The sequence below is a fragment of the Pseudonocardia adelaidensis genome (genome assembly GCF_039543345.1).
GTDB classification, from domain to species: Bacteria; Actinomycetota; Actinomycetes; order Mycobacteriales; family Pseudonocardiaceae; genus Pseudonocardia; species Pseudonocardia adelaidensis.
In genome coordinates, this window is the sequence record NZ_BAABJO010000027.1 from 1 (window position 1) to 54,158 (window position 54,158).

The window sequence follows — 54,158 nt, forward strand, 5'->3', positions numbered from 1 at the left end:
ATCCAGGTTCTCGCTGAGTGCGCCGGCGAGCCGGCCTCGTACCGGGCGTACTCGGCCGGTTCGCCGGTGCGCTCAGCGTGGAGCTGGGCCGTCGAGATACGTGGTGGACTTTCGACTCGGGACACTAGGCCGGGGCGGGCCCGGTCGACTCCCGCACCACCAGCCTCGGGTCCGGCAGCGGGCCGTGCGGCGCGGTGGTCACGCCGAGCAGCTCCAGCAGCCGCAGCGCGCACCGCTCGCCGAGCCCCTGCACGTCCTGCTGGATCGTCGTCAGCGCGGGCGTGGTCCAGCGGCTGAGGTGGATGTCGTCGTGCCCGATGATCGACACGTCCTCGGGGACGCGCAGGCCCCTCGCCCGCGCCGCCCGGAAGCCCGCGATGGCCATCGGATCGCTGTCGTAGAGGATCGCTGTGGGCCGCTCGCGCTGCCCGAGCAGCTCGTCGGTGGCCCGGTACCCCGACTCGGCGGAGAAGTCGGTGCGCGCGATCCCGAGCACGGACTGGCCGTTGGCCGCCACCGCGGCCAAGAACGCGGCCGTGCGGTACTGGACGTGGGAGCGGTCCGGCGGGCCCGCGACGTAGGCCAGCCGGCGGTGCCCGAGCGCCGCCAGGTGCGCCACCGCGCCGGCCACACCCCCGCCCGGGTCGGCGGCGCCCTCCCACGGGATCCCGGTGCGCCCCCACGGCCGCGACACGATCACGGCCGGCAGCCCCAGCTCGGTGACGATGTCGAACCGCTGGTCGATGATCCGGGACTCGGCGAGGAACACCCCGTCCACGCGCTGCGTCTGCGCGAGGTCGGCGTAGGCGGTGCGCTCCTCGACGGCGTCGGCGTGCTCGGCGATCTGCAGCAACAGCCAGAACCCGTGCTCGGCGAGGGTGCGCTCGATGCCGGAGATCAGCTCCCCGAAGTACGGATCGGACGAGAGCAGGTCCGGTGGGCGGTTGAGCACGAACCCGACCGCACCCGCTCCCCCGCTCGTCAGCGCCACCGCGCGGGCCGACGGCCGCCAGCCCAGGCTCTCCGCGACCCGCAGCACGCGGACCCGGGTCTCGTCGGACACCCCACCGCGGTTGTTGAACGCCTTGGAGACGGTGGCCTTCGAGACCCCGGCGAGCTCGGCGACCTGGGAGATGGTCGCGCGGCGGCGCGCCGAGGCGGGTGGACCGGCCATGCTCGTCGCCCCCAGCTGTCGCTCACCGATCGGACGACAAGCGTAGGACCTGCTCTCCCCGGACGGTGTTCCGCTACGTGGTACCACGCGGGTCGTCGGGCGTGCGGTCCGCGGGACCGGCGGTCTACGGTGCCATCCGGACCAGTCGCCGAGATCGAAGGAGCCACCCGCCGATGCCCCACGACCCGTACGCCGAGCTGCCCCCGGTCCCCTCCTTCACCGTCCGCAGCACGGACATCGCCGACGGCGAGACGCTTGCCGTCCCCCACCGGTCCGGGATCTTCGGCGCGGGCGGCGAGGACGTGTCCCCGCAGCTGTCCTGGAGCGGGTTCCCGGAGGAGACCCGGTCGTTCGTCGTGACCTGCTACGACCCGGACGCCCCCACCGCCTCCGGCTTCTGGCACTGGGCGGTCGTCGACATCCCGGCGTCGGTCACCGAGCTGCCCACCGGCGCAGGCGACGAGACCGGCTCCGGCCTGCCCGCCGGCGCCTTCCAGCTGCCGAACGACGGCGGGCTCGCCCGCTACCTCGGGTCGGCACCGCCCCCCGGGCACGGGCCGCACCGCTACTTCTTCGTCGTGCACGCGGTCGACGTCGAGAGCCTCGGGATCCCCACCGGTGCCACGCCCGCGTTCCTCGGCTTCAACCTGTTCGGCCACACCCTCGCCCGCGGCACGATCGTGCCGGTCTACGAGAACAAGGGCTGAGGGCCACCCGCGACCGATGCCCGATCCCGAGGACCGCCGCCCCGTCCTGCTCGGCGCCGCCCGCACCCCGGTCGGCCGGTTCGCCGGCGCCCTGCGCGGCGTCGACGCCGTCGACCTGGGCGCACACGCGATCCGCGCCGCACTCGAACGGGCCGGGAACCCGGTGCCCGACCAGGTCCTGCTCGGCAACGTCGTGCAGGCCGGCAACGGGCAGAACCCGGCCCGGGTCGCCGCCACCCGCGCCGGCGTGCCCACGACCGTGCCCGGGATGACCCTGAACAACGTGTGCCTCGCCGGCCTGAGCGCGGCGGGGCTGGCCGCCGCGCTCGTCCGGGCGGGCGAGCTCGACGTCGGCCTCGTCGGCGGCTTCGAGTCGATGAGCCGCGCCCTGCACGGCGTCCAGGTGCGGACCGCGGCCCGGGTGGGCGACGGCGCCATGGTCGACCTCCTCGTCCGGGACGGGCTGTGGTGCGCGCTCAGCGAGCAGGGCATGGGCGAGATGTCCGATGCCGCCTCCGCCGAGCTCGGCATCGGCCGTGCCGACCAGGACGCGTTCGCACTGGAGAGCCACCGGCGCGCCGCCGCGGCGGCCGACCGGCTCGCCGAGGAGATCGCCCCCCTGCCCGAGCTGGACCGCGACGAGGGCGTGCGCCCGGACACGACGCTCGAGCGGCTCGCGGCCCTGCGCCCCGCGTTCACCGCCGACGGGACGCTCACCGCGGGCAACTCGTCGCAGATGTCCGACGCCGGGTCGGCGGGTGTCGTCACCACCGCGGCCCGGGCCGCCGCGCTCGGGATCGAGCCGCTCGCGGAGATCGCCGGCCACGCCACGGTGGCCGGGCCGGACCCCACCCTGCACCTCAAGCCCGCCGCGGCCGCCCGCGTGCTGCTGAAGCGGCACGGGCTCACCCCGCGCGACGTCGACCTGTGGGAGATCAACGAGGCGTTCGGCGCGGTCGTGCTGGCCAGCATGCGCGACCTGGAGATCGACCACGAGCGCGTCAACGTCAACGGGGGCGCGATCGCGGTCGGGCACCCGCTCGGCGGCTCCGGCTTCCGCCTCGTGCTGACGCTCGCCCACGAGATGCGCAGGCGCGGCGCGGCGCTCGGCGTCGCCGCGATCTGCGGCGGGGGCGGCCAGGGCGGGGCACTGCTGCTGCGCCGACCGTGAGCCCGCAGCACCACGGTGCGGCCGACGGTCAGGCCGACCAGGAACCGGTGAGCACCGTCCGCTCCACGGCGCGCGGCTCCAGCACCGTGTCGATCACCGAGAGGGCGGCGCCACGCACGCCGGCCAGCTGCCCCAAGGCCGTGGTGGTGAGCCGCAGGTGCTCGCTCGAACCGGGCAGTGCCGTCTGGTAGAGCGACTCGCGGATCCCGGCGAGCAGGGACTCGGCCTCGGTCAGGTAGCCCCACATCGAGATCCCCGCCGGGTTGAGCAGGTTCACCACGGACGACAGCACCTCCCCGATGCGCCGGCCGGCCCGGCGGATCAGGTGCACGGCGTCCTGGTCGCCGTCATTGGCCAGCCGGATGATCTGGGAGACGTGGTCGACGGGGTGTCCCGCCGCGACCATCTGGCGCACCAGCGCGCTGCCGCTCGCGACGGCGTCGAGGCACCCGACGCTCCCGCAGGCGCACGGGTCGTCGGCGTCCACCACCTTGATGTGCCCGAGCTCCCCCGCGAGGCGGTCGGCCCCGCGCACCGGCACGCCCCGGACCACCACCGACGCGTCGATCAGGGTGCCGAGCTTGACGCACACCAGCACCTCGGCGTCCGGCCACGACGCGCGGTGCTCGGCCAGCGCCAGCATGGCGACGTCGAGGTCGAGCAGCACCGGCACCTGGTAGCGCCGCGCGAGCGCGTCCCGGAAGTCGTCGCGGTCCCAGCCCACGGCCGAGAGCCCGTGCCCGCGGGCGTAGGCCTTCAGCTCGAACGTGCTGGGGGTGCCGACGCCGACCCCGACGACGGGACCGGCCGCGGCCTCGCCGGTCAGCTCCTCGAACGTGCGGTGCAGCAGGTCGAGCATGGCGTCCGGGCCCCGGGCGACGTCGACGGTGACGAACCGGTCGGTGAGCACCTCGCCGTCCAGGTCGGTGACGGCGGCCCGGGCCCCGGTGAGCCCCAGGTGGGCGGCCAGCACCGCGCCGGCCCGCGGGTCGAACCCGAAGACGGCGGCGGGGCGGCCGCGCGCGCCCTCGGTGCGCATCTCGCTGTGCACGAGGCCGACCCGCTGCAGGTGGTCCAGCCGCTGCAGGATCGTCGAGCGCGCCACGCCCATGGCGTCGGCGAGCTGCGTGACGGTGCGCGCCCGCCCGCTGCGGATCATCCCGAGCAGCACGCCCGCGCCCTCCACCGACGCCGGGGTCGGCGGGTGGCTGCGCTCGGAGACCGCCATGGAGGCCAACATAACGTCCGGACAATTACGTCGGCAATCGCCATAATTATCTTGTGCGTCGCCATAACGCCGCATAGGCTCACCGCGATGCCCACGCCGCCGTGGAGGACCGCCGATGAGATCGCGACTGCCGGCACTCGTACTCGCCCTGCTGCTGGCGACGTCGGGCTCTGCGATCTCGGGCTGTGCGATCTCGAGCGTGGCCGCGAGCACCCCGGGCACCACGGTGCTGACGTTCTGGCAGTACTACGACGGCACCCAGAAGGAGTGGCTGGAGGCCGAGGCACGGCGGTTCGAGCGGGACAACCCGGGCGTGCAGATCGAGCTGGTGCAGGTGGTCGGCAGCCAGCAGGACCAGAAGCTGCTCGCGTCGGTGGCCACCGGCAGCACGCCCGACCTCTTCATCAACAACATCGTGGTGGACTTCCCGACGCTCGTCGCGGGCGGCGTGATGCTCGACCTCACGCCCTACTGGGAGTCCTTCCCCGACGCCGCCCGCTTCCCCGACACCGCGACCTGGAGGGACGGGGGCCGCATCTACAACCTGATGTCGTACACGAACCTCGTCGGCCTCTACTACAACCAGGACATCCTCGACGAGTACGGCCTCGCTCCCCCCACCACGCTCGACGAGCTGCAGGCCGCGATGGAGACGGTGCAGAGGGGTGGGAAGTACCAGGGCATCGCCCTGTCCGGCGCCGCGTCCGTCGAGGGGGCGTGGCTGTTCGCCCCGCAGTTGCTGGGGCTCGGCGTCGGCTACTGCAACCTCGCGGAATCGGCGCAGCAGGTCACCGACGCCTTCCGGCGCATCGCCGCGTGGCGTGCGACGGACGCGCTGCCCCGGGCCGCCGCCACCTGGAACCAGAACGCGTCATGGCAGCAGTTCATGACCGGCCGGTACGCGTTCGCCCTCAACGGCAACTGGCAGCTGGGCAACGTGGAGGAGGCCGGGTTCCGGTACGGCACCGCGCAGTTCCCGGCACCCGCCGGGGGGCAGAGCCAGGTCTTCCCCGGCGGCGAGGGCTTCGCGATCGGGTCGAAGTCGCAGCACCCCGACCTCGCGTGGAGGTTCCTGGAGCAGCTGATGTCCCCGGAGAGCGGCCTCGCCGTCTACGAGGCCGCGGGCTCCATCCCGCTGCACGAGAAGGCCGCCGCGGCGCCCGAGATACAGGACGACCCCATGGTCGCCCCGTTCGTCGCCGCCACCCGCGACGCGGCCCCATGGCCGAACAACCCGAACACCGCGGCCATGCAGAAGGCGCTCGGGGTCGCGGTCAGCTCCGTGATCTCCGGGGAGCAGCCGCCGGAGGCCGGGGCGCGGGACGCGATCGAGAGCATCGGCGAGGCACGCGAGCAGGGCGGCGGTGGGTGCGCATGAGTCAGCTGGCGACGAGGGCTCCAGAGAGCACCCCGACCCCGCGACCCGCACCCGGTGGGCGCCGCACCGCGATCGCCCCGCTCGGCTTCGGAGTACCCGCCGCGTTCGTGCTGGTCGCGATGGCGGTCTACCCGCTCGTCGTGCTGTTCCAGATGTCGGTGAGCGACGTCGGGCCGAGCAACATCGTCGGCGGGTGGTCCGTCGTCGGTGCGGACAACTTCACCGATGCGCTGGGGAACCCCGAGACCTGGTACGCGCTGTGGCGCACCGTCGGGCTCTGCGCCGTGCTGCTCGTCTCCAACCTGGTGCTCGGCTTCGTCTGCGGCTCGGTGCTGGCCGAACCGGGCCGGGGCAGCAACGTCGTGCTCGGGCTGATGGTGTTCATCTGGGCGCTGCCGCCGCTGGTCAGCGGCAGCGTCTGGAAGTTCCTGCTCGACGACTCCGGGGTGCTCAACGAGGTGCTCGGTGTGGCCGGCATCGGCCCGGTGCCCTGGCTCAGCTCGCCCGACGCCGCGCTGTGGACGGTCTCGGGCGTGGTCGCCTGGTCGGCGCTGCCGTTCTCGACGCTGATCCTGCGCGGCGCGATGCTGGGCGTGCCGAAGGAGGTGCTCGAGGCCGCGGCCATCGACGGGGCGGGCTACTGGACCACGCGGGTCCGCATCGTGCTCCCGCTCCTGCGGCCCACCATGTGGATCCTCGCGATCCTCACGGTGATCTACGCGTTCAAGAGCTTCGACTTCGTCTACGTCCTCACCGAGGGCGGCCCGGGCACGTCGACCAACACCCTGCCGGTGCTCTCGTACTACACCGCCTTCACCCAGTTCGACATGAGCGCGGGCGCCACCGTCGCAGTGCTGTCGATGATCGTGGTCGCCGCATGCGCCGTGCCCTACGTGCGCCGGATCAACGCGGAGGTCCCGGAATGATCGCCGCTCCCACCCGGGCCCTGTTCGCCGTCGTCAAGGTCCTGCTGGCCCTGGCGTACGTGGTGCCGCTCGCCTGGATCCTGGTCACCTCGTTCAAGAGCACCACCCAGGTGCTGCAGGACCCGAACGGGATCGTGTTCGCCCCCACCCTCGACACGTACCGCGAGGTGATCGGGGAGGGCGCGGCGGCGATCGTCACCTCGCTGCAGATCGGCGTCGTCGTCACGGTCGTCGTCGTGGCGCTGGCGGTGCCCGCGGCGTTCGCCGCGGCGGCGAGGTTGGGCGCCGGGGCGGCGCGCGTCATCGCGGTGGCGCTCGCCGGGCTGCTCGTGCTGCAGATGATCCCGCAGCCGATGACGGTGATCCCGCTGTTCAGCGTGCTGGCGCAGTGGGGGATCCTCAACACCCTCCCCGGCCTGATCCTCGCCGACGTCGCGGTGATGCTGCCGTTCGCGATCATGCTGCTGCGGCCGTACGCGCAGGACGTCCCGCGCGCGCTCTACGAGGCCGCGGTGATCGACGGGGCCGGGCCGTGGCGGTCGTTCCGCTCGATCACGGTGCCGATGATGCGCAACGGCGTGTTCACCGTCGCCAGCGTCGTCTTCATCAACGCGTGGGGCGAGTTCGTCTACGCGATCAACCTGCTGCCGCCCGGCGTGGTGCTGCCGGTCAGCGGGCTGCTGGCGGCGCAGAACACCACCTACGCCGCCAACTGGAACGGCCTGATGGCGCTCGCGGTGCTCACCTCGCTCCCGCTGGTGGTGGTGTTCGCGATCTCGCAGAAGCGGCTGATCGGCGGGCTGTCGCTGGGAGCGGTCAAGTGAACGGTGCCGTCCCCGCCGCGGTGCTCGTGGGCGCGCTCGACACGAAGCACGCCGAGTACGGCTTCGTCCGCGACCGGATCGCGGCCGCGGGCGTGCCCTGCCTGCTGGTCGACACGTCCGTCCTGGGCGCGCCCGGGCTCGCCGCCGACGTCGACCGCCGGGCCGTGGCGGACGCGGCGGGCGCCGACCACGACGCGCTGGTCGCCGCGGGCGACCGGAACGCCGCCGTCTCGGCGATGGCCCGCGGCGCCGCCGCCGTGGTGCGCGAGCTCCACCGGGGCGGCCGGGTGGCCGCGGTCGTCGTGCTCGGCGGGTCGAACGCGGGCTTCGTGATGAGCGAGATCGCCCCGGTGCTGCCGCTCGGCGTGCCGAAGGTGCTCGTGTCGACGGTGGTGGCCGGCGACACCCGCCCGTACGTCGGCACCAGCGACCTCACGATGGTGTACCCGGTCGTCGACATCGCCGGGCTGAACTCGGTCAGCACCCCGGTGCTGGCCCGGGCGGCCGACGCGGTCGTCGGGATGGTCACCGGGCCCCCGGTCCCGGCGCCGTCCGGTCGCCCCGCGGTGGGCGCCACGATGTTCGGCGTCACCACCGCGTGCGTGCAGGCGCTCGGGACGCACCTGGCGGCGAACGGCGCCGAGGTGCAGGTCTTCCACTGCACCGGCACCGGCGGGCGCACCCTCGAGGCGCTGATCGGGTCCGGCGTGTTCGCCGCCGTCGCCGACGTCACCACCACCGAGCTGGCCGACGAGCTCGTCGGCGGCGTCTGCACGGCGGGGCCGCACCGGCTGGAGGCTGCTGCGGCGCACGGCGTGCCGCAGGTGGTGAGCGTCGGTGCCCTCGACATGGTCAACTTCGGCCCGCGCGACACCGTGCCCGCCGAACACGGCGGGCGGCGCCTGCTCGCCCACAACCCCTCGGTCACGCTCATGCGGACCTCCCCCGCCGAGAACGCGGAGCTGGGCCGGGTCATCGCGCGGAAGCTCGCGGGGGCGAGCGCGTTCGTCGAGGTCCACGTGCCGCGGCGGGGCTTCTCGCAGATCTCCGCCCCGGGCGGGCCGTTCCACGACCCCGACGCCGACGCGGCGCTGATCGACGCGCTGCACGCGGCGCTCGACCCGCGCATCCCGCTGCACGTCCACGACCTCGCCGTGAACGACCCGGCGTTCGCCCACCACCTCGGCGCGGCGATGGACCGCGCCCTCTCCGGTACGACGAAAGGCACGTGATCTTCGATGTCCACCCGATCCGAGCTCGTCGCCCGCCTGCGCGCGAAGGTGGCGCAGGGGCGGCCGATCATCGGCGGCGGCGCCGGCACCGGCCTGTCGGCGAAGTGCGCGGAGGCGGCAGGCCTCGACTTCGTCGTCATCTACAACTCCGGCCGCTTCCGGATGGCGGGCCGCAGCTCGATGGCGGGCCTCATGCCCTACGGCGACGCGAACGCGATCGTGATGGAGATGGGCGCCGAGGTGCTGCCGGTGGTGCGCGAGCTGCCGGTGCTCGCCGGTGTGTGCGGCACCGACCCGTTCCGGCTGATGCCGCAGTTCCTGCGCACGGTGGCGGAGGCCGGATTCTCCGGCGTGCAGAACTACCCGACCGTCTGCCTGTTCGACGGGATCATCCGCGCCAACCTCGAGGAGACCGGTCTCGGCTTCGACAAGGAGGTGGACATGATCGCCGCCGCGCACGCGCTGGACCTGTTCACCTGCACCTACGTGGCCAACCCGGACGAAGCTGCCGCCATGGCCGAGGCCGGTGCGGACGTCGTCGTGCCCCACATGGGGCTCACCACCTCCGGGATGATCGGGGCGCAGACCGCCCTCTCGCTCGCCGAGTCGAAGGAGAAGGTCGCCGAGCTGGCCGCCGCGGCGCGCGCGAAGAACCCCGAGGTGCTCGTCGTCTGCCACGGCGGGCCGATCCACTCGCCCGCCGAGGCGGCCGAGGTGATCCGGGACGTGCCGGGCGTCCAGGGCTTCCTCGGCGCCTCCAGCATGGAGCGGCTGCCCACCGAGGTCGCGATGGTCGACCACATGCGTTCCTACCTGCAGATCGAGTTGCCCACCACAGCCACGAACACGACGGAGGCGAGCTGACGTGTACCGCATGACGATCCTCTACGGCACGCCCACCGACCCGGAGGCGTTCCGCAGGTACTACACGGAGACGCACGTCCCGCTGGCCCGGAAGATGCAGGGGCTCACGGGCTGGAACCTGCAGTGGACCGACGGGAACCCCGACTGGATCCTCGTCGCCGAGCTGTACGCCGAGGACAAGTCGGCCATGGACGCCGTGCTCGCCTCGCCGGAGGGCGTCGCCGCGAGCAAGGACCTGGACAACTTCGTCACCGGCGGCGTGGTGTTCCTGACCGGCGAGGAGGAGCAGGTGGCCTTCTCGTGAGCGGCGGCGCCGGCCTCGTCGTCGCCGTCGCCGGGCTGGGCTTCGGCGCCGAGTTCGTGCCGATCTACCTCAGCCACCCCGACGTGGCGAGGGTCGTGCTCGTCGAGCCCGACCGCGAGCGGCGCGGCGCGGTGGCCGAGCGGTACCGGCTGTCCGCCGGGTACAGCGACATCGCCGACGCGCTCGCCGATCCGGGCATCGACGCGGTGCACGTCTTCGCGCCGGTGCACACGCACGCCGACCTCTCGGTCGCGGCACTGGAGGCGGGCAAGCACGTGGCCTGCGCCGTGCCGATGGCCACCGCGCTGGAGGACCTCGACCGCATCATCGCGGCGCAGGAGTCGTCCGGCCGGAACTACATGATGATGGAGACCACGGTCTTCGCCCGGGAGTACTTCGCCGTCGCGCAGATGCACCGGGCGGGCGAGCTGGGCGAGCTCACCCTCTACCGCGGCTACCACATCCAGAACCTCGACGGCTTCCCCACGTACTGGCAGGGCTTCCCGCCGATGCACTACGTGACCCACGCGCTGTCGCCGATCCTGCACCTGCTCGGCACCACCGTCGCGAGCGTCCAGTGCCAGGGCGCAGGACGGCTCGCCGAATCCCGCCGCACCGGCAGCTTCGACAACCCGTTCCCCACGGAGATCGGTCTGTTCCGGCTGCGCGACAGCGACGTGCTCGCCGACATCCAGATGTCGTTCTCCCAGACCGCCCGCAGCTACATCGAGGGGTTCTCGATCTACGGCGACCGCCGCGGCATCGAGTGGCCGATCGACAACGAGGGTGAGCTCACCGTGTTCGACATGGCCGGGCCCGCGCCCGGGCGGCGCGGCAACCGGGTCGCGACGAGCTCGCTCGCCCCGCCCGACCGCCCCGAGCGACTGCCGGAACCGCTGCGGCGCTTCGTCCGGCCCGCCACCGTGCGGCTGCCCGGCATGCCGGCCGAGGTCCGGGTGGGCGCGGACCACGGCGGGTCGCACCCGTTCCTGGTGGACGAGTTCGTGCGCAGCGTCGTGGACGGGCGCCCGCCGCTCATCGACGCCCGGCGCGCGGCGGAGTGGACCGCACCCGGGATCTGCGCGCACGCCTCCGCGCTCGCCGAGGACGCCACGGTGCGCGTCCCCGACTACCCGCGCACCTGAGGCTCGGCTACTCCGAAGGCGGCATTCCGGCGAGCCGAGTTTCCGCGTGGCCGCCGGGGGGACCCACCGGGCTCCGGCACGCACCGCTGCCGGAGATGACCGGACCCAGGAGAATGATGTTCTTCCACCGCCAGGAACTCCAGTTCACCTCCACCCCCGACAAGCCCGACGCGGTCTACGCGCGCAAGCTGCAAGAGGTTCTCGGTGGCCAGTACGGCGAGATCACCGTAGCGATGCAGTACATGTTCCAGGGCTGGAACGCCCACCTCCCCGGCAAGTACCGCGACCTCGTCTTCGGCATCGGCGCCGAGGAGTTCGGCCACGTCGAGATGCTCGCCACCATGATCGCCCAGCTCCTCGAGAAGGCACCGCTGGGCATCACCGAGGACGCCGTGCAGGACGACCCGACGGTGGCCGCGATCGTCGGCGGGACGGACGTGCAGCACGCCATCGTGGCCGGGGCCGGGGCCCGCCCGGTGGACAGCAACGGCAACCCGTGGCAGGGCAGCTACATCACCGGCAGCGGCAACCTCCTCGCCGACTTCACCGCCAACGCCAACGCGGAGATGCAGGGCCGGACGCAGGTCGCGCGGCTCTACCACATGACCGGCGACCACGGCGTCCGCGAGCTGCTGTCCTTCCTGCTCGCCCGCGACACCATGCACCAGAACCAGTGGATCGCGGCGGCGAACGAGCTGAAGGAAGAGGGCTACGAGGGGATGCCCGTACCCAGCAACTTCCCGCAGAGCAAGGAGTACGGCGAGGTCTCCTACCAGTACCTCAACTTCAGCGACGGCAAGGAGGCGGCCGGCGGGCGCTGGGCGGGCGGGCCCACCCCCGACGGGCACGAGTTCAGCTACCACGACGGGCCCACCACGCGCGCGCCCATGCCGCCGCCCACCCGGCCCGACGCACGCATGTACGGCACCACGGACATGCCCAACCCCGTGGAGAAGGCGGCCGGCGCGGCCCAGGACGCGCTCGAGCGCGAGTGAGACGCTTCACCGTCGCCGGGCCGGTGCTCGAGTCCCCTCGGGCGCCTGCCCGGCGACCACCTGGTCGATGCCGACGCAGACCTCGAAGAGCTCGGCGAGCCCGTTGACCTCCAGCGTCGCGCCGACAGCTGTCGAGGCCCCGGTGACCAGGCTCAGCCTGATGGCGGCCTCGGCCGCCAGGTGGGCCACGTGCACCAGCGCCCGCACGCCCGCGGTGTCCACGGCGGTGACGCGCGTCATGTCGAGGCCGAGCAGCCGTGGGCACAGCGCCAACTGCTCCCTGACGGCACCGCACAGGCGATCGGCACGGTCTCCCGTGAGCGCGCCGCTCACCGTCAGCACCCGCACGTGCGGGCCGTACCGGTCGACCCGCAGTTCCAGGCCGTTCCGAGACGCACTGCCGGCCCGTTCGCCGCAGTTCCGGCGACTCTTCCCACGTCGTCGAGGCATGAGTCGGCATCCCATTCGTCCGGTGTGGGGCGGGACTACCCGGCCCGCGAGGCTCTACGCCGCTTCGCGCACCTGCGACCGGTCGCGGAGCAGCCGGCGGAGCACGACCGCCAGCACCGCGCCGTAGACGACGTGGCCGCCGACCAGCGCCAGCTGGCGGCCCGCGTCGTCGCGCCCGGGTGGCGCCAGGATGCCCGCCGCCGGCACCCAGCCGGCATAGCTGATCAACCACAGCAGAAGGGCGTACCCGACGCCCAGCTGCGTACCCGCTCTGCCGCTGCGGTGGGTGAGCAGGCCGAACAGCCCGCCGAACGAGGTGCCGTAGCCGAAGTGGGCGAGCAGGGCGAGCGCGTCCTCGCCGCCGACCGGCCGTTGCGGGTCCCCGGTCAGCAGGGTGCGCACGATCAGCTCGGGAGGCTGTCGCCGGAACGCCGTGACGCGCCGCCCCGCCTCCATCACCACGCTCATCGCACCGGTCGCGATCGCGCCGGCGACGGCACCCCGGGCGCCCGCCGCCGTCCTGCCCGTCCTGTGGCCCACGCGGCCGGGGTAGCCGCAACCACCTCGTTTACTCGCACCCCTCCGCTCACAGCCGGACCGGGCCGAGGTCCCGGGCGAGCGCGACGAAGCGCTCCGCCACGGGCGACGGCGGCCGGTCCGGCACCGCCATGGCCAGCTCGATCGGTGGGCCGGCGGGGACCAGCCGCGCGAACGTCACGTCGTGCGGCCCGCGCCCGCCGACCGATGCCGGTACGACGGCGACGCCGTACCCGGCCGCGACCAGGCCGACCACGGTGTCCATGTCGACGGCCTCCTGCGCGACCCGCGGCTCGAAGCCTGCTGCCCGGCAGCGCGCCGTGACCGCCTCGTGCAGCCCTGCCCCGAGACGGCGCGGGTTGCGGACGAACGGGTCGTCGCGCAACGCCGAGAGCCGGACCGCCGACCGCCCGGCGAGCCGGTGGCCCGGCGGCAGCACCGCCACCAGCTCCTCCACGGCGACCGTGATCAGCTCGAGCTCCCGGGCCCCCGGATCGGGCAGCGGCGGCCGCAGGAACCCGACGTCGAGGGTGCCTGCACGCAGCCGATCCACCTGCTGGGCCGTGGTGAGCTCGGCGAAGTTCACGGTGACCGCGGGGAACCGCTCCCGGAACGTCCGCAACAGGCGCGGCAGCGGCGCGCTCAGCGCCGACCCGACCGTGCCGACGGCGAGCGTCCCGTGTTCCCCGCGCCCCGCCGCGCGGGCCCGCTCCGCCGCCGCGTCGAGCCGCTCCAGCGCCGCGCGCGCGTCCGCGACGAACGCGGCACCGGCCGAGGTCGGCGCGACGTTGCGGCTGTCCCGGTCGAACAGCCGCACCCCGAGATCGCGTTCCAGTGCCGCCACCTGCTGGCTGATCTGCGACTGCGCGATCCCCAGCGAGGCGGCGGCGCGGCCGAAGTGCAGGTGTTCCGCCACCGCCGCCGCGGCCCGCAACCACCGGATCTCCATCATCAGAGTTTACTAATCGATCGGTCGGGATTCATCATCCGAGAGGCATCGGTCCGCACGGCGCGACACGGTGGGTGGGTACGTGTCCCCCGACATCGAGGAGTTCCATGCGCACCGCCGTCGTCACCGGAGCAGGTACCGGGATCGGCCGCGCCGTCGCCGTCGCGCTGCACGCGCACGGCCACCACGTCGTCGTCACCGGGCGGCGCCCGGAGCCGTTGGAGAAGCTCGTCGCGGAGCTGGGCGGCCGCGCCGTCGCCGTCCCGTTCGACGCGTCCGACCCCGCCGCCGTCGACGCCGCGCGCGACCGGCTGCCCGACCACGTCGACGTCCTGGTGAACAACGCGGGCGGAAACACCGACTTCGACCGCGATGCCCCCGCCGGCCTCGCCGCGGTCGCCGCGGCGTGGCGGGCGAACCTGGACGCGAACCTGCTGTCCGCGGTGCTCGTCACCACCGCGCTGCGGGACCGGCTGCGGCCCGGCGGCGCGGTCGTGCACATCGGATCGATCGCCGCGGACAAGGGCGCGGGGGCCTACGGCGCCGCGAAGGCGGGCCTCGCGTCCTGGACGGTCGACCTGGCGCACCAGCTCGGGCCGGACGGCGTGACCGTCAACACCGTGGCGCCGGGGTACGTCGCGGACACGGAGTTCTTCCGGGACCGCCTCACGGACGAGCGCCGCTCGGCCCTGATCCGGGCCGCCGCCACCCGGCGTCCCAGCACCCCGGAGGACATCGCCGCGACGGTCACGTTCCTCGCGTCGCCCGGTGCCCGGCAGATCACCGGCCAGTGCGTCGCCGTCAACGGCGGCGAGCGCACCACCCGCTGACCTGGTCCGTGGCGCGGAGACCCGAGTCAGGCGCCGGCCTCCAGGCCGAGCAGGGTGCGCTTGGCCTCCGGCCCACCCGAGTAGCCGCCCATGCGCCCGTCGGAGCGCACCACCCGATGGCACGGGACGACGATGGGGATGGGGTTGGTCGCGCATGCGCTGCCGACCGCGCGCACCGCCCTCGGGTTGCCGGCCAGCGCCGCGACGGCGGAGTAGGTGACGGTCTGGCCGTAGCCGATGTCCGGGAGCCGATGCAGCACGACGGCGCGGAACCCCGCCGACAGGCGCCAGTCCAGCGCCACGTCGAACCGGCGGCGGGCGCCGGTGAAGTACTCGTCCAGCTCCCGGGCCGTCTCGTCGAGCCGGTCCGGGGCGTGCAGGACGCGGGGGCTGATCCGGTCCGCCAGGTTCTGCAGGACCACGTCGTGGCCCTCGCTGGCGTAGGCGAGCCGGACGAGCCCGCGCGCGGTCGCGGCGAGCAGGAGCGCGCCGACCGGGCTGTCCACGGTGCGGTAGGCGACATCGAGGGTCCCGGCGGCCTCCGCGGCGGCGGCGAGGCGAGCGTGCAGCCGGGACAGGTCGTCGGGGTCGACGGAGTAGGCGCGAGCCAGGCGGTCGGGCGCATCATCGTCCGTTCGCATCGGCAGTCCCCTTTCCGGCGGTCGGACGCGGGTAGGTGCGGCGGAGGGCGGCGATGCCGTCGGCGGCGGCCCGCCGGGCCGCATCGGTGCGGCCGCTCGAGATCGCCGCGACGTCGGCATGCGGCAGGCCCGCCAGGTGGTGGTAGGCGACGGCGAGCCGCTGCTTGTCCGGCAGCCGTGCCACCGCCGCGACGAGGTCCGGGTCGGGCCCGTCCGGCCGTGGTGGAGCCGGCGCGTCGGGAACCCGCGCGGTCGGCACCGCCCGGCGGGCCGCGGCCCGGCCCACGTCGATCGCCTTCCGGTGGGCGATCGTGACCAGCCACGCCTCGACGTTCGCGTCATCGGCGAGGTCCGGGTAGGCCCTCATCGCCGACAGGAACGTCTCGGACCAGGCGTCGTCGGCGTCCACCGGGCCGAGGACGGCCCGGCAGACGCGCAGCACGGTCGCCCCGTGGGTCGCGACCACGGTCTCGAACGGCTGCTTGTTCGTCACGTACGTAGACGCTCCGCCCGGTCGGTTCGTGAGGTCGCACCGGGGCGGTTCACCAGCCGAGGTCCTGGATCGGGATCAGGGCAGGCTGCGCGGCGTGTTCGAGCTCCAGCAGGTGCCGCTTGCGCGCGACGCCGCCGGCGTACCCGGTCAGCTTCCCGTCCCGGCCCACGACCCGGTGGCACGGGACGAGGACGCACAGCGGGTTCCGGCCCACCGCGGCGCCGACGTCCTGTGCGCTCGCCTCGCCACCGAGTCGGGCGGCCAGGCCTCCGTACGTCACGGTGCGCCCGTACGGCACCTGCCTGACGAGATCCCACACCCGGTGCTGGAACTCGGTGCCGACCGGCGCCAACGGCAGCTCGAACTCGCGACGCTCCCCGGCGAGGTACTCGCCGAGCTGGCCGACGGCCTCGTCGAACCCCTCGCTGCGGCGGGGGCCGAACGCCTCCGGGTCCGGCGCGTACCAGTGGTGCGGGAAGTACAGCCCACACAGCCCGTCCGCGTTCCGGACGAGGGTCAGCTGCCCGAGAGCCGTCGGCACGACCGTGTGCCAGTGCACCGAGGCGTTGGTGTCGGTCCGCATGTGCGCTCCTCCTCCGTGGTGGTCCCGTACCGAAGACGCGCCACGGACCAAGAACGTGAGCAGGAGCCCGACCGATCACGGGCGCGGGCCGACCACGGCGTCGTGCTCCTCGTGCGCCCGCCGCAGGAGCGCCATCAGCTGCTCCTCCGCGCGGATCCGCGCCCGGTACTTCTCCGGGAGCCTGCGCAGCTGGGCCTCCTCGGCGAGCAGCCTGCGGAAGACGTCCGCGCGCACCGCGGGATCGATCTCGCACGTCAGGTACTCGGTGGCGTGCCGCCTCGCCGCCGATACCAGGTTGACGGCCCGGCCCTTCGGGCTGACCAGCGAGCCGATCACGGTGACGACCAGGACACCGATGATGACGACGAGCGAGACGCCGGTGCTGATCTCGATGACGGCCACCCGCTGCCCGTTGTTGACGAACGGGACGTTGTTCTCGTGCAGCGCGTGCAGGATCAGCTTCACGCCGATGAAGGCCAGGATGGCGGCCAGGCCGTAGGAGAGGTAGACGAGCCGGTCGAGCAGCCCGTCGAGGAGGAAGTAGAGCTGGCGCAGCCCGAGCAGGGAGAACGCCGTGGCCGTGAACACCACGTACACGTTCTGCGTCAAGCCGAAGATCGCGGGGATGGAGTCGAGCGCGAACATGATGTCGGTGCCACCGATGGCCACCATGACCAGCAGCATAGGGGTCATGACGCGCTTGCCGTCCCGGATCGTGAACAGCTTGTCGCCGTCGTAGAACGAGGACGTCCGGAAGAGCGCACGGGCGAACCGGACCATGACGTTGTCCGGTGACCGGTTCTCCGAGTCCCTCGGCCGGAGGATGTTGCCCGCCGTGATCAGCAGCGCCAGCCCGAACAGGTAGAACACCCAGGCGAACGTGTTGATCAGCGCGGCGCCCACGAGGATGAAGCCGGTGCGGGCGATGAGCGAGAACACGATGCCGAACAGCAGCACCTTCTGCTGGTCGGCGCGGGGCACCCGGAAGCTCGTCATGATCACGAGGAAGACGAACAGGTTGTCGACCGAGAGCGCCTTCTCCGTCAGGTAGCCCGCGAAGTACTCCGTTCCCATCGCGGGGCCGCCGAGGACCAGCACGCCGACGCCGAAGAGCACCGCGATCCCGACGTAGACCGCCGACCACACCGCGGCTTCCGAGATCGTCGGGACGTGCGCCTTCCGCACGTGGAAGACGTAGTCGAAGGCGAGCAGGCCCACGATCCCGGCGATCGTGGCCCACCAGATCAGGGCCGATGTGTCCATCCAGGCTCCCGGTTCGGGCCGACCAGGGGCCCCACCCTACGGGGGACGACGCTCCCGCCCCGCCCGTAGATCGCGGTTCGTCACCCGGTCCGGGAACACGCGGCGCGGCTTGACAATCCTGTCATGACAGGATGAACTCTCGCGGTGCCCACTGTGACGCGCACGACAGTCCGGAGTGTCTCGCTCGGCGTCCTCGCCGTCGCTGCCGTCGTCGCCCTCGGGGCAGGGCTGCTGGTCGGGCGGGCCGCGGCCGGCGGGCCGTCCGATCCCGCGGCGGCGGCCGGGCAGGCGCCCGTCGCGGGCAGCCGGATCGACGTGATCGTCAAGGCCACCGACTCGGAGTTCTGGCAGTCGATGATGGCCGGCTCCGAGAAGGCGGGCGCCGACCTCGGCGTGCAGCTGGGGCTGTTCGGCCCGACCTCGGAGACGGACATCGCCCAGCAGGTCAGCCTCGTGGAGAACTCCATCTCCCGCGGTGCGGAGGCGATCGTGCTCGCGTCCAACTCCTCGACGGCGCTGGACGACGTGGTCAACCGGGCCCGCGCCGCGGGAATCAGGGTGATCACGGTCGACAACGCGATCGGCGCACAGTCCGAGGGCTTCATCGGCACCGACAACGTCAAGGCCGGTCAGCAGGCGGGCCAGCGGATGTGCGACCTGCTCACGCGGCAGGGCAACCCGGCGGGCAAGGTGCTGCACGAGTCGGCGGTGTCGGGTGTGCAGGTGCTGATCGACCGGTTCGAGGGTTTCCGCTCCGGCCTCGCGGCCGGGTGCCCGGACGCGCAGATCATCCAGACGCTCGTGAACGGCAACGACCTCAACACCGCGGTCGGGCAGGTCAACGATGCGCTGACCCGCACCCCGGACCTCGCCGGGATCTTCGCCGACAACAACACCTCCGGCACCGGCACGGCCCGCGCGGTCGGGGGCTCCGGACGGGCGGACGCTCTCGCGGTGGTGGCGTTCGACTCCGACCCCGCCGAGGTCGAGGCCGTGCGCAGCGGGGCGATCGACGCGATCCTCGTGCAGAACCCGTTCTTCTTCGGCTACCAGGGCGTGGTCGAGGCCGCGATGGCGCTGCAGGGCTCCACTCCCCCGGTGAACCTCGACCCGGGGGCGGTGCTGGTCGACGCGTCGAACGTGGGCGATCCGGCGCTCGCCGCCCTCCTCGACCCGCCGACGACCACGGGCTGACCGGTGTCCCCCGTCGTCTCCCTCACGAGCGTCCGCAAGACCTACGGCCCCGTCGTCGCGCTCGACGGCGTCGACCTGGAGGTGCTGCCCGGCGAGGTGCACTGCCTGGCGGGCGAGAACGGCGCCGGCAAATCCACGCTGATCAAGGTGCTCACCGGGGCCGTCGCCCGCGACGGCGGTGGCTACGCGGTGCACGGCCGGGACATGGGCCCGCGCCCGACCCCCGCCCAGGTGCGGGGGGCCGGCGTGGGCGTCGTGTACCAGGAGCTGTCGCTGCTGCCCGAGCTCAGCGTCATGGACAACCTGTTGATGGGCCGGCTGCCGCACCGGTTCGGAGTGGTGTCCCTGGGCCGCCAGCGCGCCGCGGCCCGGGAGCTGCTCGACCGCGTCGGGCTCCGGGCCGTGCCGCTCGACGCCGCGGTCGGCGGCCTCGGCACGGCCACGCGACAGCTCGTGGAGATCGCCCGCGTCGTCGGGTCCGGCACCGACCTCGTGGTCCTCGACGAGCCGACCACCGCGCTGTCCGAGCGGGAGGCGGCGGCGCTCACCGACCTCGTCCGCGGCCTGCGTGACGCGGGCACCGCCGTGCTCTACGTGACCCACCGGCTCGAGGAGATGTTCGCGATCGGCGACCGGGTCACGGTGCTGCGCGACGGCCGGCACGTCACCACCCGACCGCTCGAGGGTCTCGACGAGCCCGGCCTGATCGCCGCGATGGTGGGCCGCGAGATCACCCAGCTCTACCCCGGCACCCGCCGCGAACCCGGCCCGGTCCGGCTCGAGGTGCGCGGCCTGCACCCGGTCGGCTTCCCGGCGCCCGTCGACCTCGCCGTGCGGCAGCGCGAGATCGTCGGGCTCGCCGGCCTGCTCGGCGCGGGACGCTCCGAGCTCCTGCACGCCCTGTTCGGCGCAGCCCCGGTGCAGGCGGGCTCCGTCCTCGTCGACGGCGCCGCGGTGCCGCTGCGCTCGCCGCGCACGTCGATGCGGCACGGGATCGGGCTGCTCACCGAGGACCGCACGGAGTCCGGGCTGCTGCCGGAGCTGTCGATCCGCGAGAACGTCACCCTCCCGACGCTCCCCCGCGCCGCCCGCGCCGGCGTGATCAGCTCCCGGGCGCAGCAGTCGCGGGCCGAGACCGCGGTGGCCGGCCTGCGCCTGCGACACGGCGGCTGGGACGACCCGATCACGTCGCTGTCGGGCGGCAACCAGCAGAAGGCGCTGCTCGGCCGGTGGCTCGGCACCGGGGCGAAGGTGCTCCTGCTCGACGAGCCGACCAAGGGCGTCGACGTCGGCGCCAAGTCCGATCTCTACCGGATCATCGCCGACTTCGCCGAGCAGGGCCTCGCGGTCGTGGTCGTGTCGTCCTACCTCCCCGAGCTGATCGGCCTCTGCGACCGGATCGTGGTGCTCCGCGAGCGGACCGTCGCCGGGGAGCTCGCCGCGGCCGACGCCACCGAACACCGGATCCTCGAGCTCGCCAGCCCCCGCCGTGAGGAGACCCCTCAGTGACCCAGCCGCGCACGCTCACCCTCGCCGGACCGAAGCCTGCGCCGCCGCACGTCCTCACCCTCGGCGACCTGCTCGGCCGCGGCGTCAGCGGCCTCCCCGTCCTGGTGCTGCTCGCGCTCGCGCTCGCGCTGGCCACGGACACGTTCCTGACGGGAACCAACCTGGACAACCTCGGCCGGCAGGTGTCGATCTTCGCGATCATCGCGATCGGCCAGCTGCTGGTGATCCTCACCGCCGGGATCGACCTGTCCGTCGGCTCCGTGGTCGGCCTGTCCGGGGTGATCGCGGCCACCGTCGTGTTCGAGGCGACGGCGGGCGGCCAGGTCGTGCTCGCGGTGCTGCTCGCGCTGCTGGCGGGGGCGGTGGTCGGCGCCGTCAACGGCCTGCTCGTGGCGGTGCTGAAGATGCCGGCGTTCATCGTGACGCTCGCCGGCCTCGGGATCGCCCGCGGCGCGACGCTGCTCATCACCGGCGGGCGTACCGTCCAGCCGCTCCCGCCTGCGTTCCAGGCCATCGCGGGCGGCACCACGCTGGGGATCGCCAACCTGATCTGGATCATGCTGATCGTGGCGGCCGCCGTCGCGTTCGCCCTGCGCCGCACGGTCTGGGGCCGCTACGTCTACGCCGTCGGCTCGAACGCGGAGTCGGCGCGGCTGTCCGGGGTGCCGGTGCGGCCGGTGCTCGTCAGCGTCTACGCGATCTCCGGGCTGCTCGCCGGGCTCGGCGGCGTCCTGCTCGCGTCCCGCCTCGGCAACGGGGTCCCGACCTCGGGCACCGGCTACGAGCTGCAGGCCATCGCCGCGTGCGTGATCGGTGGGGCCAGCCTGTTCGGCGCCCGGGGCACGGCGATCGGCGCGCTGCTGGGGGCCGTCATCGTCGGGTTGCTCAACAACGGCGGCACGCTGCTCGGCATCGACCCGTTCTGGCTGCAGATCGCCATCGGCGTGCTCATCCTCGTCGCCGTGGGGCTGGACCAGCTGAACGCCCGCCGCGCAGCTGAGGCCTGACCGAGACGAGCACCTTGACCTGCCGGGGATCGGCCGACGCGGCGAACGCCTCGGCGGCCCGCTCGAGCGGGAAGACGGCCGTGACGAGGTCGTCGGCCGCCACGACTCCCGTGGAGAGCAGCGCGATCGCACGCTCGACGTCCTCGCGCACGTACATGAGGCTGCCGACCACGGTGATCTCGCGGTCCTGCACGAGGTGCAGCGGGATCGACGTCGGGCCGGCGGCGATCCCGACGACCACCACGGTGCCACCCTTGTCGACCAGCTCGACCGCCTGCGCCATCGAGCTCGCGGAGGACACGCAGTCGAACACGACGTCGGCACCCCGCAGCACCGCGGCCGCCCGCTCCACCAGGTCCGGGGCGTCGGCGCGCAGCGCCTCGTCGGCGCCGAGCCGCCGGGCCCGCTCCAGCTTCTCCCCCAGCACGTCCGTGACGACCACGACCTCCGCGCCCGCGGCGCGGGCGGCCACCAGCACGAGCAGCCCGATGGGGCCGGCGCCCAGCACGGCCACCCGGCTGCCCGCGCGGACGCCCGCCGTGCGCACGGCGTGCACGGGCGTGGCGAGCGGCTCCACGAGGGCGGCGAGCTCGTCGGACATGCCCGCGGGCACGGCGTGCAGCCGGTCGCGGTCCACCACGAACGCGTCGGCCATCCCGCCCGGGGTCTGGCAGCCGAAGACGGCCAGCTCGCGGCAGATGTTGTAGCGGCCGGCGCGGCACTGGCGGCACGTGCCGCAGGCGAGGTTGGGCTCGAGCACGACGCGGTCGCCCGGGGCGAGATCGGACACGCCCTCCCCCACCCGCTCGACGACCCCGACCACCTCGTGGCCGGGCCGGTAGGGCCGGTCGATGAACGGGTGGTGACCGGCGGCGGCGTGGACGTCCGTCCCGCAGATCCCGACCAGCCGGCTCGCCACCAGCACCTGCCCGGGCCCGGGTGGCCCGGGCCGGGGCACCTCGTCGACCCGGATGTCCTCGGCCGAGCCGACGACGACCTGCCGCATCAGAAGACGCTCGTCGGGTCGTAGTACTCCGAGACGTTCTCGCAGCCGATGCCCGCGGCCTTGGTCAGCGAGGTCTTCTGGACCGAGGCCGGGTCGGTCTGGCCGGTGGCGACGCCCACGGCGATGTCGAACACCTGCTCGGCCGCGAGGCTCGGGGAGTTCAGGCCGGTCGAGACGTACTGCCCGGTGCAGCCGCCGTTCGCGATCTCGGCGAGCGCCTCCTTCTGCCCGTCGGCCGCGGCGGCGACGAGGACGGTGCCGTTGCCCTGGTTCCGCAGGACGCTGAGCGCGCCGAGCGCCATCGAGTCGTTCAGGCCGAGCACGAGGTCGGTCTCGGGGTGGGCGGCCAGCATCGACTCGGTGGCCGGGATCGCCTCCTCCTGGGTGTACGTGGCGGTGGCGGAGGCGACGACCTCGGGGGTCACGCCGCCCTCGGTGAGTCCGGCGAGGAAGCCCTCCTGCCGGGCCGGGCCGACGATCTCGTCGTTGGGCCCGCCGTTGAGGATGGCCACCTGGATGGTCTTCCCGGAGCCGATGCGCTTGGCGGTGATCTGGCCGGACAGCCGCCCGATCTCGTGGTTGTCCGACTGCACGGCGGTGAGCCCGATGTCCGGGATCGAGGTGTCGACGAACAGCACGGGCACCTCGCCCGCGGCCTGCTCGAGCTGGGTGCGCTGCGTCTCCGGGCTGATCGCGTTGACGACGAGCGCGTCGACGCCCTGGGCGAGCATCGCCTGCACCTGGTTGAGCTGGGTGACCGGGTCCCCGCCCGCGTTCTGGAACAGCAGGTGGAAGCCCTCGTCCTTGGCGCGCTGCTGCGCCATCGCCTCCATCGCGGCGTAGTAGGGGGCGTCCATCTGGCGCTGGGCGAAACCGATCGTCACCTCGGTGACGGGCTTGGCCTCCTGCTTCCGGGTGGGCTCCGAACTCGATCCGACGGTGCCACAGGCCGACAGCAGCGCGAGGGACGCGGCCGCCGCGACGGCGAGGAGGCGGGGGGTGCGCATGGGTGTCTCCGGTTTCTCGGGGGATGACGGGGTGGTCAGCGACCGCGCCGGGCGGGGGAACGGCCGATGGTGGCCAGCGCCACCGCGAGCAGGATCAGGGCGCCGCGGAAGGCGTCCTGGAGGAACGTCGAGACGTTGAGCAGGACGAGCAGGTTCGTGATGACGCCGAAGATCGCGGTGCCGACGACGGCGCCGAACACCCGGCCCTGCCCGCCGGACAGGCGGGCTCCGCCGATGACGACGGCGGCGATCGCGTCCAGCTCGAAGAGGGTGCCCGCGGTGGGCGTGCCCGCCCCGACCCGGGACGCCAGCAGGAACCCGCCGAGCCCGACCAGCAGCCCGGCGATGACGTAGACGGCGAGCAGCGTGCCGCGCACCGGCACCCCGGAGGCGTGCGCGGCCTCCGGCGTGCTCCCGACCGCGTACACGCGGCGGCCGAACACGGTGCGGCGCAGCAGGAACGCCATGCCGAGCGCGACCGCGACCCAGATGACGCCGAGCACCGGCACGCCCAGCACGGTGGCGGTGCCGACGAGCGTGAACGCCGGGTCTGCCGGGCGGACCGGCACGCCCTCGGTGTAGGCGTAGACGAGGCCGCGGGCCAGCGCGAGCATGCCGAGCGTCACGATGAACGGCTCCAGGCCGCGGAACGCGACCAGGAACCCGTTGACGGCCCCGAGAAGGGCCCCGGTCCCGAGGGCCACCAGCACCGCCAGGCCGGTCGACGCGCCGCCGAACAGGCCGGCGGACAGCACGCACGCGAGCCCCAGCACCGAACCGACGCTGATGTCGATGCCGCCGGACACCACGACGATGAACTGCGCCAGCGCCACGATGCCGATCACCGACATCTGCAGCACGAGGTTCTCGAGGTTGCGGGTGGACAGGAACGCGTCGGACAGCACCGCCGCGAGCACCACGAGCACGAGCAGGATGAGCAGCGGGTACTGGGTGCGCAGCCACCCGAGGCCGCGCCCGGCCCACGCGGCCGGCTCGGAGGGGGCGGCGCTCACGGTCTTCTCGGTGACGGTCATGCGGCGTCTCCTCCCTGGGCGGCGTCCGATCCCAGTGCGGCGGCCCCTCCCAGTGCGGCGCGCATGAGGTCCTCGGTCGAGGCCTCGGCGGCGTCGAACTCGGCGACCAGCCGGCCGTCGCGCAGCACCAGGACGCGGTGGCACAGCAGCAGGGCCTCCTCGGCCTCGCTGGTGACCACGAGGACCGCCCGGTCCTGCTGGGACAGGCCGTGGATGATCTCGTAGATGTTCAGCCGGGCACCGACGTCGATGCCCTTGGTCGGCTCGTCGAGGACGATCACGTCGGGGTCGGCGGCGAGCCACTTCGCGAGGCAGACCTTCTGCTGGTTGCCCCCGGAGAGTGCCCGGGTGGGCGTCTCGGGCCCGCCCTTGACCTGGAACCGCTCGATCAGCTCGGTCACCCGCGACCGCTCGTCCCGGCGGCGCACGACGCCCGCCGTCGCGAGCCGCGGCAGGGTCACCAGGCTGAGGTTCTCGGCGTTGGTGAACTCCCCGACGAACCCCTCGCGGCGCCGGTCCTCGGTGAGGTGCACGACGCCGTGCCGCAGGGCTGCGCCCGGGCTGCGCATCGTCACCGCGCGGCCGCCGACCTCGACGGTGCCGGCCCGCGGCTGCTGCTGGCCGGATACCGAGCGGGCCACCGAGGAGCGCCCGCTGCCGACCAGCCCGTAGATCCCGACGACCTCGCCGCCCCGCACGTCGAACGAGACGTCGGTGGCCGAGCCGGCGTGCAGGCCGCGCACGGCCAGTGCCGGGGCGCGCCCCTCCGCGCGGTGCGCAGGCGGGCGTTCCAGCGCGCGGACCCCCTCGCCGATCATGAGCGCGGTGACCTCGGCGGCGTCGGTCCCGGCGGTGCGCAGGACGTCGACGAGCCGCCCGCCGCGCAGCACGGCGATGCGGTCGGACAGCGCGAAGACCTCGGGCATCCGGTGGGAGACGAACACGACTGCCGTGCCGGCGGCCTTCTCGGCGGCCACCATCTCCTGCACGTCCGCGAAGTGCTCCTCGGTGGTGGAGGCCGTGGTCTCGTCGAGGATCAGCACCTGGTGCGGCGTGACCCGGGCACGCGCGAGCGCGAGCATCTGCCGCTGCCCCGGGGCGAGCGACCCGGCGAGGCGGGTCGGCGCGACGTCGCCGAGGCCGACGTCGCGCAGCGCCTGCCGGGTGGCGTCGTCGTCGCCGCGACGGGCGAGCGACCACGGCCGGATGTCGCGCCCGGAGCGCAACCGGTACAGCCACACGTTCTCGGCAACGGTGAAGTCGTCGACGACCAGCGGCTCCTGGTGCATGAGCAGGATGCCGGCGCGGTCGGCCTCGGCGGGGTCGGCCACCGGCTCGGGGTGCCCCGCGACGCGGATCTCGCCCGCGCTGGGCGGCTCCTGGCCGGCCAGCAGCCGCGCGAAGGTCGACTTGCCCGCTCCGTTGGCGCCGCAGATCGCGAGCACCTCGCCAGCGCGTCCGTCGAGGTCGACGCCGGACAGCGCCTGCACGCCCGGGTAGCTCTTGCCCACCCCGCGCGCGGAGAAAACGACTCTGTTCATCGTGCCCATCGGATCACTTGTAATTACAGGATGTCAAGTGCGCTCAGCTGCCGTCGGCGCTGCCCCGGAACACCGAGAGCGCCTCCTTCATCTCCCGCAGCCGCTCCAGGTGGTCCGGGCCCCTGCGGACAGCCACGGCCGTGGCCAGGACGTCGATGAGGACCAGCCCCGCGAGGCGGCTGACGGTCGGCGTGTAGATGTCGGTGTCCTCGAAGGTGCGCAGGACGATCGCGACGTCGGCGAGGTCGGCGAGCGGACCGGGGCCACCGGTGACGGCGATGACCGAGGCCCCGCCGCGCTTCGCGCGCCCGGTCACCTCCAGCACCGACGTCGTGCGTCCCGTGTTGGAGATCGCGACGAACACCTCGCCCGGCCCGCACATCGCGGCGGCCATGTACTGCTGGTGCAGGTCGACCGGCGCGCTGCAGGGCACACCGAAGAGCACCGCGTGCTGCAGGGCGTCCTGGGCGATGATCCCGGACGCGCCCAGGCCGACGAAGTGCACCGACGTCGCCCGCACGAGCGTGTCGACCGCGGCCGCGACCGCGGCGGTGTCGAGGGAGCGGCGCGTGCGGTCGAGGCTGCTCAGGGTGTGGTCGAAGATCTTGCCCGCCATGGCCTCGACCGGGTCGTCGGGCGCGATGGCGGAGTGCGTCACCGGGATTCCGACCGCGAGCGACTGCGCGAGCCCCAGCCGGAACGCCTGGAACCCGCTGAAGCCCAGACCCGTGCAGAACCGCATCACCGTCGGCTCGCTCACGCCGGCCGCCACGGCGAGCCCGGCCATGCTCAGGTGCACCGCGGCGCCCGGATCGGCGAGCACCGCCGCCGCGACCTTGCGCTCGGAAGGCCGCATGCGGTCCTGCCGGCCGGTGATCAGCTCCAGCACCGAATCGGTGGTCACGTCCGCACCTCCGTGAGCATCGCGAGGAGGTTCTCGACGGCCTGGGCCGTGGCCCGCCGGACGCTCGCGCCGGTGAAGCCGCCGACGTGCGGTGTGGCCACGACCCGCTCGTGGCGCAGCAGCGGGGTGAGCGCGGGGGGCTCGGAGTCGAACGCGTCCACGGCGTAGGCGGCCAGCCGCCCGTCCTCCAGCGCGGCGAGCACGGCGGCGTCGTCGACGAGCGCCGCCCGTGCGGTGTTGACCAGCACCGTTCCCCGGCGGACGCGGGAGAGCCGGTCGGCGTCCAGCAGCGGGCGGCCACCGGGCGGGGTATGCAGGGTGACGACGTCGCAGCCGGCGAGCAGCGCGTCGAGGTCCACGAGCGGAACCGGCGCGGTGTCCGCGTCCAGCACGGGGTCGGTCGCCACGACGTCGGCGCCGAGCGCGCGGAACAACCCGGCGACCCGGCCGCCGATCGCGCCCAGCCCGACCACGCCGACCCGGCACTCGTCGAGCTCCCGGCCCCGATGGCGGTCCCAGCCCCCGGCCCGCAGCGCGGCGGCGGACCACGGGACGTGCCGCAGGCCGGCCAGCGCGAGCGCGATCGCCAGCTCGGCGACCCCCTGCGCGTTCGCCCCCTCCGCCCGGACGACCCGGATCCCGGCCCGGGCCGCGGCCGCGGTGTCGATCGCGTCGGTGCCGCTGCCGTTGCGGCTGATCACGCGCAGGTCGGTGGCCGCGGCGAGCACGCGCGTCCCGATCGGTTCGATGCCGGCGAGCCAGCCGACGCAGCCGGGCACGAGCTCGAGCAGCTCCCGCTCGGTCGGGACCCGCCCGGCGGGGCCCGGCACCAGCGCGAACCCGGCGGCGCGCAGCGGCCCGAGCTCCGCGACGGTGTCCAGCCCGGCCGCGGTGAGCGAGCGCGGGGTCACCAGGACGGGACGGGTCATCGGCGGGCCTCCGCCGCCAGGCGGCCCAGCTCCTCGAAGCGGGGGCCCGCGGTGGGGATCTCGACGTCGAAGACCTCGGCGATCACCCGCGTCCAGCCGTGCAGGAAGTACTCCCAGCCGTCGTGCACGCGCGCGCCCGCGGTCCGGGCCTGGTCGAGGAACACCAGCTCACCCCGGTAGTTGAGGTCCCATGCGACGGCCTCCTCGGGGAACCGGGCCGCGTCGGTGAGCGGCGAGCCGGGCGCGTCCTTGCCCAGGCCGGTCGCGTTCACCACGAGCGCTCGCGGACCCAGCCCGGCGAGCACGGCGTCGTTGCCGGCGGCGCCGTCGACCGGCAGGCACTCGACGGGGACGTCGGTACCCAGCTCGTCGTGCACGCGGCGCAGGGCGGCGAGCCGGTCGCGGTCCGGGTCGGTCACGACGATCCGCCGCGGCCGGTCCGCCCCGCGCTCCGGGCGCGTGAGGTACCAGCAGACCGCGATGGCGGAGCCACCGGCGCCCATGACGAACGCGTCGGCCGGGGCGGCGGCCCAGGTGCCGGGCGGGGTGATGGCGTCCAGCGCCAGCCCGGCCGTGATCGGGTCCTTCGCGGACGCCACGAGCGCGCCGTCCGGCTTGGCCAGGCAGCTCACCTCGCCCATCAGCCGGGCGAGCGGGTCGACCTCGGCGAACAGGTCGGCGCACGCGGCGTAGAGATCGATCTTGTGGGTGGTGACGAGGGCGCCGGTGCTCTGCGGGTCGGCGGCCAGGAACTCCACGACCCGCCGGTAGTCCGCGCGGGGCGCGTGCAGCGGCAGGTCCACCCCGACCAGCGGCACGTCACCCAGCCCGAGCGCCCGCGCCCAGCGCGGGAACACCGTGCGGATGGACGAGCGCCCGGTCGTGACGCCGATGAAGTAGAGCGTGGGACGCTCGGCCGGGCGCGGCAGCTCGACGGTCACGCCGCACCGGGCCGCAGCGCGGCGGCGGCGCGGGCGCGCTCGGCGATCGCGTCCCAGCGGCCCGCGGCGATGTCGGCCCGCGGGGCGACCCACGTGCCGCCCACGGCGAACACGTTCGGCAGGCCCAGGTACTCCGCCGCGTTCTCCGGCCGCACCCCGCCGGTGGGCATGAACCGCGCCCCGGTCCACCCGAACGGCCCGTCCAGCGCCTTCAACGTGGCGATCCCGCCGTAGGCGCCCGCCGGGAAGAACTTGATGTGCTTCGCCCCCGCCTCCAGGCACGCGCCCACCTCGCTCGGCGTGACCGCGCCGGGCACGAACGGCAGGCCCGCCTCCCGGGCCGCGGCCAGGCAGGCGCCCGACCGGCCCGGGGAGACCCCGAACCGCGCGCCCGCCTCGGCGGCGGAGACGACCATGTCCGGCAGCACCAGGGTGCCCGCGCCGAGCAGGAAGTCGGGCAGCTCGGCCGCGATCGCGGCCACCGCGTCGCGCGCCGCCGGGGTCCGGAACGTGACCTCGACGACCGGGAGGCCCGCCTCGGCGAGGGTGCGGGCCAGCGGAACCGCCGTGGCCGCGTCGTCGATCTCGACGACGGGCACGACGGCGAGCGCCTCGACGGCGGTGAGGATGTCGGACTCGAGCGCCATCAGGCCGCTTCCTTCCGGTAGCCGGTGTGGTCGGGGTTGGGACGGGTGGTCCAGCCGCCCGCGCCGTCGTCGACGACGAGCCGCGCCATCCCGCCCGCCTCGGCGATGAGCGCGTAGTCCTGGCCGGCGTCGGCCGGGTAGCAGAACAGCGTGACGAACGGCTCGTCGCCGGTGTTCACGCTGCGGTGCACCCAGTGGCCCGGCACGTGCACCGCCGCGCCGGGTTCGAGGGCGACCGCGCGGCTGCGCCCGTCGAGCGCCTCCATCAGCAGCACGCCGCGCCCGGAGAGGCAGTGGTAGAGCTCGGCGCGGTCGGCACGGGCGTGCAGGTGCCCCCGCGTGACGGCGAACTCGTCCCCGTACCGACCCGGCAGCAGCGTGCTGGTGCCGATGATCAGTGCGCCGGGGCCGTCGCCGCTGCGGTGCTCCTCCACCCGGTAGACGACGTGGTCGGCGCCGTGCCCGGCCACGGCGGCGGCGAACGCGCGCTCGTCGCGGTACACGCCGGACATGTCGCCGAGTCGCTTCTCGTAGCCGCCCGTGCGGCCGTGCATCGCCCCCGAGGGGTCGATCGTCAGGGCACCGGGCTCGGGTACGGGGGACGTCATCGGGTCGCTCTCTTCCATCGCTGTGTAGTCCTACTACACAATCACGCCGTACGGAACCGGGACTCGCCGATCCCTTGCGCGGATTCGGGCCCGTGGGCTAGTACTACTACATGACACGGCCGTGAGGAGAACGACTGATGACCAACCGCTTCGCGGGGCGGCGGATCGCCGTCACCGGGGCAGCAGGCGGGATCGGGCGGGCGATCTGCGAGAGCCTCGCCGGCCAGGAGGCCACCGTGTACGGGCTCGACCTGACGGGCCTCGACGCCCTCCCGGCCGGCGTCACGGGCCTGGAGACCGACCTGACGTCCGAGGAGTCGGTCGTCGCCGCGGTGCGCGCGCTCTACGCCGGCGACGATCGCCCGGTCGACCTGGTCACCAGCGCCGGGATCGTCGAGGACGACGTCGCCGCCGAGGAGATGCCGATGGCGGAGTTCGACCGGATCATGGCCGTGAACCTGCGCGGGGTGTTCCTCACCTGCCGCGAGTTCGGCCGCGAGCTGCTCGCCCGCGGCGGCGGCGCGATCGTCAACATCGCCTCGATGTCCGGCAACGCGATCGTCAACCACCCGCAGCGCCAGAGCGTCTACAACACCTCGAAGGCGGGGGTCAGCGCGCTCACCCGCTCGCTCGCCGTCGAGTGGGGCCCGCGCGGGGTGCGGATCAACACGGTCTCCCCCGGCTACGTCGACACGCCGCTCAACGCCCTCAAGACGCACATGCACCCGCAGTGGACGCGCGAGACCGTGCTCGGCCGGTTCGCGCAGCCCGCCGAGATCGCGAAGGCCGTGGAGTACTTCCTCAGCGAGGAGTCGGCCTTCTGCTGCGGCGCCGAGCTGCTCATCGACGGCGGGTTCTCCCTCCGATGAGCGGGTTCATCCTCTCCCACGACCTGGGCACCACCGGCGACAAGGCCACGCTGGTGGACGCCGAGGGCCGGGTCGTCGCCGCGGTCACCACGGCCTACGACACCGACTTCGGTCCCCGCGGCAAGGCCGAGCAGGACGCCGAGGCGTGGTGGCGGGCGGTCGGCACCGCCACCCGCGGACTGTTCGACCGGGTGCCGGACGCCCGCGACAACGTCGCCGCCGTGAGCTTCTCCGGCCAGATGATGGGCGCGGTGCTGCTCGACGCCGCGGGCGACCCGGTCCGCCCGGCGATCATCTGGGCCGACACCCGCTCCACCAGCCAGACCGACCGGCTGCTCGAGCGCGTCGGCATGGAGACCGGGTACCGGATCACCGGCCACCGGCTCAACCCGACGTACTCGCTGACGAAGGTCATGTGGGTGCGCGACACCGAGCCCGCCGCGTTCGCCCGCGTCCGGCACGTCGTGAACGCCAAGGACTTCGTGGTGCACCGGCTCACGGGCGCGCTCGTCACCGACCCGTCGGACGCGAGCAGCACGAACGCCTACGACCAGTCCGCCGGCACCTGGTCGGCGGAGCTGATCGACGCCGCCGGCCTGGATGCGGCGCTCTTCCCCGAGGTCGTGCCGTCCACCACGGTCGTGGGGCACGTGACCGCGGACGCCGCGGCGGCCACCGGGCTGCGCGCGGGAACCCCGGTCGTGCTGGGCGGCGGGGACGGACCGATGGCGGCGCTCGGCGCCGGCATCGTCGACGCGTCCTCCGGCGCCTACACCTACCTCGGATCGTCGTCGTGGGTCTCGCTCGCCGCCGACGCGCCGCTGCACGACCCGCAGATGCGCTCGATGACGTTCAACCACGTCATCCCCGGCCGGTACGTGCCGACGGCCACGATGCAGGCCGGCGGTGCGTCGCTGCAGTGGATCATGGACGTGGTGGCGCCCGGCGAGGAGGCGCGCTACGAACGGCTGCTCGCCGCCGCCGATGGCGTGACCGCGGCCGAGGACGGGCTGTACTTCCTGCCGCACCTGCTCGGCGAGCGCTCCCCGTACTGGAACCCGCGGGCCCGCGCGGTGTTCGCCGGGCTCGCCCGCCACCACGGGCCCGAGCACATGGCGCGCGCCGTGGTCGAGGGGGTGGCGTTCAACCTCTACACCGGCCTGCTGGCGTTCGTGGAGAACGGCGCCACCATCGAGCGGATGGACGCCATCGGCGGCGCCGCGAACGCCGCCCCGCTGCTGCGGATCTTCGCCGACGTGTGGGGCGTTCCGGTGCGCAGGCGCACGCTGGTGGACGAGGCGACCGCGCTGGGCGCGGCCGTCGTCGGCGGTGTCGGCGTCGGGCTCTACGCCGACTTCTCGGTCGCCCGGCGGATGTCGGAGCAGGCCGCGCCCTGCGAGCCGGACCCGGCGGCGCACGGGCGCTACCGCCGCGAGCACGCGGTGTTCCTCGACGCCTACCGCCGGCTGGAGCCGTGGTTCGAGAGCCTGTGATCAGAACCGTTCTCGGGGACCTCGCCCCGGACGAGCTGGGCCGCTGCGACTACCACGAGCACCTCTTCCAGGTCTCGCCGCTGCTGCCCGGCGACGAGCTGGACGACGAGGCCGCGAGCGGCGCCGAGGCCGCCACGCTGCGGGCGGCCGGGATCGCCGCGATGGTCGAGGCCACCCCCACGGGCCTGGGCCGCGACCCGGCGGCAGTGGCACGCATCAGCGCGGCCACCGGCCTGCGCGTCGTGCACACCACCGGCGCGCACCGCAGCGAGCACTACCCGAGTGGGCACTGGCTGCCCGAGTGCTCGGAGGCCGACCTCGCCGCCCGCTTCACCGCCGACGTCCGCGACGCGCTGCCCGCCGTCGACGGCCCCGGCCGCGGCGCTCCCGCCGCCGGGCCGGCCGGCGCGCCCGTGCGGGCCGGGCTGGTCAAGGCGGGCGTGGGCTACTGGCGCATCGACCCCTTCGAGCGGCGCGTGCTGGCCGCGGCCGCCGCGACGGCCGCCGCCACCGGCGTCGCGGCGATGGTGCACCTCGAGCACGGGTCGGCGGCGCACGAGGTGCTCGCCGCGCTCGCCGCCGACGGGCTGGCCGCCGACCGCGTGGTGCTCGCCCACGCCGACCGCAACCTCGACCCCGGCCTGCACACCGACCTCGCCGCCGCGGGCGCCTACCTCGGCTACGACGGCATGGCCCGCCACCGCGAGGCCCCGGACTCGGCGATCCTGGACTGCCTGGAACGGGTGATCGCCGCGGGCGGCGCGGACCGGCTCCTGCTCGGCGGGGACGTCGCGCGCCGCACCCGCTACCGCGCCTACGGCGGCCTCCCCGGCCTGGACTACCTGCCCCGCCGCTTCCTGCCCCGCCTGGCGGAGCGCCTGGGCGACGAGGCCCTCCACCGGGTGCTGGTGACGAACCCAGCGCGGGCCCTCACCCTCCGCCCCTGAACGCCAGCATGGTGGCTTTGCTGGCATAACACGGCAGCAAAGCCACCATGCTGGCACTCGGGAGGCGGGGGCGCGGGCCTACGTCACGATCATCGAGGGCTTGGCGCGGGCCGTGGGCTCGCGGACCAGGTCGACCTCGAAGCGGCTGCGGTCGCCGCGGTGGTATGCCACGAAGCTCTCGACCGGCCGCTCGTCGGCGTCGAAGCTCAGGCTGCGCAGCACGAGCACGGGCGCGCCGGTGGTGACGCCGAGCGCCCCGGCGAGCGGCTGCGGGGCGGCGCTCGCCTCGACCGACCGCCGCCCGTGGGCCAGCCGCACGCCGTAGGACTCCTCGAGCACGGCGTAGAGCGAGCGGTCGGTGAGGTCCTCGTGTTCCAGGCCGGGCACGAGCGCGTGCGGCAGGTGCGTCACCGTGAGCACCCAGGGCTGGTCCTCGACGAACCGCAGCCGCTCCAGCAACACCACCGGCGCGTCCGGCTCGAGCTGCAGCTCGGCGGCCACCTGGTCGTCGGCCGGGACCACGGCGAGGGTGCGCACCTGGCTGCGCAGGTGCCCGCCGCGGGCGGCGACGTCCTCGAACAGGCCGGTGAGCGACTGGACGAGGCCCTCCGCGGTCTTCGGACGGGCCACGAAGGTGCCCTTGCCCTTGCGCCGCTCGATGACGCCCTCGAACTCCAGCTCCGTGAGGGCCTGCCGCACCACGGTGCGGGAGACGTCGTAGGTCTCGCAGAGCGCGTTGTCGCCCGGGAGCAGGTCGCCGGGTTGCAGGTCCCGGCGCGCGATCTCCTGCACCAGCAGCTGCTTGAGCTGGTGGTAGTAGGGCAGCGCGGACGACCGGTCGATGCGCCCGCGCACGGGCCGCTGCGTCCGCACCGCACCCCCTCCCTTCAGCAATGATGTTCGCTCCGCAAGCTCCGCTCAGGGCCGCACGACGGCCTTCACGCAACTCCGGTCGTGCAACGCGGCCAGCGCGTCGGCGTAGTCGTCGAGGGCGAACGTGTGCGTGATGATGCCGTCGGCGACGACGCGGCCGGTGCGCAGGGCCTGCAGCGCGCGGTCGAAGCTGTACGCCTGGCTGAACGAGCCCTTGATCACCAACTCGCGGCGGAACACCTCGTAGGGGGACACGGTGAGCCGGTCGGCCTCGTCGGTCATCCCGTAGACGAACACGGTGCCACCGTCGCGGGTGAGCGGCATGCACTGCTCGAGCACGCCGACGGCGCCCGTGGCGTCGACGACGACGTCGAACCCCTCCGGGGCGAGCTCCCGCAGCCGGGCGACGGCGGCCTCCGGGTCCGCGCGGTCCATCCGCACCGTCTCGTCGGCGCCGTGCCGGGCGGCGATCTCCAGCTTGCCGGCGGTCGGCGCGGCGACGGTGACCCGGCTCGCGCCCGCGTGGCGCAGCAGCTGCGCGAGCAGCAGCCCGGTGGGACCCGCGCCGAAGACCAGCACGTCGCTGCCCGGCGGCAGGCCCAGGACGTCGAGACCGTGCATCACGCAGGCGGTGGGCTCGGTCAGCACGGCGACGTCGGGCGCGAGGTCGTCGGCCGGGTGGCACTTGCCGGCCGGCGCCACGATGTACTGGGCGAACCCGCCGGGCGCGTTGACCCCCTGCGCCACGAGGTGCGCGCAGTACGCCGGCCGGGCGCGCCGGCAGCTGCTGCAGGTGCCGCAGGACTGCATGTTGTCCAGGACGACCCGCTGCCCGGCGCGCAGGTCGGTGACGCCCTCGCCGACCTCGTCGACCTCGCCGACGATCTCGTGGCCCGGCGTCAGCGGGTAGACGGGGTCGAACTGGCCGTCGTGCAGGTGCGCGTCGGTGCCGCAGACGCCGGCGAGCGCCACGCGCAACCGCACCTCCCCCGGGCCGGCGTGCGGATCGGCCACCTCGGTGACGGCGAAGCGGCGCGGCTGGTCGTAGACGACGGCCTTCACGGGCGGAACGCTACCAGCCCTTGTACTTACAGGATGAGAGGAACGGGTCCGGCTGCCCGGACCGCTCCGCGGCAGTACGCGCCGCCGATCCCGCCGTGGCCCGCGTCACCCGCGCTGCCGTCCGCTGCCCACCCCATCGTGTCTCGATCATGCGCCCGGCGTCCGGGCGCTCCTCGCGCAGGTACCGACGTGCCACTCGACGAGAAATTCTCATAACTCGATCGAGCGGCTTGTTAGGGTTTCTGGATGCCTTCTCAGCGCGCCCTACTGCCGCGGTCGACACCGACCGCAGCGGGGATGTCGTCCCATGCGATTGCCGCGCTGCTGGACCGGATCGAAGCGCAATCCATCGAATGTCACTCCATCATGGTGGTACGCCACGGTCACGTCATCGCCGAAGGCTGGTGGGCGCCCTACTCGGCCGAACGCCCCCACCTGCTCTATTCGGTGACCAAATCGTTCACCTCGGTCGCCGTGGGGCTGGCGATCGCCGACGGGCTGCTCTCGTTGGACGACCGGGTGGTGGACGTGTTGCCCGACCACGTTCCGGCCGACGTCTCCGAGCAGGGGCGCCGCATCACCGTCCACAACCTGCTGTCCATGACGGCCGGACACGGCACGGACAGCCTCGACGAGGCCTGGCGCCTGGAACCCGGCGACCTGGTCAAGGGCTTCCTGCGCGTACCGTTCACCGAGGCCGAGGGAATGCGGCACACCTACGACAATCCGACCACGTTCATCCTGGCCCGGATGGTGGAACGGGTCACGGGCCGCGGCCTGCCGGAACTGCTCGACGACCGGCTCTTCACGCCAATGGGAGTTGACCACGCCGAATGGGACCGGGTGGCGAGCGGTGCCGCCTTCGGATTCCACGGGCTGCACCTCAGGACCGAGGCCGTCGCCGCTTTCGGTGAGCTGCTGCTGCGGGGCGGCCGTTGGGGCGAGCGGCAGCTCGTCCCGCGCGGATGGGTGGAGCTCGCGACCAGGCGGCACGTCGAGACCCTGCCTCCCGCGGACGGAGCCGGAAACCCCGACTTCCTGTGCGGTTACGGGTACCAGTTCTGGATGTCGCGGCACGGCTACCACGGGAACGGGTCCTTCGGCCAGCAATGCGTGGTCGTCCCGTCGCACGATCTCGTGGTCGCCGTGACCAGCGGCCACCCGAACGCGGACTCGCCGGCACAGGTCGTGCTCGACGCGATCTGGGAGTGCCTGCTGCCCGGCGTGGACGGGGCGGGTGGCGCCGGATCCCGGGACGACGAGATCCTCGCCGAGCGGCTGCGGCAGCTGTCACTCGCGGGGGTGCCGGGTTCGGCCGCCCCTTCCCTCTCCTGTGCTGCGAGGATCGACGCCTCCGCCGAGGGCTCGGCCCTGCCCGACGGAACCGCAGTGGTCGTCGAGCCGGTGGATGGCGGATGGCTCCTCCAACTCGGCTCGGACCTCGAAGTCGCCGTCGGCCACGACGAATGGCGGGAGAGCTCGCCGCTCGGCCGCCCCGTCGTCGCGGCCGGTGCCTGGCAGGGCGACCGGTTCGTCGCCGACCTCTACGTCATCACCACCCCACACCGCGTTCGACTGGTGCTCGACGCCGGGGCGGGGACCGCGGTGGCGACGTGGAGCACCGTGCCCCTGACCGGCCCCGATCTGGAGTTGCACCTGCGGTCGCCGCTGATGACGCAGCCCGGCCTCGCCTAGGTGTGGTCTGGTTCGGGCTGGGGTGATCACAACATCACTCTGACTGCCTCGCCTCTCGCGTTCCGCGGAACGCATCGGGTCATCGAAGGAGACCCTCGACGAGGTCAGCCGCGCGAGCACCCCGCGGCCTACCGGGGCGCGAGCGTGACGAGCAGGCCCGGGTGGTCGGAGGCGCCGCGCAGATCGATCGTGCGGGAGTCGGCGACGACGAACTCGGGCGTCGCCGCCACGACCTGCACGTCGCCGTCATCCGCGGACACCGAGTCGGAGGGGAGGCACGACCTGAGGTCCGCGCCGTCGTCCGAGCCCAGGTTGAGGTCACCGCCCAGCACCAGCGGTGCGCGCATCCCCGCGACCACCGTGCCGAACAGGTACCGGCACTGGCCCATCGTGACGTCCCGGTCGGTGTAGGCCAGGTGCGTGGTGCAGACGCCGACCGCCGGAGTGGCGGCGACCTCCATGCACACCCACGCCCGCTCCTCCGGGTCCTCCGGGTCCTGGACCGGATAGATCCCACTGCCCGCCGGGGAGCCGGGCACGGACGGCCACCGGGACACGATGCCGTTGCCGAACGGCTGCCCGTTGCGGCAGCGGTACGCGTCGCCGGTGTCCCGGTCGCGCGCCGCCTGGAACGCCGACGCGACCTCCGCGCCGGGCACGGCGCCGGCGAGCACTCCCTCGAGCGCTGACACGTCGCCCTCGCAGACCTCGTTCAGGGTGACCAGGTCCGGCGTTTCGGAGCGGATCACCGCGGCGGCCTCGTCGATCGAGCGGCCACCGGCATAGCAGGCGGCGATGCCGCTGTTGCACAGGTTCATCTGCAACAGCCGCACCGATGCGGCCACCTCACTCCCGGCCGGTGTGGTCGGCGGGCCCGGCACCGGGCCGTCCGCGTTCACCCCGGTCGCCGTCCCGGCGCACCCGGCGAGCGCCGCGATCAGGAAGCCGGCGCTCGCGACCCGCAGCCATCGGTACGACCGGTCGACCATGCCCTGCCCTCATCCCGAGCCGCCATCCATCCCACTGCCGACACGGGATTCGTGGTCGCGTGGTTCATCGGACCGAAGAGCGTGCGGACGACGGCGTCCGCGTCGCCGATTCGTCGGCCGACCCGTGTCGATCCGGCGGTGCCCCGATTGTCGAACGGGTATGACAGATCCGAGGATCGATCCCCCTCCCGAACCCGAACTGAACGAGGCGTTCAGCGAACCGGACGCCCGCGCCCCATCGTGGAGCGACGTCGAGGCAGTGCTCTCGGCGGCGGAGATGTTCTGGCTGTCCACGGTCCGCCGCGACGGTCGGCCCCACGTCACACCGCTTCCGGCCATCTGGTTCGAGGGGACGCTCCACATCAGCGTCGGGCGGCACGAGCAGAAGGCGAAGAACCTCGCACGCGACTCCCGCTGCGCTCTCACCACGGGCACCAACCAGCTCCGGTCCGGGCTGGACGTCGTGGTCGAGGGCACCGCAGTCCGCATCACCGACCGATCCCGGCTGCTCCGGCTGGCGGCGCTGTGGCGGTCGAAGCTCGACTGGCACTTCGAGATCTGCGACGGGGCGTTCCGCGACCCCGCAGGCCGCGAGGGGCTGGTCTTCCGCCTCACCCCGGCGAAGGTGCTGGCGTTCGGAAAGGCACCCTTCACACAGACCCGCTTCCGCTTCCCGGCCTGACCTCGACGGCCGGCATCAGCAACCCAGTTCTGCCAGCACCTCCGACGCGAGCTGGGCGATGGCCGTCGTGCCGGCGCCGGCGGGGTGCAGCAGTGCCGCGACTGCGGCGTCGGCGGTGGCGTCGGTGAGCAGGCCCGCGACGTTCAGCCGGAACTTGCGCTCCACCTCGTCCGCGCCCAGCGGGTCGTCCGGGTTGCCGCGCGCGTTCCGGACGCCGGCCGTGCCTGACGAGCCGTCCCGCCACCGGACCGTCACGGTCGCGGGCCGCTCACGTGGAAGCGCCGCGGAGAACTCCGGTTCCTCCACCATCCGGACCCGGGCCGCGATCTCGCCGACCTCGGGGCGGGCGAGCCGGTCGGGCAGGAACGTCTGCGCGACCAGGTCCCCGTCCAGCGCGAGCGCCGCGAGGCACACGGGCAGGGAGAACCGGGCGTGCATGTCCGAGCCGACGTCGACCGCGTCCAGCGAGACCGCGAACGCGAACGTCTCCACCACGATCTCGTCGATGCCGCCGCGGGCCCGCGCCGCGTCCGGCACGTCCGCGACGGCGGCGCGCCAGGCGTCGAGGGCCGGGTGGATCCAGCGGGCGCACGCGTAGGGCTTGAGGTAGCTGTCGGCGAGGCGCCACCGCTCCCCGAGGCCGCCGGTCAGCTCCTCGGTGTCGAGGTCGGTGCAGACGGCCGAGTCGAGCAGGCGGGCGACGAGGTCCGCGCTGCCGCGGGTGCCGTCGGCGGCCCGGCCCGCCGCGGCCGCGCCGTAGTAGGCGCCGAGCCCGGTCCACACGTTGCGGACGGTGCCGCCCCGCACCGGTACGGCCAGCGTCGCCGCCATCGGGACGGACGCCCCGATCAGGAGGGCCTCGGCCGTGTCGTCCGGGGTCAGGCCGGCGAGCACGCCGGCCGAGAGCGCCGCGGCCACGGGTCCGTGGATCCCGTGCGGGTGCAGTCCGGGCCGCAACGAGGTCCCGACCCCGAACCGCATCCCGATCTCGCACGCGAGGAGGAAGACCTCCGTGAGCCGCCGGTCCGGCACCCCGCCCGCCGCCGCGGCGTGCAGCAGCACGGGCAGGCAGTGCGGGGCCGGATGCGCGGTGGGCACGGGCGGGAGGCGGTGGCCCTGGGGGTGGAACGAGCCGCCGGAGTCCGCGTCGAGCCACGTCGCGGCGGTGCCCAGGCCGGCCAGCCGCGCGAACGGGGCGTCCCGGAGCCCGGACGGTTCGGCGGCGCGCAGGCCGCGGACGAACGCCTGCACCGGCGGGTAGTGCAGCCCGCCGACCAGCACCCCGAGCGAGTCGAGCAGCAACAGCCGCGCCAGCCGCACCACGTCGGCGGGCGCGTCCTCGAGCCGGGTCCCGTGGGCGAACACGGCCAGGGGCCGGGCATCGATCGTGATCATCGAGCTACTCCCGGGGATCGGTGGACAGGCCGGCGGTGACGGCGGTGGCGAGCTCGGCGAGGCGCTCCGTCACTCCCGCGACGGCCCCGGCGAGCACCACGCCGTCGACGCCCACGGCGGCCAGCTCGCGCACCCGCGCCGTGATGGTCGGCCCGTCGCCGGTGACGAGGAACCGCTCCCGTACCAGCGCGTCGCCGGGTCCGGTCGCGTGGCCGGCGGCGGCGGTGCCGTGGCGGCGGTAGTCGTGGGCCGCGGCGACGGCGCGGACGTGCGCGAGCTCGTCCCCGCCGACGCCGTACCAGTCCGGAGCGCCGGCGATCCGCGCGGCGCAGGAGCCGAGGACCGGGCGCGCCGCCGCGTCCGCTTCCTCGACGCACGACGTGACGGCGGCCCGCAGGAACACCCAGACTGCGGCGCCGTGCGCGAGCCCCACGGCCCTGGCCAGCACGGCGGGGTCGGTCCCGACGTCCACGAGCACCCCGCCGAGTGCGACGGCCGTCGCGGCGATCGTGCGGGGACCGGAGGCGGCGCCGAGGAGGGTCGGCCCGTCGACCAGCAGCTCCCGCAGCGCGCGCATCGCTGCCTCGTGTTCCGGCAGCGACGGTACCGGCAGCCCCTCGTTGCGCACCGAGCTCTCGCCGCGCCCGACGACGGCGACGACGCGCCCGGGGTGGTGGGCGGCGAGCGTGCGCACGGCACCGGCGACCGTCGCCGGGTGGCGCAGCCCCAGCCCGAGGACGCACGGGCCGGCCAGCCGCGCGTCCGTCCCGGCCAGCACGCGTGCGGTCTCCACCAGCGGGTCCGGGAACAGTCGCGGGCTGTCCGCGAGCCCGACGCCGTCGAGGCCCGCCTCGAGCGCCCGGGCCGCCAGCGCAACCGGGTCCGCCTCGCCCCACGGCCGGGCGACGTTGAGCAGGACCGGAGGGGTCACCGCAGCCGCTCCAGCAGCGCGCGCACCGGAACCTCGCCCGGCGGCGGGTCGTCCACCGCGGAGGCGCCGGTGACGGCGGCGAGGGTGTGACCGAGGCCGTCGGGCATCCCGGCCAGCCCGCTCGTGAAGGTGTGGACCGCGAGCCAGCCCGCCGCGGCCGCGTGACCCGCCCACGGACCGGCCGGCCCGTCCGGCGGGGTGATGGCCATCAGGCTGCCCGCGAGGTCGAGCAGCGCGGGCCGGTCGGCTGGTGGGATGCCGGCGAGCACGGCTGCGCACATCGCCGCGGGGGCGACGCCGCCGGTCGGGAGGCCCGCCGGCCGGGTCACCTCGGCGATCCGCTGCTCGATCTCCGCGTGGACGGCGAGCCCGGCGCGCACCGCACGGCTCAGGTCGGCCGCGCTGCGTCCGTGCTCGGCGCCGGCGACGAGGCCGACGAGGGTCAGCACGACGTCCGCTCCGAGGCCGGCGCGCGCGCAGCGTTCCCCGGCCCGCAGCAGTCCCGGGTAGGTCGCGGCGCGCAGGCCCGTCCCGGGCAGGGGCACGGCACCGTCCGGTGTGGCGATCCGGTGGGCCCAGGCGCCCAGGTCGGCATCCGGGACCGTGGCGGCCAGCCGCTCGAGCGCGCGCAGCGCGGCCGTCACCGCGCGGCCCCACCTGCCGCCAGGGATTCGCGGGTGACCTCGGTGCTGTCGGTGAGCACGTAGAACTTGAAGTCGGTGCGCCCTGCCGGGCCCCGCTCGGCCGGGATCGGATGGTCGCTGAACCACTCGCGGTACTGCGCGTACGCGTCCTCGTCGGCGAAGTGCATCTCCGCGATCCGGTAGAACGAGTAGCCCTCCGGGATCTCCGCCGTGCCGCCGGAGGCCTGGCGCACCGGGCGCAGCACCTTGTTGAACACGATGCGGTCCAGGTGCGGGTTGGCGAGCAGGTCGGGGGCGTGCACCTCGAAGAGCCAGCGCTCGTACTCCTCGGGGGTGAGGCCCTCCGCGACCTCGTACCCCAGGATCGCCTTGACCGTCATCGCTCCTCCTCAGCAATCGAACGTGAACGACTCCGCGCCCGTCCCGAAGCCCTCCAGGCGCACGCGGACGGGATGGATCCGGATGCCCACCAGCTCGTCCTCGACCTGCTCGGGGCCGCGCACCGGCGCCCGGGTCCCGCCCCGCGCCCGCAGCCGGACCAGCTCCTCGAGGTAGCGGCGCACCGTCCACTCCGCCGGCATCTCCTCGGCCGTGCCGCGGATCGACACGACCCGTGGTGGCAGCAGCGAGAGGTCGAAGACGTGGGGGCGTTCGTTGGTGGCGCCCGGCGCCGGGCTCCCGACCCAGGTGACGGTCGTGTGCGGGTCGCGGCGCCACTGCGCGATGCGGGTGTGCTCGCGGCGCTGGACGAGGTCGACGGCCCACCCGTCCGCCAGGAACGCGGTCATCGTCCGGGCGACCGGGAAGCCGCGCCGGTCGATGGTGGTGACCTGGGCGAAACCCGCCTCGGTCAGCACGAAGTCCCGGGCCGCGGCCTCGATCACGCCGGCACCTCCGCCGCGGCCGCGCGCAGCCGCTCCCCCAGCTCCCGCGGCGTGCCGCCGGTTGCGAGCGCGTGCACCGCGTCGAGGACGTCGCGGCCCGCGGCGCCGAACCGGCCGGTGAGGAGGCGCACCGCCTTGGCCCGCAGCTGGGCCCGGTCGAGGGCGCGGTCGGCGTCGCCGCGCGGGCGGTCTCCGGCGGCGGTCCGGACCGTCCCGTCCCGCAGCACGACCGTGACCCGGGCGGGCCGCCCGTGCGGGTAGCCGGCGTCCAGCTCTGGGTCGTGGACGACCCGGACGCGCTGTGCGAGGTCCTGCACCGGCGGAGACGCGACGACCTGCGCGGTCATCGTCGTCTCGTCGAGCCTGCCGGTGACCAGCGCCACCGCGACGGACGTCGGCACGCTGAACCGGGCCCGCAGCTCGTCGTCCACGACGGCGTCGAACCGGGCGGCCGCCGCGAACGCCCGCACCTCGACCTCGGCGACGTCGGCGGCGTCGAGCGGGAGGAGGTCCGCGACGGCGTCGTTCACCCCGTGCAGGTGGGCGCAGGTCGGGTGCACCTTCACGTAGCCGCCGAGAACCTCGTACGCGGACCGGCCCGCGGTCAGCACGGTCGGATCCCAGTTCTGCGCGGCCACGGCGGCGAGGTGCCGGTCGAGCGCACCAGGCTCCGGTTCGAGCCCGGCGACCGCCGCGCTCCCGAGCGCGGCGCCGAGCTGCACCGACGCCCCGAGGAACGCGTGCCCGCCGGTGCGCCCGCGGAAGATCGTCGCGGCGTCGGAGAGCAGCACCGCGGACGCCGCGAGCTCGACCGCGCGCCGGGCCGCCGCGGCGTCACCGGGTGCGAGCAGCCGCGCCACCCCGGCGGCGACGCCGACCTGCCCCCAGGTGCCGATGTCGTGCACGCCCGGCGGGGTGCCGCCCATCGCGCGGCCCACCCGGACCCCGGCCTCGTACCCGGCGAGGACGGCAGACAGCGTGTCGTCGCCCGGGGAGTCCCGCTCCTCGGCCAGGGCGAGGACGGCGGGCACGACGTGCGACGCCGGGTGCCCGCGCGCGGGCCGGTGCCCGTCCTGCAGCTGGTCGGCGGCGGCGGCCGACCCGTTGAGCAGCTGCGCGCTCGCCGCCGGCCAACCCCGTGGCGATCCGACGACCGTCGCGGTGCCCACCGGCGTGCGGACGAGCCCGTCGCGGAGGGCCACCAGCTCCGGGCGGGCGCTGCCGAGCGCGGCGACCGCCACGCAGTCGGCCACCAGGTCCACGACCCGGTCGCGCACCTCGGTCGGTGCGTCCCGCCACGAGGTGCCGGAGATCGCTGATGCGAGGGCCGTGGCGAAGGCGCTCACGAGCGCGCCACCAGCCGGTCGAGCCCGCGGACGGATCCGGCGCGCGGGAGCGCCTCGCACCAAGCCAGTACGTCCGCAGTGGCGGGACCGAGCAGCTCCTCGTGCTTCGCGCGCAGGGTGGCCCGGTCGTAGGGGCGGTCGAACCCGCCGGGCGCGCGGTCCTCCTGCGCGGTGAGCGCGCGCCCGTCGCGCAGCCGCACGGTGACGCGCGCGGCGCGTACGGCGGGCGCGAGCCGCGTCATGGCCGGGTCCTCGACGACCCGGACGCGCGCCATGAGATCCCGCACCGCGGGGTCGGCGGCCACGTCGTCGGTGTAGGCGGCGATGCCGTTGTGGCCGAGCAGCAGCCGGACGGCGATGGAGTACGGGATGGAGTGCTTCCCGCCGAAGCCGCTGGTGGGGGCGGTGCCGTCGAGGCGGGTGGCGGGGTCGTACGTCGCCACCTCGACGGACTCGACGTCGGCCGCCGTGACACCGTGCTCCGCGACCAGTGCCGCGAGCGCCTCGATCGGGGCGTGGTTCCACCGGCTGCAGGCGTGCAGCTTGACGTAGTTGCGGGTCAGGTAGCGCAGCTCGCCCAGCCCGTCGTCGAGCCGGCTGTCATCGAACGCGTCGCCCAGCACCTCGCCGTACACCGTGTGCAATGCGCGCGGGTCGGCGGTCGTCCCGGTGGTGGCGAGCTCGACGGCGAGCACGCCGGACGCCGCGCTGACGCCGGTGATCGCGTTGCGGACCGTCGCCCCGCTGTTCGCGGCCCGCTGCGTGGAGGCGGGGGTGAGGGCGGCCGCGATCCGCACGGCCCGCACGGTGGTGTCCGTGTCGAGGCCGCGGAGCCGGGCGACGCCGACCGCCGCCCCGCACGCCATCGTCGTGCCGAACGGGTGCACCGCGCGGCGCAGGCGCGTGCCGGCCGCCACGCGAACGGCCACCTCGTACGCCGCCGCACACGCCGCGAGGAACGCCGGTCCGTCGGCATCGAGCTCCTCCGCGACCGCCAGCACGGCAGGGAGGGTGTGCGCGCCGGGGTGGTTGGCGGCGAACTGGTTGCCCTCGTCCAGCTCCAGCCGGACGGCCGCCTGCCCGTTCGCGAGCGAGGCGGCGTACGGGCTCGTGCGGGCACCGGTGGCGAGGACGGTCGCGGCACCCTGGCCGCCGAGCCGCGGTGCCGCCAGCGCGAACCCCGCGACCTCGGGCTCGACCGCGGCGCCCACGATCGCCGCGACGGTGTCGGTCACGACGAGCACGGCCTGGTCCACGTCGGCGAGCACGTCGCCGCCGAGGGCCCAGTCGACGAGCCCGCGCAGGCTCGTCATCCCCGCACCAGGTCCATCACCGGGCCGATGGCGCCACGTTCGGGCAGCGCCAGCACGGCGTCGGAGACCGCGGTGACGGCGCCGGCCTCGAGGACGCGCCCGGCGTTGAGCAGGAACTTCGCGGCGTGCTCCTCGGAGCTCAGCGGGTTGCCCGGCCCACCGCGGTTGGCGTCGACGCGCACCTCGTGGCGCTCGCCGTCGTCGAGCCGCACGCGCAGCACCGCGGGGAACTGGTTCGGGAAGATCTCGTCGCAGCGGGCGTCGGCCACGCAGCGCACCTTCGCGGCCAGTGCGAGCCGCCGCTCGTCGGCGGCCGCCTCGTCGGTGAAGTCGTCGTGGCCCAGGCCCAGCCCGCCGCCGCCGAGCAGCGCTGCCGCCACCGTGTACGGCCCGCTGAACGCAGCGTGGTAGCCCGAGCGCGGGCGCGCCTTCTCCTCGGGCGGCTGCGCGATCGTCCGCAGCACGGGCGAGGCGACGCCGAGCTCGATCTCCTCGATCCGCGCCGGGTCGACGCCGCGGGCACGCATCTGGAGTGCCGCGTCGATGCCGGCGTGGGTGAAGTGGTTGCACGGGTAGGGCTTGAAGAAGATGCCCGGCAGCTCCCAGTGCTCGCCGAGCCCGGCCACCACCGCGTCGACGTCCGCGCGGTCGCCGCAGAAGGCCTGCAGGAACCCGAACCGGCCCTCCACGACGGTGGGAGGGCCGGTGAGCCCGTGCCGCGCGAGGTCGGCGGCGACGACACCGGAGTGCGCGGCCCACCCGCAGTGCATCCGCTTCACGGTGCCGCCGGTGCGGTTGGCCTCGAGCAGGCCCGCCCCCATGCTGGCCGCGATCCCGGCAGCGTGGGCGATGCGCTCGGCGTCCAGTCCGCCGACCATGGCGGCGGCCACGGCCGCACCGACCGCCCCGCAGATCGAGGTGGCGTGCTGGCCGCGCTCGAAGAACACCGAGTTGCCCAGCTCGCGGTCGTACCCGCCCATGCCGAGTCGCACCGTGACCTCGACCCCGACGCCCGCGGCGTCGAGCAGCGCCGTGGCCGGCGCGCCGGCGGCCTCGGCGACGGCCAGCGCCGCAGGTACGACCGGCGACGACGGGTGCAGCACCGACGGCAGGTGCGTGTCGTCGAAGTCGAGGGAGTGCGCGAGGGTGCCGTTGAGCAGCGCCGCCGAGGGCGCGGGCAGCTTCAGCCCGGTGCCGATCGCGGTGGCGTCCGCCGGGCCGCCCCAGCCCCGCACGACCGCGGCCACCGAGCCCGCGGTCGGCTGGCCGGTGGCGGCGACGCTGTTGCCGAGTACGTCGAGCAGGCGCCGGGCGACGTCGGCACGCAGGTGCGGCGGCAACCCCGCCTGCTGGACGTCGTGGGCGAGCCGGGCGAGCCGGTGGACGACGGTGTCGGTGGTCGTGCCGGCCGTCATGCCGCCACCGCCGCGACCGGCCGTACCGGCGACCCCGTGCCGCCGACGATGCGCAGCGGCGCCATGACGAAGACGAACTCGGTGAGCCCCTCGGCCGCCGCCGGCTCGAGGTTCAGGTGCTCGATGATGTGGACACCCGCGTCGACGAGGAGCACGCGGTGCACCGGCAGCACGCTGTGCCCGGCTCCCGGCTTGATCTGCTCGTAGGCCGTGGTGTCGGCGCCGGTGCTCACGACGCCCGCCCCGGCGAGCCAGGCCGCCGCATCCGGGGTGGGGCCGGGCACCCCGTCCTGCTGGCCGAGGTAGGTGGTGGGGTCGGTGTCGAAGTGCCGGGCCCATCCCGTGCGGACCAGGACGACGTCGCCGCGGCCCACCCGCACACCCGCCCGGTCGGACGCGTCCTGCAGGTCGCGCGCCGTCACGCCGTAGCCGGCGGGGAGTACGTCCACGCCGTGCGTCCCGGCGACGTCGAGCAGCACGCCGCGGGTGAGCAGCGGGGGCGTGTGCTCGGCGCCGAGCTGCGAGAAGCGCCCGCCGCGCTGGGCCTCCGCCGCGTCGACGCCGCCGTGCAGGAGGCCGTCGTGGCTGACGTGCGAGAGCGCGTCGACGTGGGTGCCGACGTGCCCGCCGGTCACGATGATCTCGTTCGACGCCGACCCGCCGTCCGGGCGGACCACGTCGCCGTGCCGGCGCGCCAGGCTCATCCGGAAGCCGGGGTGGTTCGGGGAGCAGGGCATGCCGGTGAAGTGCGGCTGGCCGAGCTCGACGAGGCGCACTCCCCCGCTCACCGCTGCCAGAAGCGGATCGGTCATCGGTCTCCTCCTGTGGGAACGGCGAGGTCGAGCACGACCCGGGCGTGCGCGACGACGGCCGGGTCGACGAACCGCCCGTGCTCGTCGAGCACGGCGACCTCGCCGCGGGCCCGGGCATCGTCGGCCGTGCGGACGACGGCGGCGGCCCGCCGCACCTCGTCGGGGGTCGGGGTGTAGACGTCGTGGACGACCGGGATCTGCCGGGGGTGGACCACCGAGCGCCCGACGAACCCGGTGGCGCGCCCGCGCTCGCAGCTCGCACGCAGGCCCTCGAGGTCGGTGACGTCGGTCCAGACGCTCTGCACCGGGGAGGGCAGGCCGGCGGCCCGGGCCGCGACCACGACCCAGCCGCGCGCCCGGTCGAGCCCGGCGTCGGACACGAGCCGCAGGTCGGCGGACAGGTCCGCCTCGCCGAGCCCGATGCCGACGACGAGCGGGTGCGGCGCGGCGAGCTCGACGGCACGGGTGAGCCCGGCGGCGGACTCGATCACCAGCTGCAGCGGGAGGCCGGTGCGCTCGGCCACGCGCCGGACGGTGTCCGGGTCGGCGCTGCGCGGCAGCCGGACGCCGGCGATCCCGGAGCCGGTGACGGCGTCCAGGTCGGCCGCGCCCCAGGGCCCCTCGGGGTCGTTGACCCGGACCCATACCTGCGGGCCGTCCCCGGCGGCGGTGTCGACGGCGGCGACGGCGGCCGCGATCGCATCCCGCGCGTCGGCCTTCCGGTCCGGCGGCACGGCGTCCTCGAGGTCGACGACCACCGCGTCGGCGCCCGCGACCAGCGCCTTCGCGACGCGCTCGGCGCGGTGGCCGGGGACGTAGAGCCAGGAGCGGAGCACGCGCGTCATGCCGACTCCTGGTCGCCCTGGGTCGGGAGCCCGCCGCGCCAGCCGAGCGCGCGGGAGATCCGGTCCGCGGCCTCGCACAGCAGTGGCACGAACCGCTCGCGCGCGGCGTCGTCCACCCGGTCGGCCGGCCCACAGACCGAGATCGCCCCGATGGCGGTGCCGTCGAACCCGAAGACGGGCGCGGCCACCGACGCGGCGCCGCTCTGACGCTCACCGATCGAGTGGGCGTAGCCGACGGCGCGGACCTCCGCGAGGCGGGCGCGCAGCGCGTCGACGTCGGTGACGGTGCGGCTGGTCAACGTCCCGAGCTCGCCCGTGAGCACCGCCTCCTGCTCGTGGGGTGGGAGGAACGCCAGGATGCAGGTGCTGGAGCTGGCGGCGTGCAGCGGGAAGCGGCGGCCGACCTCCACGGTCATCTTGATCTCCTGCGCGCTCTCGACCTGATCGAGGTACACGCGGCCGTCGGGCACGCGGGCCGAGATCGTCGTGGTCTCGCCGGTGGCGCGCTGCAGCTCGCGCAGCACCGGCATCGCGGCGCTGCGCAGCGTCGACTCGCGCAGTGCCCTCGCCCCGAGCGCCGCCGACGCGGGGCCGAGCCGGTAGCCGCGCGAGACCGGGTCCGTGATCAGCAGGCCCCGGTCGGTCAGCGTCCGCAGGATCCGGTGCACGACGGCCTTCGAGAGGCCCAGCTGGCGCGCGATCGCGGACACGCCCAACGACTCCGGGCCGTCGGTGAACAGGAGCAGGACGTCGGCGACCCGGGCCGCGGCCTCCGTTCCGTTGATGTCCGCCAACACCCCCGCCTTCCCGACGTTCCTGCGAGCGGAACGATAGTCGGTCAGTGGAGCGAGATCCGTCAAGGCCTGGATCGGTCGCCCCGGCGACGTAGCTCCCTTGCAACAGGTCCAACCCTTGACCCTGCATCGGATCCGGTGCAGCATCCTCCGCAATCATTGTTCCGGTTACCGGAACGAAGCCCGAGCGGGCAGGAGCAGACATGAGGAAGACCTGGATCGCCGCCGTGGCGTGCGCGCTCTCCTTCGGCCTCGCGGCCTGCGGCGGGTCGGCGCCATCGGGCGCGGCGGGCAACGCCCCCGCGGGCGGGGTGAGCCCCGAGGGCACGATCAAGATCGGGTCGCTGCACCCGCTCAGCGGCGCGGCCGCGGCCGACGGGCAGCAGATGGACAACGGCGCCAAGCTCGCCGTCGAGGCGATCAACAACGCGGGCGGCATCGCGGCGCTCGGCGGCGCGAAGCTCGAACTGCTGAGCGCCGACACCCAGGGCAAGCCCGAGGTCGGCCAGAGCGAGGCGCAGCGCCTCGTGCAGGAGGGCGCGGTCGGCCTGGTCGGCACCTACCAGAGCGCGGTCACCGCGAACGTCTCGTCGGTGGCCGAGCGGAACAAGGTGCCGCTGGTCATCGACGTCTCCAGTGCCGACTCGATCCTTGCGCAGGGCTACAAGTACACGTTCCGGGTGCAGCCCAGCTCCACCGTGCTCGGCACCCGGGCGGCGCAGTACCTGAGCGAGGTCTCGACGGCGGCGAACACCCCGGCGAAGACCGTCGCGGTCCTGCACGAGCAGGGCCCGTTCGGCACCGCCATCCGCGACTCGTTCACCGCGGAGGCGCAGAAGCTCGGCATGACGGTCGGCCCGGCCATCGCCTACGACGCGGCGAGCGTCCCCGACCTCACCACGCAGATGACGCAGGTCAAGGCGGCGGGCGTCGACGTGCTGGTGGTCGCCGGCTACTACCGCGACGGCGTGCTCGCCGCCCAGGCGGTGCAGACCGTGCAGCCCGGCGTCGACGCCGTGTACGGCGTGGCCAACGGCGCGTTCGACCTGGCGCAGTTCCCGGCCGAGGTCGGCCAGGCGGGCGAGGGCTTCTTCGACGCCAACTACCACGCCGACATGACCAAGCCCGCGATGCAGGACCTCGCGAACCTGTACGAGGAGCGCTACGGCGACACGATCCGCACGGGCGCCGTCCTCTCGTACGACTCCGTGAACGTGATCGCCCAAGCGCTCCAGAAGGCGGCGTCGGCCGACCCCACCGCCGTGCGGGACGCCATCGCGGGCGGCAGCGTCGACACCCTGCTGGCCAGCAGCGGCCCGATCGCGTTCGACGAGAAGGGCGAGAACAAGAACGCCATCCCGATCCTGATGCAGGTGCAGGGCGGCACGATCCGCCAGGTCCACCCCGACTCCTTCGCCGAGGCCGCCCCGGTGTACCCCGGCCAGCCGGCGCCCGTCTCGCGATGACGACCACCGCTCCCGCGGACGCCGCGGCCACCCGCCCCCCGCTCCCCTGGGGGCGGGTGGCGTGGGTGCTCGGCGTGATCGTCGTGGCGATCGTGCTCGCCTACGTCCAGTCGGGCAGCGGCATCGTCGTCTCCCAGGCCGTGGTCACCGGGATCCTGGTCGGTGGGGTCTACGGCCTCGTCGCGATGGGCCTGACCCTGATCTTCGGGGTGCTCGACATCGTCAACTTCGCGCACGGGGCGTTCCTCGCGCTGGCCCTGTTCGCCACGTACTGGCTCGTCGCGTCGACCGGAATGCACCCCTACGTCGCGCTCGGCATCTGCACCGTCGTGATGTTCGTACTCGGGGCGCTCGTGCAGCGCGGCATCCTCGCCGGCGCGATGGGGCGGCCACTGGAGAACCAGCTGCTCATCACCCTGGGCCTCGCGATGATCATCGAGAACGCGCTGCTGCTGTTGTTCGGCGCCGACCCGCGCTCGGTCGCCCTGCCCGGCGACCGCGGCGTACCGATCCTCGGCGCGGTCGCCGATCTCTCCCGCATCCTCGCGTTCGCCGGGGCGATCGTGCTGGCCGGGCTGCTGTTCCTGCTGCTGCAGCGCACGCGGCTGGGCACGGCGATCCGCGCGGTCGCGGCCGACCAGGCGGGCGCCGAGCTCGTCGGGATCGACACGCGGCGGATCTACATGCTGACGTTCGCGATCGGCACCGCGTGCGCAGGCGCCGCGGGCGCGCTCGTGGCCCCGCTCGTGACGATCGAGCCCACCACCGGCGCCCAGTTCAACATCATCGCGTTCGTCGTGGTGGTGCTCGGCGGAATGGGCAACGTCGTCGGGGCCCTGCTCAGCGGCCTCGTCATCGGTCTCGCCGAGCAGGTCGGTGGGCTGCTCCTGCCGGGGCAGAGCCCGCTGCTCTCGGTCTTCATCGTGTTCGTGCTCGTGCTCTTCCTGCGCCCGCAGGGCCTGTTCGGGAGGTCGGGATGACGGCCGCAACCACCACCGCGGAACCGGCCCCGCCGGCCGCGCTGCCCCGGCAGCCCTGGAACCGGCACCTCGCGGTCGTCGCCGTGCTGGCGGTGCTGCTCGTGCCGCTGCCGCTCGTGCTGCCGGGCGCGCAGGAGGCGGTGGTCGTCCGGGTGATGATCTTCGCGATCCTGTCCATCGGCTGGAACGTCATGAGCGGCTTCGGCGGCATGTTCAGCTTCGGCCACGCCGCCTACTTCGGCCTCGGCGCGTACACCACGGCGTGGCTGCTCGTCGAGCGCGACGTCTCGCCGTGGATCGGGATGGCCGCGGGCATGGTCGTGGCCGCGGCGTTCGCCGTGGTCATCGGGTTCCTCGCCCTGCGCTACGAGCTGCGCGGCGCCTACTTCGCGCTCGCGACGTTCGCGTTCGCCGAGATGCTGCGGCTGTGGGCCACCAACAGCGACTTCGTGCACCGCGCCGAGGGCTACCACGTGCCACTGCTGCCGGAGAACTCCTGGTGGTACCTGCAGTTCGAGCCGGGATCGCCCCACTACTTCTGGATCGCCCTCGCGCTCACGGTCGCCGCGCTCGTCGTCAGCATCCTGTTCCTGCGGTCGCGGGCCGGGCAGTTCGCCCTCGCGGCGCGGGACGACGAGGAGGCGGCCGCGAGCGTCGGGATCCCCGTGATGCGCTACAAGCTCATGACGATGGCACTCGCCGGCGCGATCAGCTCCGTGGCGGGAGCGTTCTACGTGCAGTACTACCTGTTCGTCGATCCCGACCTCGCGTTCGGCTCCAGCCAGTCGATCCAGGCGATCCTGCCCGCCGTCATCGGCGGCGTCGCCACGATCTGGGGCCCGGTGATCGGCGCGGCCGTGCTCGGGCCGCTGTCCGACGTCACCGCGACGGTCCTGCGCAACCCGCCGCCGTTCCTCGACTTCCTGCAGGGCCGCGGCGGCCTCGACGTGATCCTCTACGGGCTGCTGCTGATCGTGATCATCCTGCTCCTGCCGAAGGGCATCTACGGAGCGCTGCGTGATCGGTGGTCCCGGCGATGACCCTGCTCCGCGTGGAAGGGCTCACGAAGTCCTTCAAGGGCCTGCGGGCCGTGGACGACGTCGGTTTCGAAGTGGCCGAGGGCGCCATCCTCGGCATCATCGGTCCCAACGGCGCCGGCAAGACCACCACGTTCAACCTGGTGGCGGGCGCGCTCGCGCCGGACGCCGGCACGGTGCAGCTCGACGGCACCGACATCACCGGGCGGCCGCCGCACCGCGTGCTCGCCGCCGGGATGGCCCGCACGTTCCAGCTGATGCGCCCGTTCTACTCGATGAGCGTGCTGGAGAACGTCACGATCGCGGTCCTGGCGGGCGGCGGCTCCCGGCGCACCGCGCGCACCGCGGCGGCGGAGGTGATCGAGCGCGTCGGCCTCGCCCGGTGGCGCGACGCCCCGAGCGAGGGGCTCCCCACCGCCGCGCTGAAACGCCTCGAGCTGGCCAGGGCGCTCGCGAGCCGTCCGCGCGTGCTGCTGCTCGACGAGGTGCTGGCCGGGCTCGTGCCCGCCGAGCGCGTGCCGGTGATGGACCTGCTCGACGAGCTGCGGTCGCAGGAGGGCGTCACGCTCGTGTTCGTCGAGCACATCATGGCCGCGGTCATGCGGCTCTCGGACTCGGTCCTCGTGCTCGACCTGGGGCGGGTGCTGACGCACGGCTCGCCGGAGGAGGTCACGCGCGACCCGCGGGTCATCGAGGCCTATCTCGGGGAGGAGCCCGATGCTGACCGTTGAGGGCCTCTCGGCCGGCTACCACCACCTGCAGATCCTGCACGAGATCGACCTGCACGTGGACGAGCGGGAGATCGTCGCGGTCGTCGGCGGCAACGGGGCGGGCAAGACCACCACGCTGAAGACGATCTCCGGGATGCTGGCGCCGACCGGTGGCACCGTCACCTTCCGCGGCGAGCCCGCCAACGGGGTGCGACCGAGCGAGCTGGTCCGGCGCGGCCTCGTGCACGTGCCGGAGGGCCGGGCGCTCTTCGGCCCGCTCACCGTGCAGGAGAACCTGCGCATGGGCGGCTGGACGCGCGGCGGGCAGCCGCTCGACGGGGACCTCGACGAGGTGTTCGCGCTCTTCCCGATCCTCGCCGAGCGCCGCGGGCAACCCGCCGAGACGCTGTCGGGCGGCCAGCAGCAGATGCTCGCGATCGGCCGAGCGCTGATGGCCCGCCCGCGGCTGCTGATGCTCGACGAGCCGTCCACCGGCCTCTCCCCGAAGCTGACCTGGGCCGTGCTCGACGCGGTGCGGGCGATCCGCGAGCGCGGCGTCGCCGTGCTGCTCGTCGAGCAGAACGCCAAGCACGCCCTCGACATCGCCGACCGCGCGTACGTGCTGGAGAGCGGCAGCATCGTCCTCACCGGGACGGGCGCCGATCTGGCCCGCGACGACCGCGTCCGCGCGGCGTACCTGGGGCTGTGACGGCCGTGGAGGCCCAGAAGTCAGCGCAGCAGGCAACAGCCCAGGCGGGGGCTTGGGTGTCCGGGCTGCGCTGGGACGACGTCCCGCCGCGCGTGCGCGGCCGGCTCGGCCTGGTGCTGCTGGACACGCTCGGCGTGTGCCTCGCGGGGGCGCGCGAGGAGGAGCAACGGCGGCTGGTCGAGGCGTGGCGCCCGGCGCCGGGCCCGGCTCCCCTGCTGGGCGCGGGCCGCACCACCACCGTCGAGG

The 54,158-nt window shown here is 74.2% G+C and carries 57 protein-coding genes (1 of these 57 running past the window's edge); 25 read left to right on the forward strand and 32 right to left on the reverse strand.

All coding sequences use genetic code 11. The annotated features are described in order from the left end of the window. Positions 1-124 precede the first annotated feature (124 nt). Positions 125-1,174: a LacI family DNA-binding transcriptional regulator gene (locus ABEA81_RS29490; RefSeq protein WP_345609398.1), complete on the reverse strand. Its 1,050-nt coding sequence runs from the start codon at positions 1,172-1,174 to the stop codon at positions 125-127. 173 nt (positions 1,175-1,347) lie between these two features. On the opposite strand from ABEA81_RS29490, the gene ABEA81_RS29495 reads away from it, so the two are divergent. Together ABEA81_RS29495 and ABEA81_RS29500 are read left to right on the forward strand one after the other, a co-directional pair. Beyond that, a complete protein-coding gene (locus ABEA81_RS29495; RefSeq protein WP_345609400.1) occupies positions 1,348-1,881 on the forward strand; it encodes a YbhB/YbcL family Raf kinase inhibitor-like protein in 534 nt (177 codons plus the stop codon). 16 nt (positions 1,882-1,897) lie between these two features. Then, positions 1,898-3,052, forward strand: coding sequence for an acetyl-CoA C-acyltransferase (locus ABEA81_RS29500; protein WP_345609402.1), 1,155 nt, complete (start codon positions 1,898-1,900; stop codon positions 3,050-3,052). Positions 3,053-3,080: 28 nt separating this feature from the next. On the opposite strand, the gene ABEA81_RS29505 is transcribed toward ABEA81_RS29500, so the two are convergent. Further along, the gene (locus tag ABEA81_RS29505) at positions 3,081-4,280 is read right to left on the reverse strand and encodes an ROK family transcriptional regulator (RefSeq protein ID WP_345609404.1); all 1,200 of its coding nucleotides are present in this window, start codon (positions 4,278-4,280) and stop codon (positions 3,081-3,083) included. A 115-nt stretch (positions 4,281-4,395) separates the two neighbouring features. Here ABEA81_RS29505 and ABEA81_RS29510 point away from each other — a divergent pair, with 115 nt between their 5' ends. The 8 genes from ABEA81_RS29510 (at position 4,396) to ABEA81_RS29545 (ending at position 11,948) form a co-directional block, all read left to right on the forward strand. Further along, positions 4,396-5,658, forward strand: coding sequence for a sugar ABC transporter substrate-binding protein (locus ABEA81_RS29510; RefSeq protein ID WP_345609406.1), 1,263 nt, complete (start codon positions 4,396-4,398; stop codon positions 5,656-5,658). After that, entirely contained in the window at positions 5,655-6,584 is a 930-nt protein-coding gene (locus tag ABEA81_RS29515) for a carbohydrate ABC transporter permease (RefSeq protein ID WP_345609408.1), read from the forward strand. The genes ABEA81_RS29510 and ABEA81_RS29515 overlap by 4 nt, the downstream gene beginning before the upstream one ends. Beyond that, positions 6,581-7,408 (forward strand): carbohydrate ABC transporter permease, encoded by an 828-nt coding sequence (locus tag ABEA81_RS29520; RefSeq protein ID WP_345609410.1) that lies wholly within the window; start codon positions 6,581-6,583, stop codon positions 7,406-7,408. The genes ABEA81_RS29515 and ABEA81_RS29520 overlap by 4 nt, the downstream gene beginning before the upstream one ends. Continuing rightward, complete coding sequence (locus tag ABEA81_RS29525) at positions 7,405-8,640, forward strand: Tm-1-like ATP-binding domain-containing protein (protein ID WP_345609412.1); 1,236 nt, start codon at positions 7,405-7,407, stop codon at positions 8,638-8,640. The genes ABEA81_RS29520 and ABEA81_RS29525 overlap by 4 nt, the downstream gene beginning before the upstream one ends. A 6-nt stretch (positions 8,641-8,646) precedes the next feature. Next, positions 8,647-9,504: a phosphoenolpyruvate hydrolase family protein gene (locus tag ABEA81_RS29530; protein ID WP_345609414.1), complete on the forward strand. Its 858-nt coding sequence runs from the start codon at positions 8,647-8,649 to the stop codon at positions 9,502-9,504. Between the two features lie 10 nt (positions 9,505-9,514). After that, a complete protein-coding gene (locus ABEA81_RS29535; protein WP_345609415.1) occupies positions 9,515-9,808 on the forward strand; it encodes an EthD family reductase in 294 nt (97 codons plus the stop codon). Then, a complete protein-coding gene (locus ABEA81_RS29540; protein ID WP_345609416.1) occupies positions 9,805-10,953 on the forward strand; it encodes a Gfo/Idh/MocA family protein in 1,149 nt (382 codons plus the stop codon). Before ABEA81_RS29535 ends, ABEA81_RS29540 begins: the two co-directional genes overlap by 4 nt. Before the next feature lie 116 nt (positions 10,954-11,069). Next, on the forward strand, positions 11,070-11,948 hold the full coding sequence (locus ABEA81_RS29545) for a manganese catalase (protein ID WP_345609596.1): 879 nt from the start codon (positions 11,070-11,072) through the stop codon (positions 11,946-11,948). Positions 11,949-11,954: 6 nt separating this feature from the next. Here the strand turns inward: ABEA81_RS29545 and ABEA81_RS29550 are convergent, their stop codons facing one another. The 3 genes from ABEA81_RS29550 to ABEA81_RS29560 form a co-directional block, all read right to left on the reverse strand. Then, on the reverse strand, positions 11,955-12,296 hold the full coding sequence (locus tag ABEA81_RS29550) for an STAS domain-containing protein (protein ID WP_345609418.1): 342 nt from the start codon (positions 12,294-12,296) through the stop codon (positions 11,955-11,957). 156 nt (positions 12,297-12,452) lie between these two features. After that, entirely contained in the window at positions 12,453-12,938 is a 486-nt protein-coding gene (locus tag ABEA81_RS29555) for a DUF6789 family protein (RefSeq protein WP_345609420.1), read from the reverse strand. Between the two features lie 46 nt (positions 12,939-12,984). Beyond that, on the reverse strand, positions 12,985-13,887 hold the full coding sequence (locus ABEA81_RS29560; protein ID WP_345609422.1) for a LysR family transcriptional regulator: 903 nt from the start codon (positions 13,885-13,887) through the stop codon (positions 12,985-12,987). A 104-nt stretch (positions 13,888-13,991) separates the two neighbouring features. Between ABEA81_RS29560 and ABEA81_RS29565 the strand changes: the two genes are divergently transcribed. Next, a complete protein-coding gene (locus ABEA81_RS29565; RefSeq protein ID WP_345609424.1) occupies positions 13,992-14,714 on the forward strand; it encodes an SDR family NAD(P)-dependent oxidoreductase in 723 nt (240 codons plus the stop codon). 26 nt (positions 14,715-14,740) lie between these two features. Here the strand turns inward: ABEA81_RS29565 and ABEA81_RS29570 are convergent, their stop codons facing one another. The 4 genes from ABEA81_RS29570 to ABEA81_RS29585 all read right to left on the reverse strand — a co-directional run bounded on the left by ABEA81_RS29570 (position 14,741) and on the right by ABEA81_RS29585 (position 17,694). Beyond that, on the reverse strand, positions 14,741-15,355 hold the full coding sequence (locus ABEA81_RS29570) for a methylated-DNA--[protein]-cysteine S-methyltransferase (protein WP_345609426.1): 615 nt from the start codon (positions 15,353-15,355) through the stop codon (positions 14,741-14,743). Further along, positions 15,339-15,848 carry an RNA polymerase sigma factor gene (locus tag ABEA81_RS29575; RefSeq protein WP_345609428.1) on the reverse strand — a complete coding sequence of 170 codons (510 nt, stop codon included), beginning with the start codon at positions 15,846-15,848 and terminating at the stop codon, positions 15,339-15,341. The genes ABEA81_RS29570 and ABEA81_RS29575 overlap by 17 nt, the downstream gene beginning before the upstream one ends. A 49-nt stretch (positions 15,849-15,897) precedes the next feature. Beyond that, the gene (locus ABEA81_RS29580; protein ID WP_345609430.1) at positions 15,898-16,431 is read right to left on the reverse strand and encodes a methylated-DNA--[protein]-cysteine S-methyltransferase; all 534 of its coding nucleotides are present in this window, start codon (positions 16,429-16,431) and stop codon (positions 15,898-15,900) included. 75 nt (positions 16,432-16,506) lie between these two features. Beyond that, on the reverse strand, positions 16,507-17,694 hold the full coding sequence (locus ABEA81_RS29585) for a TerC family protein (protein WP_345609432.1): 1,188 nt from the start codon (positions 17,692-17,694) through the stop codon (positions 16,507-16,509). A 153-nt stretch (positions 17,695-17,847) separates the two neighbouring features. Between ABEA81_RS29585 and ABEA81_RS29590 the strand changes: the two genes are divergently transcribed. Genes ABEA81_RS29590 through ABEA81_RS29600 form a run of 3 tightly spaced genes read left to right on the forward strand, consistent with a single transcriptional unit; the run spans position 17,848 to position 21,404 of the window. Next, positions 17,848-18,888 carry an ABC transporter substrate-binding protein gene (locus ABEA81_RS29590; RefSeq protein WP_345609434.1) on the forward strand — a complete coding sequence of 347 codons (1,041 nt, stop codon included), beginning with the start codon at positions 17,848-17,850 and terminating at the stop codon, positions 18,886-18,888. 3 nt (positions 18,889-18,891) lie between these two features. After that, positions 18,892-20,397 (forward strand): sugar ABC transporter ATP-binding protein, encoded by a 1,506-nt coding sequence (locus ABEA81_RS29595; protein WP_345609436.1) that lies wholly within the window; start codon positions 18,892-18,894, stop codon positions 20,395-20,397. Next, positions 20,394-21,404 carry an ABC transporter permease gene (locus tag ABEA81_RS29600; protein ID WP_345609438.1) on the forward strand — a complete coding sequence of 337 codons (1,011 nt, stop codon included), beginning with the start codon at positions 20,394-20,396 and terminating at the stop codon, positions 21,402-21,404. The genes ABEA81_RS29595 and ABEA81_RS29600 overlap by 4 nt, the downstream gene beginning before the upstream one ends. Here ABEA81_RS29600 and ABEA81_RS29605 read toward each other — a convergent pair. Genes ABEA81_RS29605 through ABEA81_RS29645 form a run of 9 tightly spaced genes read right to left on the reverse strand, consistent with a single transcriptional unit; the run spans position 21,346 to position 30,039 of the window. Further along, a complete protein-coding gene (locus ABEA81_RS29605; protein WP_345609440.1) occupies positions 21,346-22,410 on the reverse strand; it encodes a zinc-dependent alcohol dehydrogenase in 1,065 nt (354 codons plus the stop codon). The two genes, ABEA81_RS29600 and ABEA81_RS29605, sit on opposite strands and share 59 nt — an antisense overlap. Then, positions 22,410-23,417: a substrate-binding domain-containing protein gene (locus ABEA81_RS29610; protein ID WP_345609442.1), complete on the reverse strand. Its 1,008-nt coding sequence runs from the start codon at positions 23,415-23,417 to the stop codon at positions 22,410-22,412. Before ABEA81_RS29610 ends, ABEA81_RS29605 begins: the two co-directional genes overlap by 1 nt. Before the next feature lie 35 nt (positions 23,418-23,452). Next, a complete protein-coding gene (locus ABEA81_RS29615; RefSeq protein ID WP_345609444.1) occupies positions 23,453-24,451 on the reverse strand; it encodes an ABC transporter permease in 999 nt (332 codons plus the stop codon). After that, on the reverse strand, positions 24,448-25,992 hold the full coding sequence (locus tag ABEA81_RS29620; protein WP_345609446.1) for a sugar ABC transporter ATP-binding protein: 1,545 nt from the start codon (positions 25,990-25,992) through the stop codon (positions 24,448-24,450). The genes ABEA81_RS29615 and ABEA81_RS29620 overlap by 4 nt, the downstream gene beginning before the upstream one ends. A gap of 43 nt (positions 25,993-26,035) precedes the next feature. Next, the gene (locus tag ABEA81_RS29625) at positions 26,036-26,896 is read right to left on the reverse strand and encodes an SIS domain-containing protein (protein ID WP_345609448.1); all 861 of its coding nucleotides are present in this window, start codon (positions 26,894-26,896) and stop codon (positions 26,036-26,038) included. Beyond that, positions 26,893-27,825 carry an NAD(P)-dependent oxidoreductase gene (locus tag ABEA81_RS29630; RefSeq protein ID WP_345609450.1) on the reverse strand — a complete coding sequence of 311 codons (933 nt, stop codon included), beginning with the start codon at positions 27,823-27,825 and terminating at the stop codon, positions 26,893-26,895. Before ABEA81_RS29630 ends, ABEA81_RS29625 begins: the two co-directional genes overlap by 4 nt. After that, on the reverse strand, positions 27,822-28,766 hold the full coding sequence (locus tag ABEA81_RS29635; protein WP_345609452.1) for a shikimate dehydrogenase family protein: 945 nt from the start codon (positions 28,764-28,766) through the stop codon (positions 27,822-27,824). Before ABEA81_RS29635 ends, ABEA81_RS29630 begins: the two co-directional genes overlap by 4 nt. Further along, a complete protein-coding gene (gene eda / locus ABEA81_RS29640) occupies positions 28,763-29,413 on the reverse strand; it encodes a bifunctional 4-hydroxy-2-oxoglutarate aldolase/2-dehydro-3-deoxy-phosphogluconate aldolase (protein WP_345609454.1) in 651 nt (216 codons plus the stop codon). Before eda ends, ABEA81_RS29635 begins: the two co-directional genes overlap by 4 nt. Further along, on the reverse strand, positions 29,413-30,039 hold the full coding sequence (locus ABEA81_RS29645) for a glucose-6-phosphate isomerase family protein (RefSeq protein ID WP_345609456.1): 627 nt from the start codon (positions 30,037-30,039) through the stop codon (positions 29,413-29,415). Before ABEA81_RS29645 ends, eda begins: the two co-directional genes overlap by 1 nt. Before the next feature lie 119 nt (positions 30,040-30,158). Between ABEA81_RS29645 and ABEA81_RS29650 the strand changes: the two genes are divergently transcribed. From ABEA81_RS29650 to ABEA81_RS29660, 3 genes are read left to right on the forward strand one after another with little or no spacing between them, the layout of a single operon-like run. Further along, positions 30,159-30,890, forward strand: a complete 732-nt coding sequence (locus ABEA81_RS29650; RefSeq protein WP_345609458.1) for an SDR family NAD(P)-dependent oxidoreductase — start codon at positions 30,159-30,161, stop codon at positions 30,888-30,890. After that, positions 30,887-32,383 (forward strand): xylulokinase, encoded by a 1,497-nt coding sequence (xylB, locus tag ABEA81_RS29655; protein WP_345609460.1) that lies wholly within the window; start codon positions 30,887-30,889, stop codon positions 32,381-32,383. The genes ABEA81_RS29650 and xylB overlap by 4 nt, the downstream gene beginning before the upstream one ends. Further along, positions 32,380-33,330: a phosphotriesterase family protein gene (locus ABEA81_RS29660; RefSeq protein ID WP_345609462.1), complete on the forward strand. Its 951-nt coding sequence runs from the start codon at positions 32,380-32,382 to the stop codon at positions 33,328-33,330. The genes xylB and ABEA81_RS29660 overlap by 4 nt, the downstream gene beginning before the upstream one ends. Before the next feature lie 78 nt (positions 33,331-33,408). Here ABEA81_RS29660 and ABEA81_RS29665 read toward each other — a convergent pair whose 3' ends face one another. Both ABEA81_RS29665 and ABEA81_RS29670 read right to left on the reverse strand, forming a co-directional pair. Beyond that, positions 33,409-34,203, reverse strand: coding sequence for a GntR family transcriptional regulator (locus tag ABEA81_RS29665; RefSeq protein WP_345609464.1), 795 nt, complete (start codon positions 34,201-34,203; stop codon positions 33,409-33,411). Between the two features lie 45 nt (positions 34,204-34,248). Then, positions 34,249-35,265 carry a zinc-dependent alcohol dehydrogenase family protein gene (locus tag ABEA81_RS29670; protein WP_345609466.1) on the reverse strand — a complete coding sequence of 339 codons (1,017 nt, stop codon included), beginning with the start codon at positions 35,263-35,265 and terminating at the stop codon, positions 34,249-34,251. A gap of 297 nt (positions 35,266-35,562) precedes the next feature. On the opposite strand from ABEA81_RS29670, the gene ABEA81_RS29675 reads away from it, so the two are divergent. Then, complete coding sequence (locus tag ABEA81_RS29675; RefSeq protein WP_345609468.1) at positions 35,563-36,960, forward strand: serine hydrolase domain-containing protein; 1,398 nt, start codon at positions 35,563-35,565, stop codon at positions 36,958-36,960. A 128-nt stretch (positions 36,961-37,088) separates the two neighbouring features. Here ABEA81_RS29675 and ABEA81_RS29680 read toward each other — a convergent pair whose 3' ends face one another. Continuing rightward, entirely contained in the window at positions 37,089-37,949 is an 861-nt protein-coding gene (locus ABEA81_RS29680; RefSeq protein WP_345609470.1) for an endonuclease/exonuclease/phosphatase family protein, read from the reverse strand. A gap of 160 nt (positions 37,950-38,109) precedes the next feature. Between ABEA81_RS29680 and ABEA81_RS29685 the strand changes: the two genes are divergently transcribed. Continuing rightward, entirely contained in the window at positions 38,110-38,631 is a 522-nt protein-coding gene (locus ABEA81_RS29685) for a pyridoxamine 5'-phosphate oxidase family protein (protein ID WP_345609472.1), read from the forward strand. Positions 38,632-38,646: 15 nt separating this feature from the next. Here ABEA81_RS29685 and ABEA81_RS29690 read toward each other — a convergent pair whose 3' ends face one another. Genes ABEA81_RS29690 through ABEA81_RS29740 form a run of 11 tightly spaced genes read right to left on the reverse strand, consistent with a single transcriptional unit; the run spans position 38,647 to position 49,013 of the window. Next, entirely contained in the window at positions 38,647-40,026 is a 1,380-nt protein-coding gene (locus ABEA81_RS29690; protein ID WP_345609474.1) for an MmgE/PrpD family protein, read from the reverse strand. A gap of 4 nt (positions 40,027-40,030) precedes the next feature. Then, entirely contained in the window at positions 40,031-40,957 is a 927-nt protein-coding gene (locus tag ABEA81_RS29695) for an LLM class flavin-dependent oxidoreductase (protein ID WP_345609476.1), read from the reverse strand. Then, a complete protein-coding gene (locus tag ABEA81_RS29700) occupies positions 40,954-41,601 on the reverse strand; it encodes a hypothetical protein (RefSeq protein WP_345609478.1) in 648 nt (215 codons plus the stop codon). The genes ABEA81_RS29695 and ABEA81_RS29700 overlap by 4 nt, the downstream gene beginning before the upstream one ends. Beyond that, entirely contained in the window at positions 41,598-41,981 is a 384-nt protein-coding gene (locus tag ABEA81_RS29705) for an EthD domain-containing protein (protein WP_345609480.1), read from the reverse strand. Before ABEA81_RS29705 ends, ABEA81_RS29700 begins: the two co-directional genes overlap by 4 nt. A gap of 9 nt (positions 41,982-41,990) precedes the next feature. Further along, entirely contained in the window at positions 41,991-42,485 is a 495-nt protein-coding gene (locus ABEA81_RS29710) for a pyridoxamine 5'-phosphate oxidase family protein (protein ID WP_345609482.1), read from the reverse strand. Further along, positions 42,482-43,831, reverse strand: coding sequence for an MmgE/PrpD family protein (locus ABEA81_RS29715; protein ID WP_345609484.1), 1,350 nt, complete (start codon positions 43,829-43,831; stop codon positions 42,482-42,484). Before ABEA81_RS29715 ends, ABEA81_RS29710 begins: the two co-directional genes overlap by 4 nt. Then, positions 43,828-45,144: an MmgE/PrpD family protein gene (locus ABEA81_RS29720; protein ID WP_345609486.1), complete on the reverse strand. Its 1,317-nt coding sequence runs from the start codon at positions 45,142-45,144 to the stop codon at positions 43,828-43,830. Before ABEA81_RS29720 ends, ABEA81_RS29715 begins: the two co-directional genes overlap by 4 nt. Further along, positions 45,141-46,559, reverse strand: coding sequence for an MmgE/PrpD family protein (locus tag ABEA81_RS29725; protein ID WP_345609488.1), 1,419 nt, complete (start codon positions 46,557-46,559; stop codon positions 45,141-45,143). Before ABEA81_RS29725 ends, ABEA81_RS29720 begins: the two co-directional genes overlap by 4 nt. After that, on the reverse strand, positions 46,556-47,371 hold the full coding sequence (locus ABEA81_RS29730) for a cyclase family protein (protein WP_345609490.1): 816 nt from the start codon (positions 47,369-47,371) through the stop codon (positions 46,556-46,558). The genes ABEA81_RS29725 and ABEA81_RS29730 overlap by 4 nt, the downstream gene beginning before the upstream one ends. Then, entirely contained in the window at positions 47,368-48,216 is an 849-nt protein-coding gene (locus ABEA81_RS29735) for an HpcH/HpaI aldolase/citrate lyase family protein (protein WP_345609492.1), read from the reverse strand. Before ABEA81_RS29735 ends, ABEA81_RS29730 begins: the two co-directional genes overlap by 4 nt. Further along, complete coding sequence (locus ABEA81_RS29740) at positions 48,213-49,013, reverse strand: IclR family transcriptional regulator (RefSeq protein ID WP_345609494.1); 801 nt, start codon at positions 49,011-49,013, stop codon at positions 48,213-48,215. The genes ABEA81_RS29735 and ABEA81_RS29740 overlap by 4 nt, the downstream gene beginning before the upstream one ends. A 200-nt stretch (positions 49,014-49,213) precedes the next feature. Between ABEA81_RS29740 and ABEA81_RS29745 the strand changes: the two genes are divergently transcribed. The 6 genes in view from ABEA81_RS29745 to ABEA81_RS29770 are tightly spaced (at most 56 nt apart) and all read left to right on the forward strand, a layout consistent with a single transcriptional unit that may run on beyond the window. After that, positions 49,214-50,476 carry an ABC transporter substrate-binding protein gene (locus ABEA81_RS29745; RefSeq protein ID WP_345609496.1) on the forward strand — a complete coding sequence of 421 codons (1,263 nt, stop codon included), beginning with the start codon at positions 49,214-49,216 and terminating at the stop codon, positions 50,474-50,476. Next, positions 50,473-51,456: a branched-chain amino acid ABC transporter permease gene (locus ABEA81_RS29750; protein ID WP_345609498.1), complete on the forward strand. Its 984-nt coding sequence runs from the start codon at positions 50,473-50,475 to the stop codon at positions 51,454-51,456. The genes ABEA81_RS29745 and ABEA81_RS29750 overlap by 4 nt, the downstream gene beginning before the upstream one ends. Then, complete coding sequence (locus ABEA81_RS29755; protein WP_345609500.1) at positions 51,453-52,496, forward strand: branched-chain amino acid ABC transporter permease; 1,044 nt, start codon at positions 51,453-51,455, stop codon at positions 52,494-52,496. The genes ABEA81_RS29750 and ABEA81_RS29755 overlap by 4 nt, the downstream gene beginning before the upstream one ends. Continuing rightward, entirely contained in the window at positions 52,493-53,224 is a 732-nt protein-coding gene (locus ABEA81_RS29760) for an ABC transporter ATP-binding protein (RefSeq protein ID WP_345609502.1), read from the forward strand. The genes ABEA81_RS29755 and ABEA81_RS29760 overlap by 4 nt, the downstream gene beginning before the upstream one ends. Beyond that, entirely contained in the window at positions 53,211-53,912 is a 702-nt protein-coding gene (locus ABEA81_RS29765; protein ID WP_345609504.1) for an ABC transporter ATP-binding protein, read from the forward strand. Before ABEA81_RS29760 ends, ABEA81_RS29765 begins: the two co-directional genes overlap by 14 nt. A 56-nt stretch (positions 53,913-53,968) precedes the next feature. Next, on the forward strand, positions 53,969-54,158 hold the 5' portion of the coding sequence (locus ABEA81_RS29770) for an MmgE/PrpD family protein (protein ID WP_345609506.1). It continues 1,106 nt past the right edge of the window; the window shows 190 of its 1,296 coding nt (coding positions 1-190); its start codon is at positions 53,969-53,971; its stop codon lies beyond the right edge, outside the window.

Excerpts from the sequence above, each read along its gene's own strand:
- ABEA81_RS29680 (WP_345609470.1), bottom strand. The coding sequence starts at position 37,949 with ATGGTCGACCGGTCGTACCGATGGCTGCGGGTCGCGAGCGCCGGCTTC.
- ABEA81_RS29620 (WP_345609446.1), bottom strand. The coding sequence starts at position 25,992 with ATGAACAGAGTCGTTTTCTCCGCGCGCGGGGTGGGCAAGAGCTACCCG.
- ABEA81_RS29735 (WP_345609492.1), bottom strand. The coding sequence starts at position 48,216 with ATGACGCGCGTGCTCCGCTCCTGGCTCTACGTCCCCGGCCACCGCGCC.
- xylB (WP_345609460.1), top strand. The coding sequence starts at position 30,887 with ATGAGCGGGTTCATCCTCTCCCACGACCTGGGCACCACCGGCGACAAG.
- ABEA81_RS29545 (WP_345609596.1), top strand. The coding sequence starts at position 11,070 with ATGTTCTTCCACCGCCAGGAACTCCAGTTCACCTCCACCCCCGACAAG.
- ABEA81_RS29490 (WP_345609398.1), bottom strand. The coding sequence starts at position 1,174 with ATGGCCGGTCCACCCGCCTCGGCGCGCCGCCGCGCGACCATCTCCCAG.
- ABEA81_RS29765 (WP_345609504.1), top strand. The coding sequence starts at position 53,211 with ATGCTGACCGTTGAGGGCCTCTCGGCCGGCTACCACCACCTGCAGATC.
- ABEA81_RS29530 (WP_345609414.1), top strand. The coding sequence starts at position 8,647 with ATGTCCACCCGATCCGAGCTCGTCGCCCGCCTGCGCGCGAAGGTGGCG.
- ABEA81_RS29510 (WP_345609406.1), top strand. The coding sequence starts at position 4,396 with ATGAGATCGCGACTGCCGGCACTCGTACTCGCCCTGCTGCTGGCGACG.
- ABEA81_RS29705 (WP_345609480.1), bottom strand. The coding sequence starts at position 41,981 with ATGACGGTCAAGGCGATCCTGGGGTACGAGGTCGCGGAGGGCCTCACC.
- ABEA81_RS29760 (WP_345609502.1), top strand. The coding sequence starts at position 52,493 with ATGACCCTGCTCCGCGTGGAAGGGCTCACGAAGTCCTTCAAGGGCCTG.
- ABEA81_RS29730 (WP_345609490.1), bottom strand. The coding sequence starts at position 47,371 with ATGACCGATCCGCTTCTGGCAGCGGTGAGCGGGGGAGTGCGCCTCGTC.
- ABEA81_RS29630 (WP_345609450.1), bottom strand. The coding sequence starts at position 27,825 with ATGACCCGTCCCGTCCTGGTGACCCCGCGCTCGCTCACCGCGGCCGGG.
- ABEA81_RS29720 (WP_345609486.1), bottom strand. The coding sequence starts at position 45,144 with ATGACGAGCCTGCGCGGGCTCGTCGACTGGGCCCTCGGCGGCGACGTG.
- ABEA81_RS29675 (WP_345609468.1), top strand. The coding sequence starts at position 35,563 with ATGTCGTCCCATGCGATTGCCGCGCTGCTGGACCGGATCGAAGCGCAA.
- ABEA81_RS29570 (WP_345609426.1), bottom strand. The coding sequence starts at position 15,355 with ATGCGAACGGACGATGATGCGCCCGACCGCCTGGCTCGCGCCTACTCC.
- ABEA81_RS29615 (WP_345609444.1), bottom strand. The coding sequence starts at position 24,451 with ATGACCGTCACCGAGAAGACCGTGAGCGCCGCCCCCTCCGAGCCGGCC.
- ABEA81_RS29650 (WP_345609458.1), top strand. The coding sequence starts at position 30,159 with ATGACCAACCGCTTCGCGGGGCGGCGGATCGCCGTCACCGGGGCAGCA.
- ABEA81_RS29520 (WP_345609410.1), top strand. The coding sequence starts at position 6,581 with ATGATCGCCGCTCCCACCCGGGCCCTGTTCGCCGTCGTCAAGGTCCTG.
- ABEA81_RS29580 (WP_345609430.1), bottom strand. The coding sequence starts at position 16,431 with ATGCGGACCGACACCAACGCCTCGGTGCACTGGCACACGGTCGTGCCG.
- ABEA81_RS29725 (WP_345609488.1), bottom strand. The coding sequence starts at position 46,559 with ATGACGGCCGGCACGACCACCGACACCGTCGTCCACCGGCTCGCCCGG.
- ABEA81_RS29685 (WP_345609472.1), top strand. The coding sequence starts at position 38,110 with ATGACAGATCCGAGGATCGATCCCCCTCCCGAACCCGAACTGAACGAG.
- ABEA81_RS29755 (WP_345609500.1), top strand. The coding sequence starts at position 51,453 with ATGACGGCCGCAACCACCACCGCGGAACCGGCCCCGCCGGCCGCGCTG.
- ABEA81_RS29690 (WP_345609474.1), bottom strand. The coding sequence starts at position 40,026 with ATGATCACGATCGATGCCCGGCCCCTGGCCGTGTTCGCCCACGGGACC.
- ABEA81_RS29745 (WP_345609496.1), top strand. The coding sequence starts at position 49,214 with ATGAGGAAGACCTGGATCGCCGCCGTGGCGTGCGCGCTCTCCTTCGGC.
- ABEA81_RS29610 (WP_345609442.1), bottom strand. The coding sequence starts at position 23,417 with ATGCGCACCCCCCGCCTCCTCGCCGTCGCGGCGGCCGCGTCCCTCGCG.
- ABEA81_RS29495 (WP_345609400.1), top strand. The coding sequence starts at position 1,348 with ATGCCCCACGACCCGTACGCCGAGCTGCCCCCGGTCCCCTCCTTCACC.
- eda (WP_345609454.1), bottom strand. The coding sequence starts at position 29,413 with ATGGCGCTCGAGTCCGACATCCTCACCGCCGTCGAGGCGCTCGCCGTC.
- ABEA81_RS29505 (WP_345609404.1), bottom strand. The coding sequence starts at position 4,280 with ATGGCGGTCTCCGAGCGCAGCCACCCGCCGACCCCGGCGTCGGTGGAG.
- ABEA81_RS29645 (WP_345609456.1), bottom strand. The coding sequence starts at position 30,039 with ATGGAAGAGAGCGACCCGATGACGTCCCCCGTACCCGAGCCCGGTGCC.
- ABEA81_RS29565 (WP_345609424.1), top strand. The coding sequence starts at position 13,992 with ATGCGCACCGCCGTCGTCACCGGAGCAGGTACCGGGATCGGCCGCGCC.
- ABEA81_RS29535 (WP_345609415.1), top strand. The coding sequence starts at position 9,515 with ATGACGATCCTCTACGGCACGCCCACCGACCCGGAGGCGTTCCGCAGG.
- ABEA81_RS29605 (WP_345609440.1), bottom strand. The coding sequence starts at position 22,410 with ATGCGGCAGGTCGTCGTCGGCTCGGCCGAGGACATCCGGGTCGACGAG.
- ABEA81_RS29560 (WP_345609422.1), bottom strand. The coding sequence starts at position 13,887 with ATGATGGAGATCCGGTGGTTGCGGGCCGCGGCGGCGGTGGCGGAACAC.
- ABEA81_RS29500 (WP_345609402.1), top strand. The coding sequence starts at position 1,898 with ATGCCCGATCCCGAGGACCGCCGCCCCGTCCTGCTCGGCGCCGCCCGC.
- ABEA81_RS29515 (WP_345609408.1), top strand. The coding sequence starts at position 5,655 with ATGAGTCAGCTGGCGACGAGGGCTCCAGAGAGCACCCCGACCCCGCGA.
- ABEA81_RS29750 (WP_345609498.1), top strand. The coding sequence starts at position 50,473 with ATGACGACCACCGCTCCCGCGGACGCCGCGGCCACCCGCCCCCCGCTC.
- ABEA81_RS29585 (WP_345609432.1), bottom strand. The coding sequence starts at position 17,694 with ATGGACACATCGGCCCTGATCTGGTGGGCCACGATCGCCGGGATCGTG.